The organism is Paenibacillus baekrokdamisoli (genome assembly GCF_003945345.1).
Classification (GTDB): domain Bacteria; phylum Bacillota; class Bacilli; order Paenibacillales; family Paenibacillaceae; genus Paenibacillus_Z; species Paenibacillus_Z baekrokdamisoli.
On the sequence record NZ_AP019308.1, the window covers coordinates 980414 to 1038084 of the forward strand.

At 45.3% G+C, this 57671-nt stretch carries 56 protein-coding genes, 2 tRNA genes and 2 pseudogenes (2 of these 60 running past the window's edge); 45 read left to right on the forward strand and 15 right to left on the reverse strand.

What is annotated here, in order from left to right:
• The 3 genes in view from spoVAD to EKN16_RS04150 are tightly spaced (at most 14 nt apart) and all read right to left on the reverse strand, a layout consistent with a single transcriptional unit that may run on beyond the window.
• Positions 1–924 carry the 5' portion of a stage V sporulation protein AD gene (gene spoVAD, locus EKN16_RS04140; protein ID WP_125653886.1) on the reverse strand. It extends 87 nt beyond the left edge of the window, so only the first 924 of its 1011 coding nucleotides appear in the window; it begins with the start codon at positions 922–924; the stop codon falls past the left edge of the window.
• A 7-nt stretch (positions 925–931) separates the two neighbouring features.
• Entirely contained in the window at positions 932–1414 is a 483-nt protein-coding gene (gene spoVAC, locus EKN16_RS04145; RefSeq protein WP_125653888.1) for a stage V sporulation protein AC, read from the reverse strand.
• Between the two features lie 14 nt (positions 1415–1428).
• Positions 1429–2289: a DUF421 domain-containing protein gene (locus EKN16_RS04150; protein ID WP_125653890.1), complete on the reverse strand. Its 861-nt coding sequence runs from the start codon at positions 2287–2289 to the stop codon at positions 1429–1431.
• A gap of 161 nt (positions 2290–2450) precedes the next feature.
• On the opposite strand from EKN16_RS04150, the gene EKN16_RS04155 reads away from it, so the two are divergent.
• The 8 genes from EKN16_RS04155 (at position 2451) to EKN16_RS04190 (ending at position 9804) form a co-directional block, all read left to right on the forward strand.
• A complete protein-coding gene (locus EKN16_RS04155) occupies positions 2451–2657 on the forward strand; it encodes a DUF1657 domain-containing protein (RefSeq protein ID WP_125653892.1) in 207 nt (68 codons plus the stop codon).
• A 181-nt stretch (positions 2658–2838) separates the two neighbouring features.
• Positions 2839–3693, forward strand: a complete 855-nt coding sequence (locus EKN16_RS04160; RefSeq protein ID WP_164522671.1) for an AraC family transcriptional regulator — start codon at positions 2839–2841, stop codon at positions 3691–3693.
• Between the two features lie 196 nt (positions 3694–3889).
• On the forward strand, positions 3890–5269 hold the full coding sequence (locus EKN16_RS04165; protein ID WP_125653896.1) for an ABC transporter substrate-binding protein: 1380 nt from the start codon (positions 3890–3892) through the stop codon (positions 5267–5269).
• Positions 5270–5404: 135 nt separating this feature from the next.
• Complete coding sequence (locus tag EKN16_RS04170; RefSeq protein ID WP_125653898.1) at positions 5405–6295, forward strand: carbohydrate ABC transporter permease; 891 nt, start codon at positions 5405–5407, stop codon at positions 6293–6295.
• 97 nt (positions 6296–6392) lie between these two features.
• Positions 6393–7211 carry a carbohydrate ABC transporter permease gene (locus EKN16_RS04175; RefSeq protein ID WP_375782026.1) on the forward strand — a complete coding sequence of 273 codons (819 nt, stop codon included), beginning with the start codon at positions 6393–6395 and terminating at the stop codon, positions 7209–7211.
• A 12-nt stretch (positions 7212–7223) separates the two neighbouring features.
• A complete protein-coding gene (locus EKN16_RS04180; RefSeq protein WP_125653900.1) occupies positions 7224–8081 on the forward strand; it encodes a metallophosphoesterase family protein in 858 nt (285 codons plus the stop codon).
• Positions 8078–9280, forward strand: coding sequence for a Gfo/Idh/MocA family protein (locus EKN16_RS04185; RefSeq protein WP_125653902.1), 1203 nt, complete (start codon positions 8078–8080; stop codon positions 9278–9280). Before EKN16_RS04180 ends, EKN16_RS04185 begins: the two co-directional genes overlap by 4 nt.
• 2 nt (positions 9281–9282) lie before the next feature.
• Positions 9283–9804: a GNAT family N-acetyltransferase gene (locus EKN16_RS04190; RefSeq protein WP_125653904.1), complete on the forward strand. Its 522-nt coding sequence runs from the start codon at positions 9283–9285 to the stop codon at positions 9802–9804.
• Between the two features lie 172 nt (positions 9805–9976).
• Here EKN16_RS04190 and EKN16_RS04195 read toward each other — a convergent pair.
• Together EKN16_RS04195 and EKN16_RS04200 are read right to left on the reverse strand one after the other, a co-directional pair.
• Positions 9977–10072: pseudogene (locus tag EKN16_RS04195) on the reverse strand (hypothetical protein); the annotation flags it as partial.
• Positions 10073–10373: 301 nt separating this feature from the next.
• Positions 10374–11225, reverse strand: coding sequence for an aldo/keto reductase (locus tag EKN16_RS04200; protein WP_125653906.1), 852 nt, complete (start codon positions 11223–11225; stop codon positions 10374–10376).
• A 281-nt stretch (positions 11226–11506) separates the two neighbouring features.
• Here EKN16_RS04200 and EKN16_RS04205 point away from each other — a divergent pair, with 281 nt between their 5' ends.
• Together EKN16_RS04205 and EKN16_RS04210 are read left to right on the forward strand one after the other, a co-directional pair.
• Complete coding sequence (locus EKN16_RS04205) at positions 11507–12412, forward strand: AraC family transcriptional regulator (protein ID WP_221226541.1); 906 nt, start codon at positions 11507–11509, stop codon at positions 12410–12412.
• 111 nt (positions 12413–12523) lie between these two features.
• A pseudogene (locus tag EKN16_RS04210) lies at positions 12524–12766 on the forward strand (aldo/keto reductase); the annotation flags it as partial.
• On the opposite strand, the gene EKN16_RS04215 reads toward EKN16_RS04210, so the two are convergent.
• The 3 genes from EKN16_RS04215 to EKN16_RS04220 all read right to left on the reverse strand — a co-directional run bounded on the left by EKN16_RS04215 (position 12759) and on the right by EKN16_RS04220 (position 16542).
• Complete coding sequence (locus EKN16_RS04215; RefSeq protein ID WP_125653910.1) at positions 12759–14777, reverse strand: peptidoglycan D,D-transpeptidase FtsI family protein; 2019 nt, start codon at positions 14775–14777, stop codon at positions 12759–12761. The pseudogene EKN16_RS04210 and the gene EKN16_RS04215 sit on opposite strands and share 8 nt — an antisense overlap.
• A gap of 292 nt (positions 14778–15069) precedes the next feature.
• On the reverse strand, positions 15070–15234 hold the full coding sequence (locus EKN16_RS32075; RefSeq protein WP_164522673.1) for a hypothetical protein: 165 nt from the start codon (positions 15232–15234) through the stop codon (positions 15070–15072).
• Between the two features lie 144 nt (positions 15235–15378).
• Positions 15379–16542, reverse strand: a complete 1164-nt coding sequence (locus EKN16_RS04220; RefSeq protein WP_232016212.1) for an FtsW/RodA/SpoVE family cell cycle protein — start codon at positions 16540–16542, stop codon at positions 15379–15381.
• A gap of 303 nt (positions 16543–16845) precedes the next feature.
• Here EKN16_RS04220 and EKN16_RS04225 point away from each other — a divergent pair, with 303 nt between their 5' ends.
• Positions 16846–17940: a lactonase family protein gene (locus tag EKN16_RS04225; RefSeq protein WP_125653914.1), complete on the forward strand. Its 1095-nt coding sequence runs from the start codon at positions 16846–16848 to the stop codon at positions 17938–17940.
• Positions 17941–18084: 144 nt separating this feature from the next.
• Here EKN16_RS04225 and EKN16_RS04230 read toward each other — a convergent pair whose 3' ends face one another.
• Both EKN16_RS04230 and EKN16_RS04235 read right to left on the reverse strand, forming a co-directional pair.
• A complete protein-coding gene (locus tag EKN16_RS04230) occupies positions 18085–19263 on the reverse strand; it encodes an oxalate decarboxylase family bicupin (RefSeq protein WP_125653916.1) in 1179 nt (392 codons plus the stop codon).
• Between the two features lie 112 nt (positions 19264–19375).
• On the reverse strand, positions 19376–20284 hold the full coding sequence (locus EKN16_RS04235) for an AraC family transcriptional regulator (protein ID WP_125653918.1): 909 nt from the start codon (positions 20282–20284) through the stop codon (positions 19376–19378).
• Between the two features lie 142 nt (positions 20285–20426).
• Between EKN16_RS04235 and EKN16_RS04240 the strand changes: the two genes are divergently transcribed.
• From EKN16_RS04240 to EKN16_RS04260, 5 genes are all read left to right on the forward strand, one after another.
• Positions 20427–21269: a sugar phosphate isomerase/epimerase family protein gene (locus tag EKN16_RS04240; protein WP_125653920.1), complete on the forward strand. Its 843-nt coding sequence runs from the start codon at positions 20427–20429 to the stop codon at positions 21267–21269.
• Between the two features lie 4 nt (positions 21270–21273).
• Positions 21274–22293 (forward strand): Gfo/Idh/MocA family protein, encoded by a 1020-nt coding sequence (locus EKN16_RS04245; protein WP_125653922.1) that lies wholly within the window; start codon positions 21274–21276, stop codon positions 22291–22293.
• Positions 22294–22392: 99 nt separating this feature from the next.
• The gene (locus EKN16_RS04250) at positions 22393–23004 is read left to right on the forward strand and encodes a carbohydrate-binding family 9-like protein (protein WP_125653924.1); all 612 of its coding nucleotides are present in this window, start codon (positions 22393–22395) and stop codon (positions 23002–23004) included.
• 63 nt (positions 23005–23067) lie between these two features.
• Positions 23068–24087, forward strand: coding sequence for an acyltransferase domain-containing protein (locus tag EKN16_RS04255; protein WP_125653926.1), 1020 nt, complete (start codon positions 23068–23070; stop codon positions 24085–24087).
• A 155-nt stretch (positions 24088–24242) separates the two neighbouring features.
• On the forward strand, positions 24243–26000 hold the full coding sequence (locus EKN16_RS04260; protein WP_125653928.1) for a hypothetical protein: 1758 nt from the start codon (positions 24243–24245) through the stop codon (positions 25998–26000).
• A 59-nt stretch (positions 26001–26059) separates the two neighbouring features.
• Here the strand turns inward: EKN16_RS04260 and EKN16_RS04265 are convergent, their stop codons facing one another.
• Positions 26060–26887, reverse strand: coding sequence for an AraC family transcriptional regulator (locus EKN16_RS04265; RefSeq protein ID WP_232016214.1), 828 nt, complete (start codon positions 26885–26887; stop codon positions 26060–26062).
• Between the two features lie 187 nt (positions 26888–27074).
• On the opposite strand from EKN16_RS04265, the gene EKN16_RS04270 reads away from it, so the two are divergent.
• The 5 genes from EKN16_RS04270 to metE all read left to right on the forward strand — a co-directional run bounded on the left by EKN16_RS04270 (position 27075) and on the right by metE (position 33672).
• A complete protein-coding gene (locus tag EKN16_RS04270; protein WP_125653932.1) occupies positions 27075–28481 on the forward strand; it encodes a HEAT repeat domain-containing protein in 1407 nt (468 codons plus the stop codon).
• 60 nt (positions 28482–28541) lie between these two features.
• The gene (locus EKN16_RS04275) at positions 28542–28868 is read left to right on the forward strand and encodes a UxaA family hydrolase (protein ID WP_125653934.1); all 327 of its coding nucleotides are present in this window, start codon (positions 28542–28544) and stop codon (positions 28866–28868) included.
• Entirely contained in the window at positions 28865–30025 is a 1161-nt protein-coding gene (locus tag EKN16_RS04280) for a UxaA family hydrolase (RefSeq protein WP_125653936.1), read from the forward strand. The genes EKN16_RS04275 and EKN16_RS04280 overlap by 4 nt, the downstream gene beginning before the upstream one ends.
• A 343-nt stretch (positions 30026–30368) precedes the next feature.
• Complete coding sequence (locus tag EKN16_RS04285; protein ID WP_125653938.1) at positions 30369–31271, forward strand: LysR family transcriptional regulator; 903 nt, start codon at positions 30369–30371, stop codon at positions 31269–31271.
• 112 nt (positions 31272–31383) lie between these two features.
• Positions 31384–33672 carry a 5-methyltetrahydropteroyltriglutamate--homocysteine S-methyltransferase gene (metE, locus tag EKN16_RS04290; RefSeq protein ID WP_125653940.1) on the forward strand — a complete coding sequence of 763 codons (2289 nt, stop codon included), beginning with the start codon at positions 31384–31386 and terminating at the stop codon, positions 33670–33672.
• Between the two features lie 184 nt (positions 33673–33856).
• Here metE and EKN16_RS04295 read toward each other — a convergent pair.
• A tRNA-Pro gene (locus EKN16_RS04295) sits at positions 33857–33933 on the reverse strand.
• A 7-nt stretch (positions 33934–33940) separates the two neighbouring features.
• Positions 33941–34016: transfer RNA gene (locus EKN16_RS04300), tRNA-Thr, on the reverse strand.
• 222 nt (positions 34017–34238) lie between these two features.
• Between EKN16_RS04300 and EKN16_RS04305 the strand changes: the two genes are divergently transcribed.
• Complete coding sequence (locus EKN16_RS04305; protein WP_125653942.1) at positions 34239–35000, forward strand: SDR family NAD(P)-dependent oxidoreductase; 762 nt, start codon at positions 34239–34241, stop codon at positions 34998–35000.
• 21 nt (positions 35001–35021) lie between these two features.
• On the forward strand, positions 35022–35849 hold the full coding sequence (locus EKN16_RS04310) for a sugar phosphate isomerase/epimerase family protein (protein ID WP_125653944.1): 828 nt from the start codon (positions 35022–35024) through the stop codon (positions 35847–35849).
• A 179-nt stretch (positions 35850–36028) separates the two neighbouring features.
• Here EKN16_RS04310 and EKN16_RS04315 read toward each other — a convergent pair whose 3' ends face one another.
• Positions 36029–37189: an acyltransferase gene (locus EKN16_RS04315; RefSeq protein WP_125653946.1), complete on the reverse strand. Its 1161-nt coding sequence runs from the start codon at positions 37187–37189 to the stop codon at positions 36029–36031.
• A gap of 155 nt (positions 37190–37344) precedes the next feature.
• On the opposite strand from EKN16_RS04315, the gene EKN16_RS04320 reads away from it, so the two are divergent.
• From EKN16_RS04320 to EKN16_RS04380, 13 genes are all read left to right on the forward strand, one after another.
• Positions 37345–38019 (forward strand): PspA/IM30 family protein, encoded by a 675-nt coding sequence (locus EKN16_RS04320; RefSeq protein ID WP_125653949.1) that lies wholly within the window; start codon positions 37345–37347, stop codon positions 38017–38019.
• Between the two features lie 22 nt (positions 38020–38041).
• A complete protein-coding gene (locus tag EKN16_RS04325; protein WP_125653951.1) occupies positions 38042–38446 on the forward strand; it encodes a DUF350 domain-containing protein in 405 nt (134 codons plus the stop codon).
• Between the two features lie 24 nt (positions 38447–38470).
• Complete coding sequence (locus EKN16_RS04330) at positions 38471–38977, forward strand: DUF4178 domain-containing protein (protein WP_125653953.1); 507 nt, start codon at positions 38471–38473, stop codon at positions 38975–38977.
• 28 nt (positions 38978–39005) lie between these two features.
• Positions 39006–39737, forward strand: a complete 732-nt coding sequence (locus tag EKN16_RS04335) for a DUF4247 domain-containing protein (protein ID WP_125653955.1) — start codon at positions 39006–39008, stop codon at positions 39735–39737.
• Positions 39738–39861: 124 nt separating this feature from the next.
• Positions 39862–40437: a glycerol-3-phosphate responsive antiterminator gene (locus EKN16_RS04340; protein WP_221226539.1), complete on the forward strand. Its 576-nt coding sequence runs from the start codon at positions 39862–39864 to the stop codon at positions 40435–40437.
• 428 nt (positions 40438–40865) lie between these two features.
• A complete protein-coding gene (locus EKN16_RS04345; RefSeq protein ID WP_125653959.1) occupies positions 40866–41690 on the forward strand; it encodes an HAD-IIA family hydrolase in 825 nt (274 codons plus the stop codon).
• A 4-nt stretch (positions 41691–41694) separates the two neighbouring features.
• Positions 41695–42585: a metallophosphoesterase family protein gene (locus EKN16_RS04350; RefSeq protein WP_125653961.1), complete on the forward strand. Its 891-nt coding sequence runs from the start codon at positions 41695–41697 to the stop codon at positions 42583–42585.
• 124 nt (positions 42586–42709) lie between these two features.
• Entirely contained in the window at positions 42710–43378 is a 669-nt protein-coding gene (locus EKN16_RS04355) for an HD domain-containing protein (RefSeq protein ID WP_125653963.1), read from the forward strand.
• A 25-nt stretch (positions 43379–43403) separates the two neighbouring features.
• A complete protein-coding gene (locus EKN16_RS04360) occupies positions 43404–43934 on the forward strand; it encodes a GNAT family N-acetyltransferase (protein ID WP_125653965.1) in 531 nt (176 codons plus the stop codon).
• Positions 43935–44019: 85 nt separating this feature from the next.
• Positions 44020–45231: a lysophospholipid transporter LplT gene (gene lplT, locus EKN16_RS04365; RefSeq protein WP_232016218.1), complete on the forward strand. Its 1212-nt coding sequence runs from the start codon at positions 44020–44022 to the stop codon at positions 45229–45231.
• Entirely contained in the window at positions 45231–45797 is a 567-nt protein-coding gene (locus tag EKN16_RS04370; RefSeq protein ID WP_331852368.1) for a GNAT family N-acetyltransferase, read from the forward strand. Before lplT ends, EKN16_RS04370 begins: the two co-directional genes overlap by 1 nt.
• Before the next feature lie 17 nt (positions 45798–45814).
• On the forward strand, positions 45815–46318 hold the full coding sequence (locus EKN16_RS04375) for a DUF2569 family protein (protein WP_125653969.1): 504 nt from the start codon (positions 45815–45817) through the stop codon (positions 46316–46318).
• A 173-nt stretch (positions 46319–46491) separates the two neighbouring features.
• Positions 46492–47433: an ArsR/SmtB family transcription factor gene (locus EKN16_RS04380; protein ID WP_125653971.1), complete on the forward strand. Its 942-nt coding sequence runs from the start codon at positions 46492–46494 to the stop codon at positions 47431–47433.
• Between the two features lie 105 nt (positions 47434–47538).
• On the opposite strand, the gene EKN16_RS04385 is transcribed toward EKN16_RS04380, so the two are convergent.
• Positions 47539–47910 carry a hypothetical protein gene (locus tag EKN16_RS04385; protein ID WP_125653973.1) on the reverse strand — a complete coding sequence of 124 codons (372 nt, stop codon included), beginning with the start codon at positions 47908–47910 and terminating at the stop codon, positions 47539–47541.
• A gap of 782 nt (positions 47911–48692) precedes the next feature.
• Here EKN16_RS04385 and EKN16_RS04390 point away from each other — a divergent pair.
• The 9 genes from EKN16_RS04390 to EKN16_RS04430 all read left to right on the forward strand — a co-directional run.
• Positions 48693–49484: a tyrosine-protein phosphatase gene (locus EKN16_RS04390; RefSeq protein ID WP_125653975.1), complete on the forward strand. Its 792-nt coding sequence runs from the start codon at positions 48693–48695 to the stop codon at positions 49482–49484.
• Positions 49485–49555: 71 nt separating this feature from the next.
• Positions 49556–50308, forward strand: a complete 753-nt coding sequence (locus EKN16_RS04395) for a YveK family protein (protein WP_232016478.1) — start codon at positions 49556–49558, stop codon at positions 50306–50308.
• Positions 50295–50972, forward strand: coding sequence for a CpsD/CapB family tyrosine-protein kinase (locus tag EKN16_RS04400; protein ID WP_311545423.1), 678 nt, complete (start codon positions 50295–50297; stop codon positions 50970–50972). Before EKN16_RS04395 ends, EKN16_RS04400 begins: the two co-directional genes overlap by 14 nt.
• Before the next feature lie 29 nt (positions 50973–51001).
• Positions 51002–52825: a polysaccharide biosynthesis protein gene (locus EKN16_RS04405; RefSeq protein WP_125653979.1), complete on the forward strand. Its 1824-nt coding sequence runs from the start codon at positions 51002–51004 to the stop codon at positions 52823–52825.
• 25 nt (positions 52826–52850) lie between these two features.
• Positions 52851–54254 (forward strand): flippase, encoded by a 1404-nt coding sequence (locus EKN16_RS04410; RefSeq protein ID WP_125653981.1) that lies wholly within the window; start codon positions 52851–52853, stop codon positions 54252–54254.
• A 5-nt stretch (positions 54255–54259) separates the two neighbouring features.
• A complete protein-coding gene (locus tag EKN16_RS04415; protein WP_125653983.1) occupies positions 54260–55390 on the forward strand; it encodes a glycosyltransferase family 1 protein in 1131 nt (376 codons plus the stop codon).
• Entirely contained in the window at positions 55380–56669 is a 1290-nt protein-coding gene (locus EKN16_RS04420; RefSeq protein WP_125653985.1) for a hypothetical protein, read from the forward strand. The genes EKN16_RS04415 and EKN16_RS04420 overlap by 11 nt, the downstream gene beginning before the upstream one ends.
• Entirely contained in the window at positions 56656–57276 is a 621-nt protein-coding gene (locus tag EKN16_RS04425) for an acyltransferase (protein WP_125653987.1), read from the forward strand. The genes EKN16_RS04420 and EKN16_RS04425 overlap by 14 nt, the downstream gene beginning before the upstream one ends.
• A gap of 311 nt (positions 57277–57587) precedes the next feature.
• Positions 57588–57671 carry the beginning of a glycosyltransferase gene (locus EKN16_RS04430; protein WP_125653989.1) on the forward strand. It continues 1236 nt past the right edge of the window, so the window shows 84 of its 1320 coding nt (coding positions 1–84); its start codon is at positions 57588–57590; the stop codon falls past the right edge of the window.

A 57671-nucleotide genomic window follows, 5' to 3' on the forward strand; every position in this document is an offset into this window, starting at 1 on the left:
GGTAGCGACAACCAGTACACGCTTGAGCTCACCTTTGGCAATGCGGTTCAGAATGTGCCCATAAGTGACGACAGCCGAGCAGCCGCAGCCGCTTGCGCCGGACTGAACCATTTGTTCCTGATAATCATAGATCATCATGCCACAATCGGAATAAGTGGTCTGATGCATCGGAATGTTGTGTTTCTCGAACAAATCGCAAGCAATGGAATAGCCAACCTTTGAGAGATCCCCTGTAACAATCAGATCATAGTAACCTGGCTCGATCTCTAAGTCGCGCAAATGGGCTTGAATCGTATCGACTGCCGCTGGTGCCATTGCAGCGCCCATGTTAAAAGGATCTTTAATGCCCATGTCAACAACGCGGCCAATGGTTGCGGATGTGACGACAGGGCCTCTGCCTCTTGTAGACACGACAGCAGCACCAGCTCCGGTAACCGTGAATTGAGCGGTCGGCGGCTTCTGTGAGCCATATTCGGTTGGATAACGGAACTGCTTCTCGGCTGTTGAGTTATGGCTGCAGGTTGCAGCAAGAACATGTCTAGCTCCGCCTGAATCCACGATGTATGAAGCTAGGGCTAGGCTTTCCATGGATGTGGAACAAGCTCCGAATACCCCAAGGTAAGGGATTGATAAAGTTCGTGCAGCGAAGCTATTACTAATGATCTGATTCAGCAGGTCGCCGCCTAGATAGAACTGCACTTGTTCATTGGTTAACTTGGCATGCTGGATAGCAAGCTTGGCTGCTTCTTCAAGAAACGTTTTCTCTGCCTTTTCCCAACTGTCCTGTCCAAGTTTCGTATCCCCGTGAATGATGTCGAAGTCTCTAGCAAGAGGTCCTTGACCTTCAAAGGGACCTACAATAGTCGCTTTACCCGTAATGACTGGTTTATTCTTAAAGACCCAGCTTTGATGTCCTTTCAGCATGTGACACTCAACCTCCAACCGCTCCAGGATTAAATATCCAATGAAGAATACCGATAATAAATGCGGCCGTCGTCCCAAAAACAATAACCGAGCCAGCTAATTTAAACATGTTGCCGCCAACGCCAAGAACAAGACCCTCACTTCGATGCTCGATAGCCGCCGAAGCCATTGAATTCGCAAACCCAGTTACCGGAACGGCTGTACCAGCGCCCGCCCATTGAGCCATTTTGTCATAAACACCGAAGCTTGTTAAGATGACCGAGATTAAGATTAAAACCGCAACTGTCGGGTTGCCGGCCGTCTCCTTGTCAAATCCACCCCAATCGATAAACAGCTGTTGAATGCCTTGTCCGATTAAGCAAATGACGCCTCCCACTAGGAAAGCACGGATACAGTTCGCGAGAATGGGACGCTTGGGCTCTCTCTTATGAGCCAGCTCACCATACTCCTGCTGGACAGGTGTCAGATCCTTCTTCTTTTGATTTGGCAATTCCTGATCACCCTTTACTGAATGAGATATGGTCGGAGAGCTACAATGGTTTCAACAAGCTGCTCAGAGCATTGTGTATACATTTTCTTTACTTTAGGATCTTTAGTAGAGATGGCGAATAGCTCGATATCCGCTTCACATTTCTTCAATTGAGCCAGCAGAGCTGCCAAGGCCTGAGGTGCAGGAACCATGATTTGATCATCGAATAAATCGACATAGAGCTGTCCGTACATATCAACCTGACCGAGAAATACATTCTCAATGGCAACGCCTGTCTTCTCAAGCTCCGTAAGGAGCCAGTCACGACTGTATCCAAGTGTGGCTAACGGTTCATTCATAATCTTCCCGTCCATGATCACAGCTTGAGGCTCTTGCTCGGGTCCGACTTTAATACCCAGATGGGCAGGGGTTATGGGTTGATTGTCCCGCTTAAGTAGGATGTTCACATCGCCGCTTGGTTCCATAATGGCGAACTCAACATCGGCCATCTTGAAGACACTTTTCTTCCTAAGCTGTGCAAGTAAATCATCGGTCGTCATACGCTCTTTTTTCAAATTATCTTCGAGTATTTTCCCGTCCTTAATGAGCACAGTCGATTTGGTATCAAGCCAATCCCGTGCCGTCTTGCTTTTCATTTGAAGGATTTCGATTCCGAGCGAAACAAGAACCCATACGACTAATGAGACCATACCCAGACTCCAATGAGAGTTTAAATCCAGCGATATGTATGCTGCTAAGCTCCCGATTGTAATGCCGGTAATGTACTCGAACATCGAAAGTTGGGTGACTTGGCGCTTCCCCAAAAGTTTCGTCAGCAGGAAAAGAAAGACAACGGAAAAAAAGGTTCGAAGAGCGACTTCAAGCCAGTCTGGCATATTACCTAACCTCCATTCTCACTAAATATCCCCCAAATTCAGCATTCTATGTATTCCTAGTGGCATAAATAAATTAAACAAATAAATGAATGAGATGATGGAAAAAAGGATAAATTACTTGTCGGCAATAGGATTTTCCTTAATACAAGGAGGTGAAACTCATGACAATTGGATCTGACGTCAAAACATGTCTCGCTTCATTGAAAAGTGCACAAGCTAGCTTGGAGTCTTTTGCACTAGGCACTCAAAATCAAGAGGCGAAGACAATGTTCACAAATGCAGCCCAATCAACGGAACAAGTCGTACAACAAGTACAAACTCGCGTTACGCAATTGGAAAATGAAGAGCCGCAATATAAAGGATTTTAACTAGCAAAGAAGTCATAACAATTGGAGAGCCTTAATGAACAGCAATGTTCATTAAGGCTCTTTTATGATTGAAAGCATCTTAACCAACCTACCTTGCCAGAGCATATTAACATACCTTTTACATTTTATTGATCTGGAGCGCATACAAGACTGCTAGATTGGAAAATAAGGGGTGATGGATATGAGAGAAATGGGAGAAACGTCCTCCATGGCTTCAGAGCCAGTTCTTGCAAGCGATACATATGGTTGGGATAAGCTTCAGGTTTCGCAATGGTACAGCCCGCAGCAAGCTTTTGGCTCTTCAGCGGAGCCCAAGTATTTGATAGGGATTCATTGTACAGCCTACTATGAAAATTACTATACGATTCATATTATTCCATGTAACGACAGCATTCTTTGCCCATGGGGGAGAACCTCGCTTTATTTTCTGAAAATTGAAATTACACCTTCCGTCCTCGAGGAGATCGCCCGTGAATCCGGTTTCCTGACAGAAGGTCATATTCAATTGGACCGCAAATTTCATGTTAAGGATTCCAAGCTGCTGCAGCTAGGCCTCTGGATGCTAGAAGAATTACAGAATGGTGGAGCGAAAGGGAAAATATACAGCGATTCATTATCTAACATGTTAATCATTCATTTGCTGCAGCACTATTCATCTGTTATTCCCCAGCAATCGAACAGCAAGACGCTAGCCAACCAAGAAGTTTTTCAAGTTATCCAATACATGCGCGAGAGCTTGGAAGAGGAAATTCAGCTGACGGATTTAGCCTCGATGGCTAATATGAGCCAGTCCCATTTTATTCGCATTTTCAAGCAGCAGACCGGTTTTACGCCGCATCATTATCTAATTCGACTAAGAATTGAACGTTCCAAATTCCTTATTCGCTCGGGCAAAGTAGGACTAAAGGAGATTGCTACGCAGGTTGGCTTTGCCGATCAAGGGCATTTCACGAGATTGTTTAAACGCGAAACAGGTCTTACACCAAAGCTTTACGCCTACCAAATCTCCTCGAAACCCAGCCACGTCATTTATTGATTTCTTTTCATAAATGAGAGTTTTGTTCAAGGAAAGAAGCATTTTGTTCAATAGGAGAGTGAGTGCCAGGGCATAGAATAAGGTTGAAGCAAGGCACAAAGATGCCGGGCTACGACCTTATTAGGAGGAGAGAAATGTGAAAGCAGAGAGAGCTTACAGTCTGGTCCGAAACAAAACTAAAAAAGGGGCTAACAGAATGGTAAAGCAATCAAAGTTGACCTTGTTGCTGCTAGTTAGTTTTATGGCAATCGCAGGCTGCGGCCAATCGAACAACAGTTCATCGGAAACAAAGGATAATGCTGTTAAGCCATCAGAAAGTGGCACAACATCCAATTCACCAACAACTGAAACGGCGGAGACACCGAAGGAACCAGTAGAGATTACGTTCTATTATCCGGTTAACGTTGGCGGTCCACTGACTAAAGTGATCGACGGAATGACAAGTACTTTCATGGAGCAACACCCTGGAATTAAAGTGAATCCCGTGTATACAGGCAATTATGGCGATAATACCGTAAAAATCCAAGCGGGTGTTCAGGCAAAACATCCACCTGATGTGGCTGTCATGATGTCGACCGAACTATACAGCATGCTGGATATGCAAGCGATCACTCCGCTTGATGATTTTATCGCTAAAGACACGGACATCAACATGACTGATTTCTATCCTGCCTTTCTAGAAGATACGCAGACAGAAGGGCATACGTACAGCATTCCGTTCCAACGGAGTACGATTGTTTTGTACTACAACAAAGAAATGTTCAAAGCCGCAGGCTTGGATCCGGAAAAACCGCCTGCAACATGGGACGAGCTTGTGGCGGATGCCCAGAAGCTAAATAAGGATGGTCATAATGGTCTGGAGATCCCAGGAAATGACGATTCCTATTGGATGTTTCAGATGCTTTCACGGCAAAATGCTGCGGATCCCAAGCAAAATATAATGTCTGCTGACGGCAAAAAGGCGATATTCAATACGCCTGAGAACGTCGCAGCACTGCAATTCTGGCTGGATTTGTCCCATAAATATAAGGCCATGCCGGAAGGTGTTATCGACTGGGCGACAGTGCCGACCGACTTCATCCAAGGTAAAACGGCGATGATGATGCATACGAGCGGTAACTTGACGAATGTAAGAAATAACGCCAAATTCGAGTTCGGTGTGGCGTTCTCACCAGCACAGAAGCAATTTGGTTCGCCTACGGGTGGCGGTAATTTGTATATTTTCAAGAATACAACGCCTGAGAAACAAGCGGCAGCTTGGGAATTCGTGAAGTACATGACAGCTCCGGAGCAGGCTGCGCTATTCAGCAGCTCATCAGGTTATGTTGGGGTACGGAAATCCGCGTATGACACGGATGCAATGAAGAAGTACACGACAGATTTCCCACAAGCGCTAGTTGCAAGGGATCAACTGGAGTATGCGTTCAGAGAACTATCGACCCATAACCACGGTAAAGTATCGACGGCGATTACGAACCAGATTCAAGCTGCTCTATCCGGACAAATCGATGCAGCTGGTGCGCTTAAGAAAGCACAGGAAGAAGCGGATCAGGCACTCGCACCATTCAATAAATAACAATGTCTAAGCTAAGGTAATGGTTACAATTGCCCGAATACGTCAAGGCAGCCATATCCGCTTGTCTTGGCGTATTTCTTTGGATTTTAATAATTGGCATAACGCGAGCCTCTTAATAAGGAAGGACGGAAAGGTATGAATGCCAGGTGGAGTGAGAAGCTCAGGCGAAATGGATTCGGATGGGGGCTTGTTCTACCCTCGCTCCTGTTTCTTTGTTTGTTTACCTATTATCCCATGCTGAAATCAGCTTGGCTTAGTCTCTACGAGAAAGATTTAGCGACGCCGGAACCCCTATTCGTGGGGCTCGACAATTATGTGAGTCTGTTGAAAGACCACGTCTTTCTGAAAGTGTTCAGTAACAATATTTGGTTTGCTATTGGAACCGTACCGATCTCGCTTGTGCTAGCTTTCTTGATGGCACTGTTTGCCGACAAGGCAATGAAGGGCCGAGGGCTTGTGCGGATTGCCTTTTTCTACCCGAATATGATACCGATGATCGCCGTGGCGAACATTTGGTTATTTCTGTATACGCCGCATTTTGGTTTGTTTGCAAGGCTTGCTTCCTGGATCGCAGAGCAGCCGGTTAACTTACTTGGAACCCCGGATACGGTAATGAGCGCTTTAATCGTCATGATGATTTGGAAGGAAGCCGGTTACTTCATGATTTTTTATTTAGCAGGCATGCAGCAGATTCCCAAAGATTTATACGAAGCAGCATCGGTGAACGGCGTTGGTGTGCTCGGTTCAATCCGGCGGATTACGATTCCGCTCACGATGCCGACAACGCTGTTCGTGGCGGTTGTGGCGATAACGAATTCCTTTAAGCTTGTTGACCATCTCTGGATTATGACAAAAGGTGGGCCGAACAACGCGAGCAACTTACTGCTTTACTATATCTACGACACCACTTTCAATTTCTACGATCAGGGAATGGCCGCTGCGATGACCGTCGTTATGATCACGCTGCTGCTCGTCATTTCTTCCATTCAGTTTTTTGGCTGGGATCGTAAAATCCATTACGAATAGGACGGAGCCCATGGACAATCCATTAAAGCTGCCCCTGCTGTTGAAAAAGAACGTTGGCAAGCCTCTAGCAGATGATCGTGCTCTGCGCTCGAATCGCATGCGAAACCGAATACTTCAGATGATGTGGCATGGGATCGGATTTGGCTTTGCTGCTCTATGGATCATTCCCCTCGTCTGGGTCATCAGGACAGCCTTTCTTCCCAAGGAATCTGCTATTGATTCTGGGTGGTCATGGGGTTGGACGTTCGATAACATCATCCATGTGTGGAACGGCGCGCGCTTCGGACAATTTTTGATCAATACCATCATTGTTAGCGGTGGCGTTCTTGCTGTTCAACTCATTACATTAACCATGGCTGCCTATGCTTTCGCGCGGGTTCGCTTTGTCGGAAGAGATCTATTGTTCATGTTGTTTCTGGTACAAATTATGGTGCCGCCTGATATTCTGATTTTCTCTAATTATCAAGTATTGAATGAGATGGGATTACTCGATACCAAACTCGGGATCATGCTGCCTTACTTTGCATCCGCATTCGGTGTCTTCCTGCTTCGACAATCCTTCAAGCAATTACCTTATGAGCTGGAGGAAGCAGCACGCATGGAAGGAGCCTCGCGCTTGCATATTCTGTCGCGGATCTATGTTCCGTTGTCCCGTCCGGTTTACATGTCGTTTGCTATCGTGTCCGTCAGTTTTCATTGGAATGATTTCTTATGGCCGCTAATCGTAACCAACTCGGATGATAATCGCTTACTGACCGTAGGTTTGGCGATGTTCGCCAAGTCCACCGAGTCAGGTGCGCAATGGTCTGACGTTAGCGCGGCTACACTGATTGTATCCGCACCTTTAATGATCGGTTTTTTACTGTTTCAGCGGCAGGTTATCGGTAGTTTTATGAGTTCTGGAATTAAAGGATAGGGGACGATAAAGATGAAATTAGCCATTATCGGGGATCTGCATTACCCAGCCATACTGACAAACAACGAATCATCAATCGAGGAAGCTAGAGATGCTTATTTTGAGCACTTCATGGACATGTTTTTGTCCATCGATGCTGATTATCATATCTCAGTGGGAGACTTGACTCATGCAGGAGAATTTAGTGAATTCAATTATGTGCTTCATACAATCGAGAACAGTCATCTTCAACGTCGGTTCCTTCACGTGCTAGGCAATCACGATACGTACACCTACCCGAAAAAAGATATTCTTGCCTTAACTCGGCAGCAGCGATATGGAGTCATCGAGGAGCCGGATGCCATTATACTACTGCTGGATACTGCACGTGAAATCCGTGAGGATTGGAGCGGCATGATCGATGAGGAACAGCTGGCTTGGCTGGAATTGCAAATGAAGCGGGAAACGGATAAGCCGCTTTTCGTATTTGGCCATCACCCGCCGTATGGGACGACACTCCGATCAACCGAACCGATGATGTCGATTGACCCGATCTTGGACATTTGGCCGATACTCGAACAGTGGCGGGGAATCGGATTTTATTTCAACGGTCATAATCATATTCATTCCATCGTCAAGAAAGAGCAGTGGCATTTCATCCAAACAGCAGCAGTGCCGGATGTTCCCGCGGTTCGAATCGTTACCGTTAACGACGACGAAGTCAAGGTGGAAACCGTAAGTATGGGAACTGAAGCATTAACCGAATGGGCTTCAGCGTTTTCCGGCAGCATGTATGACTATGAGATGTACCCCAATGCAGAAGGTGATTCGAATGCAGTCAGACTAACCGTTAGCCGTCATACTGTAGAAAAGCGGGTGGAACAGCAATGAATCGTCAACCTGTGCGTTTAGCTATTGTTGGTGGAAACCGCGGTGCAGGCTTCGTGAATGCGCTATACTCCTTATCGGATCGGATTCAGCTTACCGCTACCTGCGATTTGAACGAGTTGGTGCTCAATCAATGGAAAGAGAGATTTCCAGAAATCCGAACGTACCGGGATTATCATGAAATGCTTAAGGATCCATCCATTGATGCGGTATTCATATTAAGTCCCATGCATCTGCATGCAAGGCAGTCCATCGATGCGTTAAATGCTGGGAAGCATGTACTAAGCGAAGTGATTGCTATCCAGTCACTAGAGGAAGCTTGGGAGCTTATTGAGACGGTAGAGCGAACAGGACTGAAATATATGATGTCCGAGAATTACTGCTTCTCGCGCTCCAATTTGGCTATTAAAAATATGGCTGATCAAGGGATGTTCGGTGAAATCACCTATTTGGAAGGCGGATATATTCACGATCTGCGCCATTTAATTCATCTTCCGGATGGTTCCCTCACTTGGCGGGGAAGATTGCATCAACAGTATAATGGCATGAATTATCCAACCCATTCCATAGGACCGGTTGCGCAATGGATCGATCTGAACAAGCCTAATGGAGACCGTCTGAAGAGCGTAACTGCTTTTGTTTCCAAATCGAGGTCCTTACAGTATTATTTCGGAGAACATTTCGGTAAAGATCATCCAGCAGCGCGAACAGGTTTCTGGAAGCAGGGTGATAGTGCGGTAGCGGTCATCCAAACAGAGAAGGGCGTGCTTATTGAACTACGGGTTGATTGGACTTCTGTAAGACCCCACAATAAAACACATTACTTGCTGCAAGGAACCGAGGGTGCGTATATTACCGGGCGCCACCCGCAAGAAGCCGATTTGATCTGGTTCAACAATCGTTCGCCCAAAAATGAAGAAGATGGATCGGATATGTGGGAACTCTTGGGAGGTTATCTGCCGCTGTTTGATCATCCGAGATGGAAGCAATGGGGGAAATACGCTTCTGGAACGAAGCATGGCGGCGGAGATTTTCTCGTACTGGAGGAATTCATCTCTGCCATTCAGGAAGATCGAACGCCTGCGGTGGATGTTTATGATGCAGTGACTTGGAGCTCCGTCTTTTCCTTGTCGATGGAATCGGTCGAAGCAGGCGGGAAAACGATATTATTCCCTGACTTCAAAGCGAAGGGTAAGGTGTGACGATGACTCAGACGTTATCCAAACTAGTCATGAAGAAAGAAGAGCTGTCTATATTACCTGCGTTTCATTGTCCGACGGGGTATCGGATTCGTCATTTTCAATCAGGAGATGAACGAAACTGGGAGGATCTCATTCGGCTGTCCTACACAAGAGAAGTGAAATTCGCTCAAAAAATAGGCAATCACACTCCATTTTATCCAGATCGAATTTTGTTCATTTGTAGAGGAGAACAGCCTGTTGCGACAGCGACAGCTTGGGATACGGGCAAAGAGGGAAGTATGAGCTGGTACTTGCATATGGTTGGTGTGCTTCCCGAATACTCGGGCAAAGGGTTAGGTTTCGCTGCTAGCCTTGCTGCTCTGCACAAGATGAAGGAAGAAGGCGGGGATGCAGCGTTTCTAGAAACCGATGATTTTCGACTGCCTGCTATCCGGATTTATTTGAAATTAGGATTTCAGCCGGTACACATGGATGAGAGTCATCCTGCAAGGTGGGAACGGATTCTTCAGGTAGTTCGGGGTTAGATAATTAGAATCTTTTCTCCTATAGAGTAAGTATCCCAATAGGATCCTTGTTGATATTGAAATAGAGGATCCTTGACCTCTTATTATGCTCGATAATAATGAAATTCCCTCATTCCTGACCAAGCTGCCGTGGAGGCAGCCTTATAAGGCATGAGGGGATTAGTTGAGCGAGTTAGATGGCGACGCAGGCTGCGAATTGCTCCCGGAACCAGGCTTCATCCAGATTCCGCCGTATGATAACAAATTCACTATGCGACGTTTCAGTGGTCTTCCAGGCACTGCGTTGTTAATGATATATCATCTTGATTTCCCCAATCCCCCGCTCCTTCAGTTGCTTCTGTATATCCTTGTTTGAATCAAGTTTTTCAATGGTTCCTGTTCTTAGAAAGATAAAGTTGTAGACTGAATTAAAATTGTAGTAACGTAAATAGAGGATGGTTAGTTCATTATATGAGCTAGTCTCCTCTATTTTTTGTTTAAAAGAAATATTAACTGGCTTTTAAGTTTTAACGAACTATTTCCCTTTTGCGAAAACAGAACCTGCCGGTGGTCTTTCGAAATAGCGATTGTTAGATATCAAGTTTACGGGTACTGATCCATTTCACCATTTCAGGATCGTTATGTGAAAAGAACAGGCTCTGTTTCGTATCTAACGTAGTAATCGACTCCATATCCTCTTGGCTTAATTCAAAATCAAAGATATTGAAGTTTTCGATAATTCTTTCTTTACGAACAGACTTTGGAATCACAACGACTTCTCTTTGTGTTAACCAACGTAAAACCACCTGAGCAACGGATTTATTATACTTTTCAGATATGGATACCAATACCTCATTCTGGAACAGGTTATTTTTTCCTTCAGCAAAAGGCGCCCAGGATTGGATCTGAACATTGTTCTCTTTCATGAATTTCGCACTATCGATTTGCTGGTTGAAAGGGTGCGTTTCAACCTGGTTTTCGGCAGGAACTACTTCATTATGAATAATCAAATCGATCAGACGATCCGCCTGGAAGTTACTAACGCCAATTGCACGGACCTTTCCTTCACGATACAATTCCTCCATAGCGCGCCAAGAGCCATGCACATCACCAAATGGCTGATGAATTAAATACAAATCCAAATAATCCAATTGCAATCTTTCCAGTGATTTTCCAAATGCTTTTTTAGTGCGCTCATAACCATCATCCTGAACCCAAAGTTTTGTAGTGATAAATAATTCCTCTCTTGCCACGCCACTCCGTTTGATCGCTCTGCCAACTGCTTCTTCATTTAGATAAGAGGCAGCTGTATCAATCAGCCGATAGCCTGCCATAATAGCGTCATAAACGCTTTGTTCACATTCATTTTGATCTGCAATCTGAAAAACACCAAAACCGAGTATAGGCATCTTAACACCATTGTTCAAAATAACTTTTTGCATATGAAATCCTCCTGTCAATTCTTATCGGTTATTTACCTGCTTACAGTACATGACATCTGTTCCAGTTGCATTAGATTTGTGAGGAGTGAGCATTATTGAGCATGACCTTATTATGCAGCAACAAATAAAAAAACGTTATCTCATTTGTCGCAAATGTTTGCCTAATCCTCTCACTCCCATTAACACATAGGAAGTGAATGGGTTATAATTGAACACAATAAAGCAACAAGGAGGGAGTCCATGTGGAGGAATTACTAAAACGGCAGGATGAGCTCATCAATTTGATTGAGCATCATTCTAATCAAGATGGGATTTTCAAGACCACGATCCCTTCTTTGTCCATTATTCGTCGTGCCAATGTGACTGAGCGAGCCTATGGAGTGTACAATCCTTCCTTTTGTTTCATCGCTCAAGGGATGAAACAGGTTTTTCTAGCTGAGGAACGCTTTGAATATGGCCCTTCCAATTACCTAGTTTCATCCATGAACCTGCCAGTGATTGGACAGGTCATAGAAGCTTCATCCGACGCACCATATTTGAGTTTGAAACTAGAATTTACCCAGAATGAAATTTTAGAGGTTTTGCTAGACTCAAAAATTCATATCAATCCGAAGGAAAATGCTTCACGAGCTATGTTTGTCGGCCAGATCGATTTATCGATATTGGATCCAGTACTCCGATTAGCTCAATTGCTTAATCACCCGCAAGATATATCGTTTCTTGCTCCATTTCACAAAAGAGAAATTATTTACAGGCTACTTCAGGGGCATTTTGGTGTTGCCTTAGCGCAAATTGCGATGGAAGGAAGCAGCACCAACCGAATTAGGGATGCAATCGATCACATTACCCTTCACTATGATCAACCTTTTCGGATTGAAGAGCTTGCTGAGATTGCCAGTATGAGTATTTCTTCATTTCATAGGCACTTTAAAGAAATCACCGCTATGAGCCCTCTTCAATTCCAAAAACAGCTTCGTTTACAAGAAGCTCGGCGCTTATTGTTAACGGAGTCTGCGGATGCTTCTGAGGTGGCATTTCGGGTAGGTTATGAAAGTCCATCTCAGTTTAGTCGTGAATATTCCCGTATGTTCGGTTCTCCTCCCAAGGCAGACATAAAGCGTCTGAAGGAAACATATGACCAAACACAGGAAATAACTGAACATATTATTGCTGGATCCAATGTATGAGAGGTATTCTGACAACTACTTTAATCAGCCAAGTAGGTGGAAACCCGTGCTCAGTAACATGGCTGATGCAGCGCGTAACAGGAACGTTATTGGCAAGAAGCGCAGTTCGACGCTGTTGAAAAGTACCAAACCTGGTGCCAAGAACATCACTATGATCCAACAACGACGGCCTTGCGTTGGGTTACACAGCAACCGGGAATCACTTCCGCCATCATTGTTGCGAGTCGTCCGGAGCAATTGGACGCGAATCTGCGTGCTGCTGACATGGATAAATTAACGGAACAGGAGCTAGCTTTCATGGACGGTGCTATGTTAGTGATGATAGTCAAAAACCCCATTAACCCAGCTATTTAACCAATGACAAAGTCAAAGGATGGGGCGTACCATCAAGTCCAACATATTGATCATACGCATCAAAAATCTGGCGGGCGATAGGTGCAGCGCCATAGGCTCCGAACCCACCGTCCGGAACGACGACTGCAACAGCTAGAGTTGGATTCTCAGCAGGCGCAAATGCAATGAAAACGGCATTTTCTACTTTTTTGCGGTCTCCCACATCCTGCTCGGAAGTTCCTGTCTTGCGAAGAAAGTTATATTTGAAGCCTTCAAACCCTTGAACAGAAACTTTAGCCATACCTTGGTAAATTTCATTCCAATAGGAATCGGGGAACGTAACCGTATTCAGGATTTTGGGTGTAAAGGTTTGAACCGTATTCCCATGGGCATCGACGATTTTATTAACAAACTGAGGCTGCAGACGCTTGCCACGATTAGCAAGCATAGCGGCATACTGGGCTAATTGAAGAGGCGTGTACCTGGCCTGCTGTCCGAAAGAGGCACGAACAAGTGCAGATTGCGCACTGCCTGTTTGGGTTTCGTGGTAATAGTCGATGACCCCTTTATTTTCTCCTGGAAGTCCACTTTCGGTTAACACCCCGAGGCCAAACTGTTTCATGTAATTGTCCCAGACGTCGACACCTATATTACCCTTATACTTCTTATAGAGCTTGTTGCCGACTTCTTCAGACATGAAGGTATTCGAAGAATGGGCAATCGCTCCGGATGGATCAATTTTGCCATAGGCATGATTAGATGAATTATGAATAGAGACCTCCGATCCCTTGGCGCCAAAGGAAAACACACCAGTGTCATTATAAATGTATGACGTCGTGAATAAAGCTTCATTCAAACCGATTAATACTGACAGTGGTTTCTGGGTGGAACCAAGCGGGACGAGGGACGATGGATGCCGGTCTCGTTGTTTCTTATCCTTATAGGGCGGATAGACTTGACGTATCGTTCCATTCAGATGGTAATATTGAATATCTTCGAGAGCCTTAGTCGTTATCGTACCACCTGACCAGACATTCGGATCATAATCAGGCATGCTGGCCATCGCTACAACTTTACCTGTTTTCACTTCCATTGCGACCGCATAACCCGTTGTGGCATCGTTCCCGTCATTAAGCGGTTTGGAGGCAGCATGCTTCATGGTTGAGAGATGGTTCATAATGGCTTGCTGTGTCTTCAGCTGAACATTCTTATTCAAGGTGAGAATCAAATCGTTTCCCTTGATGGGCGGGGTTATGGTTGCTGCACCAACTATATTGTTCCGAGCATTGATCGGATAGGATTTGATTCCATTCTCGCCACGCAGAATATCCTGATACATATATTCTAGTCCGTCAAAACCAACATCCTCGTCATCAGAATACTGAAGCTTTGGATTTTGCTCAGTTTGCTTGGTTTGATATTTGTCCAAGCTATCACGAGCGCCCTTGTATTTCTTGAGATAGCCTACGAGCTGCACAGCAACATCGGACTTCTCATAATGCCGTATACTCTCCTCAAAAATATCGAATCCGACTAAAGTTTCGCGCTGCTCTGAGAAGATGGCAATTTCTTGATTGGTCAGTCCTGCTTTGATCCGGCGAGGCACAGAGTAGCTATTTTGCTTATGCTCCAAATCAATCCGTTTCTTGATTTCCTCTATCGTCAATGCTTGCTGGGGATCACCGTATTTTTTGAAAATAAGGTCTAACTGATTGGCCAGCTTATCGGCATCTTCTTCTTTAAAGCCCGATTGAATTGTTAAGTATAAGGACTGTGTTGATGTAGAATAAGCAATTTGGGAGCCTGTTGAGTCAAGAATGTTACCGCGAATAGGGGGGATTTTCACAGGTTTCTGGCTCAACCGATCCGATTCAATCTGCAGCTGTGGGGAGTGAACGAATTGTAATAGAGCGAGACGTACAATAAGAATGCTGAACAGAATAAAGGTGAAGACAAAGAAGATATTTAATCGCAGCAAAAAAGATCGTCTGTAACTCATTTGATTTTTATTCTGTTCATCAACTCCGGCCATCCGTAACGCTCCCTTTTGTATAGAGTTGGGACTGAGAAGCCCTGTAAGATTCATTATATTCTATTCTATTTTTTGTAACAAATATATACTAAAAAGGTAGAAAATCTCTACTGATGGACTCGCCCTAATCGGTCTTGTTAGTAAATAAACAAAGCCTAGTCTCCAGGGGAGCCAGGCTTCGTTTAAAATATAAGAAAGTATAAGTTTCCTCTATACTTTGCTTATATTTCAGAGGGAAGAAACTTGCTTCGCCGCCAAGGATGGCGTAAGCCGTTTCTTCTTGTGGATTGGCTTATTCTTGCTCCTCAGCTATATGGGCTTCGGAATGCTGTTCTTCGAATACTTCAGCTGCTTCTTCAGCAGAAAACTCTGTATCCCCTTCACCTGGGATAGGCATCTTGTTAAACTCACTTGTCTGAACTTCGGCTTTGGAGATTTGATTATTTTGCTTGCTCATGTTGACACCTCCTCCATTAACAATATCAGCTAAGCTCACCTCAATAGGAACTTACACATAGCGATGGAAGCTTTTTCTTCCCGTCCACTATTATTCCATGCGAGTGGACTCATTATGCTTAGTACTTGAAACATAGTCATCAATCTAAGGGAGGTAGCGAAGGGGGTCGTTATTATCAGCTTCCACTTCATCGTAGATCTTGATATTCAGAACAAGGCCAATGGAAACGATATTAATCAACAAAGATGTACCGCCGAAGCTGATAAAGGGAAGGGTTATTCCGGTAATGGGCATGAGGCCGATGAGCATCCCGATATTCTCAAAGATTTGGAATAAGAACATGGCTGTAATGCCAGCGATGATGTAGGTCCCTTTTTTGGATGCCAGATTCAGTGCGATTAGAATCATTCGGTAGATGAGGAAAAAGTAAAGCAGCAGTAAAGCTGCACTGCCAAGGAATCCGAATTCTTCACCAATGACAACAAAAATGGAATCGGAATACGTGTAAGGCACACGTCCATTGTGAATGGAGCTGCCTTTGAGATAACCGTCTCCCGTCAATGATCCTGAACCAATCGCTTCAATTGCCCGCTTCGTATGATAAGTGGCCTTCTCAGAAGCCAGATCTGGCAGTAGGACGGCATCAATACGATCCAGCCAGTAATCTTTATGAATAGACACCATATATTTGGTTACTTCCTCATGGTACTTAATGTAGCTATATAAAGAGGTGCCGCTAAGAACAACAACGATCAATAAGGCAATTAAGGCATGCTTGAAACGAATATGACCGAACCAACAGACCACCACAAAGATAACCAAGTAACCAATTGAATTACCCAAATCCGGCTGCATCAGGACCAACAGGAACGGAACAAAGGTGATGATGCCCATTGGCAGGATTTCTTTGAAGAAGCTCAAGGAATCTACATTTCTCTTGGTGAGGAAATAAGCCAGAAAAAGGATTAACAGAAGCTTGCATAGCTCAGCCGGCTGGAATCTAAGCCCTCCTGGCAAGGTGAGCCAGCCCTGAGCATTATTGATTGTATCTCCTTTGAAGAATAAAATAACTAACAGGCCTATACCGATTAGATAAAAGAAGGGTGATAGCTTCAACAAAATTCTATAGTCAAAAAACATCATGGCGAACAAAACGATGAAGCCTAAACCGTAAAAGTACATCATTTTAATGTGGGAACCAGCAAAACCTGGATTGGGATTATTCAATGTGGCGCTATAGATACAAAATATACTAATCGTCATGAAGACAAGCAGTAGGAGCAGGATCATCCCGTCCAGCTTGTTCATAATCTTCTTGAGAAGGAATCCCATCCTTTACACCATCCGGTCACAGAATGTATCGTCTATATTATAGAATACAATTTCAAATTTAACAAAAGTTACCTCATTTAGACGACGAATGTGAAGGAATAGTTTTGATGAGGAATGTTTTATAATGAGGCAACAAACGAGAAAGCCAATTTGTTAGATGTGATTAAATTATCTCATAACACCTCCATTTGATGACTGGGTTATGGGACTATTACATTAGGATTTGCCAATAGGTAGTTGTTTTGCGATAATGCGCTTATACATAAAGAGGATAAGGATGTGTCTGATTTGAGTAATAAGAAGATTCTAGCTTTCATTGGTTCCTATGCAGATTCCAAAGATCCAGGACTATACGTCTGTCATTATGATGTAAATAACGGAGGCCTCGATAAGCTTGATCAAGCTGCTGGACTGCAAAATCCAACCTTTCTAGCTGTGAATGAAGCCACCTCCAAGCTATATGCAATTACAGAGGGGATGGATTCGAATAACCAACGCTGCGGGGCAGTTGCCGCCTATGATATTGATCGAAATAGCGGCAAGTTAACCTTATTGAATAAAGAGAATACCGTACCTGCACCTACTTGTCATATTACGTTGGATCATTCCGGACAATGCGCAATTGTGTCTAGCTATCATGGCGGTATGATTGGTCTGTCTCCGCTGCTGAATGATGGAACAATTGGCAGAACGTCAGATATTCATTATCACAAGAGCATGATTGCTATAGAAGGTACAGACGCGCAGCGTCAAGCACGTGCACATTCCGTATTCATTGATCGTTTGAATCGCTATGCGGTTGCTTGTGATTTGGGCTTGGACCGCCTCTTTATCTATAAGCTTGAAGCGGAGGAGCATCGCTTAACGCTGCATAAGGAGGTTCCCGTAGCGGCTGGATCAGGTCCTAGGCATTTTGCGTTCCATCCTTCTTTGCCGTATGGTTACGTGATTAGCGAATTGAATGCCACTATCATTGCTTATTCTTATGATGGGGAGCAAGGAGAGCTAGCTGAAATTCAGACAGTATCGACACTTCCTGATGATTATCAAGGTGAGAATGGCTGCGCGGATATCCACATTTCTCCAGACGGGAAATTTCTATATGGATCAAATCGAGGACATGACAGTATTGTGGTCTACGCGATTGATCAGTTAACGGGCAAGCTGACTGTAGTCGAGTATGCTTCAACTCTTGGCGGGCATCCACGTAATTTCGCGATTTCACCGGATGGGCAGTTCTTATTAGTGGCTAATCGAGATTCTAACAACATCGTAACGTTCGCTAGAGATGAGAAGTCGGGTAAGCTGACTCCGACGGGAAGTGTGCTCACCGTATCCAAACCTGTGTGCATTAAGTTCGCTGCAATTGGGTAATTCAATCTAGGATCGACAAATAGAAAAGAGCAGGATGCGCTTCAAGGAAGGCATCTGCTCTTTTTTTGATTTTCAATACTTTACATCATAAAAATGAAAAAGACCGCTGCAAGCACAAAGCGATAAATTGCGAACCACTCCAGTTTAAGCCGTTGGATATTTCACGACTGGCCATTTCTCCTTGCGCAGTGCGTCAAGCAACTCAGGTCCGACATGCAAATTGTCCCGAACTAGATCGCGAGGGGTAAGTGCCATCCATTGATTTAACGATATATCGACGAATCGGTCGCTCTTGAACATCTCCAAAAACCATAACGTTTGGTTCCCAGTATTCTGAATATAATGCCCATTTGCAAAAGGTACATAACCGACATCACCAGCTCTATAATCAAATGTGCGGGCGGTGCCGTTTCCAGCAAATACCGTCATTCGTCCCTGTCCGGTAAGGTAGTACTGCCACTCATCGTTATTCGGATGCCAATGAAGCTCTCTCATTGCGCCGGGTTCGAGCTCAACAAGCGCCGCCGCGATGGTTTTAGAAATAGGGAAGTTGGAAGAATCCACAATTCGCACGCTTCCTCCAGGCGTTTTAATTGGTGTTTGAGCAAACAATTGATGCTTGAAACTTTGCGGAATTGTTCCATAAGGGGACTGGACGGTCTGACTTTCCAGTGAACCGGGAATGTTGTCTTGGAAGATATAGACTTGCTCTGAGGGAATATGACTAAAAGCACTCTCAGGTACGCCGAAATTGGCTGATAGGACATCTTTTGGAGTATGCGCAAACCAATCAGAAATGGATAAAGTATTCAGGTCCGAGAAATTACCGTCATCAAAGACGAGCAGAAATTCGCACCCTTCTTCCAGTCCTTGAATGGAATGCGGCAGTCCTGCGGGAAAGTACCAGAGATCACCCGGGCCGACGTCTGCGATGAAATTTCTTCCTTCCTGGTCAACCGAGGTAATGCGCGCCCGTCCTAGCAGCATATAAGCCCATTCTGCTTGCTGATGCCAGTGGAGTTCACGCACACCACCCGGCGTCAAGCGCATATTAACGCCAGCAAGCGTAGTCGCAATCGGTAGTTCCCTTGCGGTGACCTCCCGTGACCATCCCCCGTGATTTAATTGCATATGTGCATCCGAGAATGAAAATTTTAAGTTAGGGATCAAGCCGGCATCCGTAACCGGTGGAACTAGCATATCGGGGTTCTCAATATCTCGCATGACGTCCCGAGGACCGAAATCCGTCGCTCCGGCGCCATCACTCCTTATGGGCTGGGGTACATTTACGCTCGCAGCTTGAGCCATCGGTCGGTTATCCATGAGACAAACTCCTCTCAATTGGATTGCTTCAAGGAAAATTCTGCATCCTCATTCAAGTAATTTATGACATAAGTCCCGTTCGTATGACCGTGTTTGAATTCAAAGCCTTGCCTCACAATCGGGTAACCGATCGTGCGATAACGGACTTCGCATAATCCGATGGGGACATTCCGGTCGATTTCTTGAAATCTCTAGAGAAATAGTGAATACTTCCGTAGCCCAGAAGGGAAGCGACCTCGGTAAAATTATACTGCTGCTCTCTGATGAGTATCTTGGCTTGCTCGATCTTCAATGTCTTGAAGTGCTCCAGCACGCCGGTCCCCAGCTGTGATTGGAATAAAGCCTTTAAACGCGTCTTACCCAGATGAAAGGCGCTGCATAGATCATCAAGACTTAAGGAACCAGATACATGTGCATTCATATAATCAAGGATTTGTTGAACATTCTTTTGTTCAGCGGCTTCCTTATGTAAGGAGGATAGCTTGCTTGCTTCTTTACTAGTCATAAGCTCTTGGCCGCTTCTAATAAGCGTAATAAACAAGATCTCCAAATAGGATTGGATGAGCTGCTCACTGGCAAAAGGAGCAGCTTGATTCCTCTTCAGTGCGTGAATAGATGGGCTGTCAAAGGGCGGTTGGAACGCCCGAAAGCCCTCTTGTACAATCATCGAGAGGAGGTTTCTCTCCCGATCTCCTAAACGGAATACTTGGTCCTCGAATTTAGCCATCGCACTGGACTGACATTCGAAGGAAATAACGATGAGATTAGGCGGCTTATGCTGCTGCTTGACACAGACCGTGTGAAATTCATCTGGTTTATGAAAGATAATATCGCCCTGCTTCAATGTATGTGTTGTATCGTCAGCTTGAACTTCAACCTCACCTTTATCTACATACAGAAGCTCCCAGAAATCATGCTGCTCCCCTTCGAAAATAAACCCGCGAGCGTATTCGAAATAATGAAAAGAGATCAGCTTCGTAATGGAGAAATACTGCTGAAGGAGTGTTCTCTTAAATTTCATTTCTACTCATCCTTCCATTGAAGCTAGCTGTTATTAGTTTAACATATTATCTTGGCTGTTCCGTGCAAATAATCCGGCTTTTTGGATAAAGGCTAATCGATGAAACCGTTCTATAATTAGCGTAGAACGGAGGATGAGAAGAATGAAAAAAGGAATTAATATTTGGTCGTTTCCAAGTGATAGCACAGTATATGAAAGTATAGGGTTAGCCAAGAAAGCGGGCTTTGAAGGTATTGAGCTCTCGCTCAACGAGACAGGTGAGCTTGGCCTAGAATGCACGGAGAAAGAGCTTTTAACCTATAAAGCACAGGCTGAAGATGCGGGTATCGCACTTACAAGCTTAGCAAGCGGTTTATATTGGAGCTATTCCCTAACTAGCAATCAAGTGAGTACTCGCAACAAAGCGAAGGATATTGTCAAGAAGCAGCTAGAGAGCGCGGCTATTCTAGGTGTAGATACCATACTGGTTGTACCTGGAGCGGTGGGTGTTGATTTCATCCCGGATTGTGAGGTTGTACCCTATGATCAAGCCTATGATTATGCGCTTGAAGCTTTTCGCGAGCTAGCAGAGGTAGCGGAGTCGCTGAAAGTATCGATCGGTCTTGAGAATGTATGGAATAAATTTCTGCTGTCACCGCTGGAAATGCGTGATTTTATCGATAAAGTGAATTCGCCTTACGTCGGTTCTTACTTTGATGTAGGTAATGTGTTGTTCTCCGGTTATCCAGAGCATTGGATTAAGATATTGAACAAACGGATTAAGAAAGTACATTTCAAGGATTACCGCCGAGAAGCGGGAGGCTTGTATGGTTTCGTTGATCTTCTCGCAGGTGATGTGAATTATCCGGAAGTTGTGAAGGCGCTTAACGAAATCGGATACGATGACTATGTCATTGCTGAGATGATTCCTCCGTATACCCATCATACTAAACAAATTATCTACAATACATCTGGATCTATGGATGCTATCCTAGGGAGGAACTAAGACAATGTTGAGAATTGCGCTTATTGGTTTAGGTTTTATGGGGAGAACGCATCTTGAAATCTACACTCGTCTTGAAGCAGAGGGTGTTCCTATCCAGGTTGTCGCGATCTGTGATCTGGATGTCGAAAAGCTTGAAGGACGTTCGATCAGTGGTAATATTGATACGGTTTCGAATGGACTTGATTTCACCCGTTACCATAAGTATACGAGCGTAGCCGAGCTCCTCGAGAAGGAACAGCTGGATGCGGTAGATATCGCACTTCCTACCTTTCTGCATAAGGAGATTTCGATTCAATGTTTGAATCATGGTTTGCATGTCTTGTGTGAGAAGCCGATGGCTATGAATACTGAGGAATGTAAGGAAATGATTCAGGCTGCGGAGGAAAAGGGCAAGCAATTGATGATTGGTCAATGTCTGCGGTTCTGGCCAGCCTACGAGTATCTAAAGGGCTTGGTTGATAATAATACGTATGGTAAAGTAAGTAATGGATATTTCTACCGAGGCAGCAGCACGCCTAACTGGGGAGAGTGGCTTCTGCAGAAAGACAAGAGCGGTGGCGCTCTGCTGGATATGCATGTACATGATATTGATGTGATTAATTGGCTGTTCGGTAAGCCGGAAGCTGTATCCTGCCTTGCGCGTAATGTTATTGCAGGCAGTGGATATGATTTGGTCTCGACTAATTATCGCTATGAAGATGGCAAGGTGCTGAACGCTCAAGTGGATTGGACGCTTCAAGGTGACTATGGCTTTGATATGCAGTATCGTGTGAATTTCGAGCTTGGCAATGCTGTCTTCCAAGGCGGACAGTTAAAGGTGAATCCGAATGAAGGAGCAGGCTTCACACCTGAGCTTTCTGAGGATATGGGTTATTATTTTGAATTGAAGTATTTTGTTGAGGCATTAATTAATGAACAGCCGACAACAAGAGCGCAACCTGCAAGCACGATGGAAAGCATCCAAATCGTTGAAGCAGAGATTGAATCTGCTGATCAACAAGGTGCTTGGGTACAAGTGAAATAACATGACTATCGTAGTCGATTCCTCCCTCGCTAGAGGGGGGATTTCTCATTGTTGAAATAGTCGTACGTTAACAATATTAGCAGCCGGAGGTAAAGAGAGATGAAAGAGATGACTTACATATGTCAATTTATTGACCTCGTTCAACAGGAAATCCCTTGGCATCAGATTCAAGAGGTTACCCTTCGTGATGTCAGTACGGGTTCCATACCAAGACTTTCAACGAAGGCAAAAGTTTGCTGGACTTCCGAAGATTTATATGTCCGATTCGAGTGTGAAGATGATCATGTGGTAGCGACGATGGATCATCATGATGATCCGATCTATTTAGAAGATGTCGTTGAAATATTTGTCGACGTAGTGGGAACAGGCAGAGAGTATTACGAGTTTCAATTGAGTCCGCGCAACGTTGTTTTTGACGCTTATATTCATAATAATCTGGATGGCTTCAAAACCGTTGACACCTCTTGGCATGCGGAAGACATGCAAACTTCAGTTACAGTGGATAATGATGAGACATTACGTATCTACGAATGGCGTATTCCGCTTCATAATTTCAAACAAACACCAGAGGATGGAACAGCTTGGCGCTGCAATTTATACCGAATTGATGATGACAAAGAGGGTATACGTCACTACTCAGCCTGGAGTCCTACGGGAAAAGTCGATTATCATATTCCACAGCGCTTTGGAACCTTCCTATTTAGGAAATAGCAGTGCGTTTGTAGGAAATAACGCGTAAATGGTGGCATGAAGAGGAGTGTGCTTAATCAGTCTATGGAATATCTAGAGGACGCTTATATTCGAAAGATCAATGAGCTGCTGAACTTGCCCATAGCTGCTTTGGAAGCCTATCTGAACACAGCAAAGGCACTCAGAGAAAATGCGGAGCTTCTCGAAGTGACTGTGCATTGCCATGAGAAAATTTTTCATACTAACCAACCTGTCATGCAGGAAGCGATGGCTGTCATTAATTCTGCACAGGAATCTGTTGGAGCTTATTCTGATATGTTGCCTGTCATTATTCTTGGTTCCGGGGTACCACTCATGAGAGAATTCTATGCTGCACATCGTATCCCACAATCCATTCTAGTCGATACGCTTAGTGATATAAGGGTGTGGATGAATGTTCATTATCAGAAGAATGGGGCTTGGGGCTTGAGTGAAACCGCTTGGGTGCTGAACCATTTGTGGTGTGAGCTATTTAAGATCGGACGCCTTCAATATATTCATAAGCAGTGGGATCAGCCCTTTGAAGTGTTTCGTAATCGGAACACGGGGGAGGTAGCAATATATCCGGTTGGCGGATCGGTTACAGTTTCAAATAGTGGAATCCATTCGGATGAGTCCAATGATCAACCAACCGTATCCCTTGGAGATGAATGGGAGCAGGTGCTCCACTCGACTAGCTCTGTATTAGATCTTCATATTCAAGAGGGCGAGAAACTTAGCCCAGAATTATGTCTGCAATCGCTGCGCGCAGCATCGCAATTATTCGAATCTGCTTTTCCAGAGAAGAAGTTCGCGGCCTTTGTATGCAGCTCATGGCTGCTGAGTCCTTCATTTCGTAACTTTTTGCCTCCGACATCTAATATTGTCCAATTCAATCGTTTGTTCCATCTGCTTCCTCTGCAGGGGAGTGACAATCAGCTCTTTGATCGTGTATTTGGAGGGAAACCGATGGACATGGACAAGGCGCCAAGAGCTACCAAACTTCAGGAAGCGATACTCGAACAATGGCAGAATGGTGAGGATTTGGGTGAAGGGACGGGGTTCATTCTTAAGGCGGAAGTGTAATTTACCACGAATAAAGAATAGGGTATCGCTGCTGTCTAACGATGGTGGCGGTACCTTTTTCTCTTTTCATTTCCATTATTTCCTTGACCAGCATAGGAGACGTACCATACAATTTATTGAGGAAAATATAGGAAAATAATAACGAGGAGATTGATATGGATAATCAGCCGCAATCGCAAGAAATTAATTTGAGGAAGGGACCAGGTAGGGTTCAATCTTCCAATCTTCTGGATCGGATATGGAAATATAAGCTGCACTACATTATTGTGCTTCCTGCGATGATCTTCATTCTTATTTTTAAAATCATTCCGTTTATTTCAGCAGGGTATCTCTCCTTTACGGATTATAGTTTTTTTCGAGGTATATTCAATAGTCCTTGGGTAGGAACCGAGAACTTTAGGAATCTTTTTAGTGATCCTGGTTTTATAAGTGCTCTATCGAACACAATGATTATTAAACTTTCCTATATCGCTGCTAGCGGAATCACCGCATTGGTTGTAGCTTTACTTGTAAGCATGATCGCATCCAGAAGGCTGCGGAATCTATTTTCAACCCTATTCCTTGTTCCCTTTTTTATTCCAGCAGCTGTATTTGCCTATCTGGCTCTTCTTATTCTATCGCCAGACCATTCGCCAATCCTTCAGATGGATGCCTTTGTATGGGTGGATCCCGATCATTTCCGTCCCTTATTAGTAGCAACAGAAGTTATAAAATCATGTGGTATCCCGATCATCATTGCTTTGGCCGCAATAAGCGCCAAACGTAATTCATTCCTACGAATCGACATGGAGGAAGGAAAAGGGGGCAAGCGAAGCTTCGTATATTCTCACATCATACCGGCTTTAAAGGCGATAACGGCTTTTATGCTCATTCAATTCTCCACCTTGCTGTCACCGGACTTTGAACTGGTGAGTCAACTAGTTAACCCGTTGGTCCAGAATGTTGGTGATACACTTGATACCTACTATTATAAATCAGTCTTCGTAAATGCACAGTTTGGTCATGCCGGAGTCTTGTGGATAATTCAGTTTGTCGTTCAGCTGTTGTTCACTTTACTAGCATACTTATTGATTAGAGGCCTATTCGTTAAAGATGTATTCTCTCCAGTGGAGGGAGAAGCAAGACAGCAGGTGACGAATAAGGGCCGAAACTTGGCAGGGATCGTAGGTTCACTTGTATGCTCGGTAGTCGTCCTATTGTTCATCTATGTTTTGTTTGTTTACCCATTCACGGGCAAAAGCACGTCTGAGCGCGGACTAGGAGATCTGTTCTCGGCTTATACCTTTTTCATTCACGGTGGCTTTGATTTCGCTGCTGTTATAATCAATTTACTCATTACCTTGACGCTTGCTTACCCGTTAACGGTCAAGGATTTACCTGGTCGCAGCTTCTATAAGGTGTTTCTGTTATTCATCATGACGATGGGATCTTCTATTGCATTGCAAGATTATCTAATGGTCAAAAACCTAGAGATGGTGAATACCATTTTCCCGCTCACCATTAATGGCTTTATCTCTATCCTTAATGTATTTGTTCTTAAGAGTATCTTTAACAGTAAGCATTCTGCTCTCAAAGAGCAGGCTTCCGCTGAAGGGAGGGGGGAGTTTCATGCTTTCTTCACTCTCTTCATTCCAAAAGTGTGGAAGCCGCTTGTCGCAATGGGCGTTCTGCAATTTGTTGCGTTATGGAACTCTTATTACTCTTCACTTCTCTACACATCAGATGTAAATCGTTTCTCACCGATTATGAAATTCGTAGCTCTGGTTACGAGGAACCCGGGTGACACTCGTCCAAGTCTGGCTGTCATTCTGGAGTACGGAGCTATTGTTAGCATTCCATCCATTTTACTGCTGCTCCTATTCCGTAGATGGCTAACCGCCGAAGTATTGATTGGTCAATCCAGAAAACTCTAACCGAAAAAGAGACCCATTCAAGTCGCAGTGAACTGTGACGAGGAATGGGTCTCTTTGCTTTATGAGAAGGTAGAGCGGAACTCTGAGGGACTATGCCCGGTCTCTTTACGAAAAAACTTGGCGAAGTGATTCGTCTCGACGAAGCCGGTCAGATCCGCGATTTCTTTCACGCTCAAGGCAGTCGTTGTAAGCAGAATCTTTGCTTTATCCGCACGCTTTCGGTTTACATATTTTAACGGTGAGACGCCGAAATGCTTCTTAAAATAAGCAATAAAATAATTCGGGTGCAGATGAGAGGCTTTGGCCAGTTCTTCTATTTTGAGACCGGTGTTAAGATGGCTCTCAATATATTCCTGAATGAAGGCAATCCGCTTCATGTCCTCAGAACGGTGCTGCAAAATACGGATGGGAACCTGTTCCAGGTAAAGAGAAATAATTTCAAGCATAATCGCTTTTTCACGAATGCGTGCAATAATGGACTTGTTCTCGTATAAAGCCGCGAGCTGTTGGAATAACCTTGTCATCTCTAAGTTATCTTTGATGTCGATACAAAAAGGAACACCAATCCATTGGAACAAGTCAAAAGGACCGATTGTAGCCGTGAAGTGACACCAATATTTCAGAAATGGCCGATCGCTAATGACGCTATATGATTGCTGGGTGTAGGCTGGTAATAAGCAGAGCTGACCAGGCTTCGGATAAAATTGTTCATCCCCGATCTTTAACCAGCCTTCACCTTCACAAATAAAATAGAGCTTATTATATTCTGGAATATAATCGACATCACGCCACTCAGCAGAAACTTGTGTCAGGTGAGCATACAATATATTAATCTGCAGGGTTTGGAGTAGGTCGGATAAGACTTCATTCTCATGTTTGATTGTCAAACGACTGCACTCCTTTAATAGGGTTTGCTTTAGAATTGAATCACTTTCTTCTATCATAAAGCATTTAGGGGTGACAAGGAATGCTTAACTTTGTACCCTCCTTCCTTAACCTTATCCATAGAATCAGGTGGTCGCTTGGATTTATAATCGAGAGGAATCATTAATCAATGGGAGGCCGATACAAACCATGGCAATTACAAATCCACTATTACTAACAGATCAGCAAATGAAATCTTTTATTACAAATGGTTTTTTAATTTTGAAGACAGATTTCTCCAAAGAATTTCATGCTGGGCTAGTAGAACAGCTTAATGAAATTTATGATAAAGAAGGCAATCCAGGGAATAATCTTCTTCCACGCATCCGCGATGTCCAACGAGTCTTTGAGAATCCAGTCATAGTTGGGGCGTTAACAAGTGTACTTGGACCGGATTACCTGCTCCATACGCATAGACATGGTCATTATAATTTGTCACCTCAGCCTGGCGGCTGGCACAAAGACAGCTACTGGGGCTATGATAGATTGCGCAACCATCATCCGTGGTGGGCAATGATTATGTATTTTCCGCAGGATACACCGCTTGAGCTTGGACCGACTGGTGTAATGCCAGGAACGCAATATAGTGAAAGCCGTACCTTTGCTGCTGATGAAATGGCGGAAGAAGCAACCGCAAGTGGTGAAGCGGGTACATTTGCGCTAATACACTATGATATCTGGCATCGCTCAACAGCTAATGTGCTTGGCAGACCACGCTTCATGCTGAAATTTGAGTTTATGCGGACGGCTGCTCCTGCTGGCCCTACGTGGGACAATAAAGAACAATCTTGGTCTGAAGTGGAATTGGATTCTCCGTCCTCCGTCAAGTCCGGAATTGTGGAAGAAGAAATATGGAACTGGTTATCTGGAAATGTTGGCAGCCTTGCGGGTAGTAAAGCGGAAGATGAAGCCGCTATTTCGAAGCTTGTAACCCAGCTCGAAGGCGATAATGAACCTTCTGCTCTAGCTGCCGCTTATGAGCTTGCAGCTAGAGGAAGCGGAGGCAAGGATGTGCTCCTGAAAGCGCTGCATCACGATAAAGTAAGTGTTTCCCGATTAGCTGCTTATGGTTTATCAGTGGCCGGAGCTTCTGTTATACCAGATTTAATTGCAGCGTTAGACGATTCTCGTGAAGAGACAGTTAACCATGCTGCATTTGCACTTGGCGAGCTTAGAGATTTGGCGCAAGCTGCCGTGCCTAAGCTTAATGCTCTGCTGGATCAGCCTTCAGCTAAGGTGCGCCGCACGGTTATGGATGTACTCGGAATGATCGGAGTTCCTACGGATGCCGTTGTTGCAGGTCTAATAAAAGGCTTACAGGATGAAGATGAGCAGGTGCGTTTCACAGCAGGCCTATCCCTTACACGTATCGGCACAGAGGCAGAAGCCGCAGTTCCTTATCTAGAAGAATCCCTTGCTGACGAGAACCGCTATGTGAGAGGGCATGCTCTGGAGGCACTACGATATATTGGTACGAAGGAAGCAAACGAAGTACTGATGAAAGAGCTGTTTAATACACGTTGGTGTTCGACAACGACTCCTGCGAGCACGTTCTAGCTGAAGACAGAATACATGCTTCTTAACGTAATAGATGAATAATAGGGCGGTGAAATTGTAGTGTCACATGAATTTCAAAGCGGTGCAGATGCTTTAGTAATGGATGAGCGAGATCATGTTGCTACATTGCTCCGCGATATGGAAGCTGGAGAGATCGTTCATTATTACTTTAATAATGAGCTGGCAAGCATCACTTTAGTCGATTCTGTCCCATTCGGGCATAAGTTAGCCATTACAGCAATTGAGGATGGACAGGACGTGCGAAAGTACGGAGAAATCATCGGCAGGGCAAACCAGTCCATTCAAGCTGGTTGCCATGTGCATGTGCATAATATAGAAGGCATTCGCGGACGTGGCGATAACTTCGTCAAGGAGACGATTGCATGAGAACGATTTTGGCTTACGAAAGACCTAACGGAGATATTGGAATACGTAATCATCTACTCATTATTCCAACGGTTATTTGCGCGAATCAAGTATGCAATCGAATGATGCAAATGGTCCCTGATACGATATCCATCCCTCATCAACATGGTTGCAGCCAAATAGGTGCAGACAAAGATCGAACATTTGATGTGCTCGCTGGTACAGGCATGAATCCCAATGTGGGCGGCGTAATCATCGTGAGTCTGGGCTGTGAAGTCGTTGATCCAACCGCACTTGCGGACACTATTCGCCAAACAGGCAAGCTGGTTGAGGTATTCGATATTCAATCCGCCGGTGGATCAGTAAAGGCCATTCAACATGGTGTTGAAGTAGCTAGACGTATGAAAGCCGAGCTTGATCAACAGGTTAAGGTTCCTGTGCCTTTGAGTAAATTGAAGGTCGCTGTTAAATGCGGCGGTTCTGATGCGACCTCGGGTCTTTCCTCGAATCCAGCGCTTGGTCAAGCGGCTGACTCGCTGATTGGTGAGGGCGGTACGATTATTATTGGGGAAACGACCGAGATTATCGGAGCAGAGCATGTATTGGCTGAGCGCTGTGCGGATGAAGCTGTTTCAACGAAGCTGTATGCCATCGTGGATCGCTTCGAGAAGGAAGTCGAGCGAATGGGCGCGGATATGAGAGGCGGTAATCCAAGTCCTGGTAATATTGCAGGAGGACTATCAACGATTGAGGAAAAATCATTGGGCTGTATAAGCAAATGTGGGACGGCTCCTATTGAAGCAATCATCGATTACGCCGAGAAAATTCCGGAGCATGGTCTATATTTCATGGATTCTCCCGGCAATGATATCGAATGCGTATCGGGGATGGCTGCAGGTGGTGCTCACATTGTCTGCTTCACAACAGGACGTGGTACGCCTACAGGAGCTGCGGTCGTTCCCGTCATCAAGATTACGGGAAACAAGCGAACGTTTAAGCTAATGGAAGACAATATGGATGTCGACGTCAGTGATATGCTTACGGGCACACTGAGCTTAAGTCAAGCCGGAGAACGAATCTGGCAGGAGATAACAGAGGTTGCGGAAGGAAAATGGACGAAGGCCGAGCATCTTGGCCATCAGGAATTTAGCATCAATCGTATAGGTCCAAGTTTATAAAATATTGGAAGAACTGAACCCTTCACATTGTATGAAGAGGGGTTCAGTTCTTTTGTTTTAGTGCCCACTATACTTTGGTAATCATTGATAAATACCTATATACTGAAAGCAAGAACGATTCAATACTGCGGTAGAGCGGATGAGAGAGCAGGGAGCTAACAAGAGCATCTATTGGAAACACTTACAATCCTACAGCAACCGATGCTTATTAACTCGCATATGCCCTTCGAGCAGCACACCCTAATCCGCAAGCCGCTTTCACTATAGAGCTTCACTATAGAGCTTCACCTAATAATTTTAACGAACACGAACTATATTGAAGTTATAGAGAGGATTATTTCCATTGACCTTACAACAATTAAAGTACGTCATCGAGGTGGCGAACCGGGGTTCCATCAATGAAGCTGCCAAGCGATTGTTTATTTCTCAACCTAGCCTCTCAAACGCAATCAGGGATCTGGAAGAAGAGATGCAGATTGCGATTTTTGAACGATCCAACAAAGGGATCTCACTTTCGAAGGAAGGTGTTGAATTCTTAAGCTACGCTAGGCAGGTAATCGAGCAGGCGGAATTATTGGAAGGCCGGTATCTCAATGCTAAGCCTTCCCCGCAGCATTTCTCGGTTTCCACCCAGCATTACGCTTTTGCGGTTAATGCCTTCGTGAGTCTGGTTCAGGAGTATGGTCAAGATGAATACGAGTTGGCTTTGCGTGAGACCAAGACTTATGAAATTATTGAGGATGTCAAAGGTTTGCGCAGCGAGATCGGAATCTTATATGTGAATGAATTCAATGGGAAAGTCATAAATAAGCTGCTCAAAGCTGCAAATTTGCAATTCAACAGCTTATTAACAGCTAAACCGCATATTTTCGTCAGCATTAAGAACCCGCTGGCCAAGCAATCCAACGTCACCATTGACCAGCTAGAACATTATCCATATTTGTCATTTGACCAAGGGGAGTATAACTCCTTTCATTTCTCTGAAGAAATTCTCAGCACCATATCACATAAGAAGAGTATTCGTGTTAATGACCGAGCGACGCTTTTCAATTTACTGATCGGATTGAACGGATATACCATATCAACAGGGGTGCTAAGTGCTGATTTGAATGGCAATGAGATTATTCCTGTTCCTTTGGATTGTGAGGAAACGATCAATGTTGGATGGATTTCCCATCGAAATACTTCGCTATCCAAGCTCGGAGTAGCCTATATTGAAGCGCTCAAGCAGGCCTTATCCCAATAAACCTTGCTATAGCTATAGGCTATGACTAGCTATAGTTAATTTCAGTTACACTATATCAATCCATCCATGATATCTTTCTTGTAGAGATTCTACTTGCAGAGGAGTTTTTGAGATGGTGAGAAGCAGTGTGTTGGGATATCCGCGTATTGGTGAGGATCGTGAATGGAAGAAAGCTCTCGAAGGATTCTGGTCAGGCAAGTTCGAAGAAGCGGAATTTCATCGTCAGCTGCAGGAGATCCGTTTGAATCATTTGCGTAAGCAGCAGGAGAAGGGCATCGACCTTATTGCGGTCAATGATTTCAGTTATTACGATCATGTACTTGATACAGCCACCATGTTCGGCATTATTCCGAAACGATTTTCTTATAAGGGCGGTGTCGTTCCATTATCGATTTATTACGGTATTGCTCGCGGGACGAAGGATGCCACGGCAAGCGAAATGACCAAGTGGTTTAACACCAACTATCACTATATTGTACCTGAGCTGAGTGAGGCATCGCCGGTGTTAACAGAGAATAAGCCCCTTTTGGCGTATCGGGAAGCGAAAGAAAAGCTAGGTGTTGAGGGCAAGCCTGTTATCGTCGGACCATTGACATTCTTGAAGCTTTCAAAGGGGTACAGTCTATCGGAGACTGACACTTGGCTGAGCCGGCTGCTTCCTCTCTACGTACAGGTGCTTCAGGAGCTTGCTGCAGAAGGGGTTCAATGGGTGCAGATTGACGAACCGATTCTTGTAACGAAGCTAAGCGCGGCTGACTTGCAGCGCTTGAAGTCAATTTACGAGACGTTTGCTGCGTCGGTGCCTAATCTGAACATCATGCTGCAAACCTACTTTGAATCGATTGAGAACTACAGCGATATTGTGGCGCTGCCCGTCAAAGGAATAGGGCTTGATTTGGTGCAGGGTCTCTCTGGTAATATTTCGTCGCTTAAGACGCTCGGGTTTCCGGAAGACAAGGTATTAGGTGCAGGTGTCATTGACGGCCGTGGCATCTGGAAGGCGGAACTTGGGGAGAAAAGGGTACTATTGGAAGAACTCGCTGAGTTCGTAACGGCGGAGCGAATAATCGTACAGTCATCATGCAGTTTGCTTCATGTTCCGGTAACAACCAAACACGAGACGAAACTTGTAAATGAACTGAAAGATGCTCTCGCATTCGCTGATGAGAAGTTGGATGAACTTGTACTTCTAACGAAAGCAGTCTCTCAGGGAGGGTCCGAAATAACAGCTATTCTGGAAGAAAACGATCATGCAATTGAGCCGCTCAAGCTATCTGGTGAGCGCAATCGCAGCGACATTCAGAATGCCGTATTCGCTATCAGTGCTCAGAATCCTGAGCGCAGTCACCCTTTCTCTGAGCGTCATCTTGCTCAACAGAACAAATGGCAACTGCCGATTTTACCGACGACAACAATCGGAAGCTTTCCACAATCTCCAGAGGTACGTAAGGCCCGTCAGCAGTGGCGCAAGGGTGAATGGAATAGTGAGCAGTATGCTGCTTTCATCCGAGAACAGATCGATATCTGGATCAAGCTGCAGGAGGAAATCGGACTGGATGTACTCGTACACGGCGAATTTGAGCGAACCGATATGGTCGAGTTCTTTGGTGAGAAGCTCGCTGGCTTTGCGTTTACGCAGAATGGATGGGTGCAGTCTTACGGTTCTCGCTGCGTTAAGCCGCCAGTTATTTTCGGGGACGTCGCTTTCAAGGGTGCGATGACCGTCGAAGAAACAAAGTATGCGCAGTCACGCACAGAACGTCCCGTGAAAGGGATGCTGACCGGCCCGATTACGATATTGAACTGGTCTTTCGTCCGCGAGGACATCACGCGCGAACAAATTGCGTACCAACTGGCCTATGCGTTAAGACATGAAGTGGAGGCGCTCGAGCAAGCTGGAATCGGTATGATACAGGTCGACGAGCCTGCGGTTCGGGAAGGTCTGCCGCTTAAAGAGGAAGAGCATGAGAAGTACCTAGCATGGGCGGTTAAAGCATTCCGCATGGCCACCTGTACCGTACAAGAGACGACGCAAATTCACACGCATATGTGTTATTGTGAGTTTCATGACATGATCAACTCTATCGAAGAGATGGATGCGGATGTGATTTCGATAGAGACATCTCGCAGTCATGGTGAATTGATTCATAGCTTTGAGTTGAACACGTACAAGCTGGGTATCGGCCTAGGTGTGTATGATATACACAGTCCTCGTATTCCGTACGTGGAGGAAATGACGAGCATGATCGAACGTGCTTTGCGTGTGCTGGATCCGAAGCTTTTCTGGATCAATCCAGACTGCGGACTGAAAACGCGAGGGTTGAAAGAAACAGTCGATTCCTTACGCAACATGGTTGAAGCGACGCAGATCGCCCGTGCGAAGTATGCTTCATTAGTGTGAGCAACGAATCTTCGGAATGAACCATAAGGCTGCTGGATTATACAGATTTAACCGCCTCATTAAGGGGCGGTTATTCTGTTCGTCTGGAAGCAACATGTTAGAAAAGCCTTACCTAGAAATAAAAAAAGAAGCTTGATTACTCAAGCTTCTTTTCCTGCTATGTAGTTATTCATTAAGTTCTTCTTGGTCGGGACGACACGATTTGAACATGCGACCCCCTGGTCCCAAACCAGGTGCTCTACCAAGCTGAGCTACGTCCCGTAAGAAATGGTGCCGGCGAGAGGAGTCGAACCCCCGACCTACTGATTACAAGTCAGTTGCTCTACCAACTGAGCTACACCGGCATTTGAATTACTCAAGCACAAAAAGTATCTTATCACATACAAATATGTTTTTGCAATAGGTTGTCCGAAATTTTTCTAGATTTTTTTATGGTTTTGAAAAGTGTCGAATTTAGACACCAAGAATGCATATCAAATGGGGTGGATTATGGAATTGTAGTGCTGTTGGCAGCTCTGTTATTCTTATAGTAGATTTGATCGTTACTTATGAAGGGGGATTGGAACTTGAAAATTGATTTGACAGGCAAAATTGCATTAGTCACTGGAGCAACAGGCCAGCTAGGACGAGTTATCGTACGTACTTTGGCTCAATGTGGAGCTGATGTTGTTATACACTATAAAAGTAATGAAGCTAAAGCTATTCAACTGCAGAATGAGATAAAGTCGCTGGGACGCCGTGCAATTATCGTGACGGCTGACATCACATCATTAGATTCAATAATGAGCATGAAAGAGAAGGTCACAGCGCAGCTAGGTCATGTCGATATTGTTGTTGCAAACGCTGTTATTCAATATCAATGGACATCCGTTCTGAATCAAGCGGCTGAGGATTATACAAGTCAATTTGAATCTTGTGTGCTGCAAAGTGTATTTTTGGCAAAAGCATTCGTTCCCTCGATGATCGAAAAACGTGCTGGACGGATGATTGGAATCAATACAGAATGTTCCATGCAGAATTTTGAGACGCAATCTGCTTATGTAGCGGGCAAAAGAGGAATGGATGGTATCTATCGCATTCTTGCCAAGGAGATTGGCGAGCATCAAATTACAGTGAATCAAATTGCACCAGGGTGGACGATTAGCGACAAGGATCGGGAGACGAATTCGGAACGAAATGAAGGCTACGAGAAAAGCGTGGCTCTTAAGCGCCGTGGAACTGATCAAGAAATCGCCAATGCTGTTGTCTTCCTGGCATCAGACTTATCGAGCTTTATAACGGGTGCTTATATCCCGGTGTGCGGCGGCAATGTAATGCCCGCTATTTAAAAACATATAGGAGGTTCGTTCATGTCATATTTGTCTATTAGTACTTGGAGTCTTCATCGATTGCTTGGACCGCTTCGCTTTACAGTTTGGAATGCTGACACAAGCCAGCATGGGATAAACCTTCAGGAACAGCCTGAGGTGCACACGCTGCTTGAGCTGCCTGCGGAAGCTAAGCGAAGAGGTTATCAAGCATTAGAGGTATGCCATTTTCACTTCCCCTCAGTCGAACCTGACTATCTGGAACAGCTCCGCTTAGCTTTCACAGCTGCAGGGCTTTCATTTGATACATTGCTTCTTGATTATGGGGATTTAACGACCAGCGATGAAGCTCGACTGAAGGCGGATAAAGCGTTCTTTAAGCAGTGGATCGACGTTGCAGCCTCTGTGGGTGCTAAGCAGATTCGCATCGTTGCTGGAGAAGCAGCGGCTTCCGATAAAGCCGCAATGCATAGATCGGCAGTCGAGCTTTCGGAGATGGTTAGCTATGCATCAAAGAAAGGCGTTCGTGTCATTACGGAGAACTTCCGACCGCTAACTTCAACGGGGGCGAATTGTGTTGAGCTGCTGAGTGAGGTAGGTAGTGAGTTAGGCTTCATTACAGATTTCGGCAACTTCAAGGCACCGCATAAGTATGATGAATTTGCCCAGACATTACCTTATAGTGTTTCTGTTCATGCGAAGCCGCATTATGATGCGGAAGGCATTCCGGATGCGGAAGAGCTAATTCGCTGCCTGGAAACCGTGAGAGAAGCGGAATTTAACGGGGCAATCGTACTCATATATGATGGACCTGGCGAAATGTGGGCAGGGCTTGAACGAGTAAAATATATCATCGAGCCGTATTTGTAAGAAGCTGTTTTAATCATGACTTGATAATGATGGATAATAGATAGTTTGATATCTCCTCATTTCAGCCGGATCAAAAACAAAAAGCAGGTGTACGCCCGATTGATGGCGTACACCTGCTTTTTAGCGCATATTGAACTCAGATCAAAGATAGAGCGGAGCAGCCGATCAGAAGTGAAGCATTATAATTTGGCTTCGATACCACTTGATACCGATGGAGCTTGGCTTTGATGCGCCTGATCGATGACTAGGTTATCTGTATTGGACTTATTGGCGACAACTTTACCCACAATTAGGAATCCCCATTTTCTTCGCTGTAGGATCAGTGTGAAGACCCAGGAAAGTGCAAGTGCTAGAATTCCACCCAGCCAAGTGAGCGGATGATAGAGAATAGGTTGGGTGGACATGAATTTGGCTCTCCACACGAGAAGTAAAAACGGATGAACATAATAAATGCCAAGTGAAGTTGCGCCTATAGAAAGCAGCAGCTTGGTTACCGAATGCCATCGCCAATTCAATAGATATTGCGACAATTGAAGCAGGAATAAGCAGCTAATAGCAGAGAAGCTATAATCCGTTACGAAATTAATACCCGATAACCAAACTCGTGGTACCCAGTGGGGATTCGCACGGATCATCCACATTTGAGATGCGTACATGACTGCAAACAGCAGCCACGTTGGGTAGATCCATTTGCCTGAATGAAAGGTACCGTTATTCGATTGCATCCGCAGCCCAACAAACGCTCCCAGACAGTAATAGAGCAGATAAGATGCGGCGATGCTGCCGATTTTGCTTAGATGCAAATAATTGTAGTTGGCAAGATAGAATATAGCTTGCGCGGCAATTCCAAACGCAATGATATGAGAACGTAGGGGCTTTGTTAATAAGAGACGGTGAATAAGAGGGAACAAGAGGTAGAACTGGACAATAATAATAATGAAGTACAAATGAGCGTAGTTGCTTCCAATTAACAAACCCTTGAAGTAGGAGAGCGAGCCTTCTGTGAGGGATTTTCTACTGAAATAGAAGACTAATGCATAATAAAAGAAGGACCATAAGACATATGGAATGATAATAACCTTAAAGCGTTTGAAGTAAAAGGAATACCAATTAGGCTTTCGCGTGTCGTCGTATTGATAGAACATTCCCAGTGCGCTTAAGAAAATAAAGGCGGGCACGGCAAAATGGCTAAACGTGTTCACAATGTGGTAAAGCGGGTAGAGCGTTGAGTGCATGGGCAGCAAAATAATTGGGTAAGAAGTAACATGAATCAAAAGTACCGCTAAGATAGCAAGCCCCCGAAACAACTCGATATGATCTATTTTTGGTCGTTTACTCATTAGAGCCCCCCACAATTCTGTAGTGACTTCTTTATCCTGTAATTAAAATTGTATCAATCGTTTATTTTTGCTTTCTTTCCCTCATAGCTTAATTAAAGAGATTGCGACGTTTTGAATCTTAATAATCGCTTATTAGCGGAGGGAGTTTTTTTATAATGTCATTATTCAAACGAATGAGAGATCTTACCCTGTCCAATATGTATGCACTGATTGAGAAAGCAGAAGATCCTATGAAGCTGACCGATCAATATATCCGTGATATGCAGGAGGATCTGGAAGATGCTGAGAAGGCAGTTGCGGCCCAAATTGCGATCGAGAAAAGATTCAAGCAGCTTTATGAGGAGCAGGATGCACTTGTGAGGAAACGTGAAGAGCAGGCGAACACTGCAGTTCAATTGCAGAATATCGAGCTCGCTCGCAGAGCTCTTGAAGAAAAGAACGCTGCTGCACAGAAGGCAGCCGAGTATAAAACAAGCTTCGATCAGAACAAAGCTTCTGCTGATAACCTCCGAGGTAAGCTTAGTGAGATGCGTAAACAGCTAACGGATATGAAGAACAAGCGCGAAACACTCGTTGCTCGTTATCATGCAGCCAAAGCACAGGCGGAAATTAATAAGTCCATGGCTGGCTTTAGCTCCGATACGGCTGCCGCCGGCATGAAGCGAATGGAAGAAAAAATGCTTCAAATGGAAGCTCAAGCTGAAGCTAGCAATGAGTTAAACCAAAAAGGAAAGTCTCTTGATGATGAATTCGAAGCACTTGGGAAGAACAAAGCTGTCGATGATGAGTTAGCGGCATTGTTGAAGAAATACGAGAACAACAAGCAATGACTTTTACAATGGAGGTTGTCTGATGACGATCAATGAAGTGATAGCCATGCTGGTGTGGTCAGGTGCAAGCGCAGTATTGTTGGTCATTATAATGATTGTAGATTCACTATTTACTCGGTATAAAGATCTTGTGGAGATCAAGAAAGGGAATGTGGCAGTTACCACCCGATTCGTTATGAAGCTGCTCGCCCAGGCCTATATTCTGTCCCAATCGATTACTACTTCCAATCATCTAGGTGAAGCACTAGTTGTTTCCATTATATCCTTTCTTATCTTATTATTGCTAGAAGGTATTTTGCGAATTCTACTTCGTCTTACTATAGGGCTTAATCTCGATAAAGGTACACAAGAAGGTCAGATTGCGCATGCGCTATTTGCCGGATCTATCCATGTGGCAGGTGCGCTTGTTATCGGATCATGTTTATAAGTTCAAGGGTTAGGGGCGAGGACAATGAGCCTTTTTTCAAGACTCAAAAATTTAGTATCGAAGTCTGAACCGCCAAGTGTAGAGAAAAGCATACTTACCATAGGACCAGGTGATGTGTGCGAGGTATCACTTGTCACTTACCAAGTCGTAGGCAGAGCCCAGAATCATAATCGACAATCCATTGTACTAACTTTGCAGGATGGCTCGTCTACCCGATATTTGACGATTGAAGCAAGAGAATATGCTGCATACGCGCTCTATTCCTCCATTGACGGTAGGTTGGATTCGGTAGAGGAAGTGCCAACAGAACTCGAGTTGGATGGACGAATCTATCATCTTGAGGAGCAATATTCCGGGTTCATGGCTGTAGTTGGTCGAACACCATTCGTCCAAGGCGGAGAGCAGTATGTCTGGCAGTATCAATCCGATGATAAGAAGCTGCTCCGTATTGAGTGGCAGGATGGCAGATTCATGTTATATGAAGGGGAAGATCTGCTTCCGGCAGACGTTCTCGTTCTCCGCGGAAGCTAAGGGGGATAGTCATTTGCGGCGATCACTGATGAATGGGATCAAAAGTTTGCTTGTGTTTAGTTTAATTTTCCCTTTGCTGGCGGCATGCAGTCTAACAAGTACCATTGAAGATCAATATCCACTTGAGTCCGTTAATGGGAGCGGTGCTCAGACTTCATATATCTACCGAGCAGCAGGATTGACGGTTCCTGAGGTGGCTAAAGCACTCGTTGATAAGTCGAAGCCTCAGCAGGAATCGGTTGAGAAGAAGGACCATATGTTCCTCGTTTATTCAGACAAAATCATTCATCTGCAGCAGGATGAGAAAAAGCTTGAGGATACATTAATTGAAGTCGATTCAAAGGAATATGTTCGTAACAATTACAGCTCTAGCTTCCTGCAAGGCTATTTGGTAGCGAGCCTGCTCGGTGATTTGTTCGGTAATGGCCGTTATGGTGGCGGCACATATCGCGGTTATTCCGATAGAGATACATACAAGCCTCAAGGCGGAACGTACCACAAGCCAACTGTGCAGGAGAAAAAAATTGCTCCACCAATGACGGTAGATCGAACGGGATCTATATTTAAACGATCCAAAACAGCTGATTCGAGCAAAGCTGGTGAACGCGGCGGAATTCTCAATAAATCACCGCCCAAATCATCAGGAACGATTACACGGGATAATGGAAGCGATAAGAACGCTGGAAGCTGGCTGACACCGAGAAAAGCAACGAAGCCGAAGACACGTGGCGGGTTCGGAAGGATTACTAGGCGCCGATGAATCGTTAAAGGAATCATGCAAAGGCTGAGTGATAATGGAGCATAATTTCGTGACTTGTGAAGGGCATCCAAGTACAATAACGAGAGGTAATCGCATCATTTAGGAGGGAACTCTCATTAGTCTTTTGTATCGTTTAGCGGAAAAGCCGATCATTGCGGCATTGCGGGAATTAAGCCAATTGGAGGCCGCCCTGCACAGCGGTGTCGATATCTGCTTTTTTATGGGCGGATCAATTAATGAAATCAAGGAAGCTGTGACGCGGGCTAAAGCAGAGAATGTTGGAGCATTTATTCATATTGATCTTGTAAAGGGTTTATCCCGAAGCGACAAGGAAGCCGTTGATTTTGCTGCTAATTATATTGGTGCGGACGGCATTATTACGCCCAAAGCCCATCTCATTCAGGAAGCAAAGCGGAATGGGCTGGTTGCTATCCAGCATTTGTTCATTATTGATTCTCTTGCCATGGGTAACGCGATGAGAATGGTGGAATCGGTCAAGCCTGATGCAATTGAAATCATGCCAGGGGTGATCACCAAAACGATAGCCCGATTTGCGGAGGCCTTCGAGCATATCCCCCTGATCGCGAGCGGCTTAATCGAGACGGAGTCAGAGGTGAACCAATGTTTGGATGCCGGTGCCACTGGAATATCGACTAGTCAAAGCAAGCTCTGGGGATTAACTTATGGACAATTACGATGAAGTCCGCTGCGCGGACGGATCGTTCTTACGATCGCTGTTGTCTCCCTATTTCTTGATTCTATCCCTTAGGGGTAGAAATACGGAGACAAAGGCGAACGCTAGCGCTTCTTCAGAACGATTCCGTCCGCTTCGCTAGGTACTTCGTGATGGCAAGCACTGATTATGATTTGTGTCTGAAAATTGTTCAAAAAGTCCAATTTTGTTCACTCATAATAATGATCAAGCACACTATGCCCAAGCATACTAAGTCCTATTGAAAATTATCTTCCGCTGGCATATATTTATAATAATTGTTTTGTTTGGAGCCCGCGTACAAGAGTGAAAGCTCTAAATAACGAACAGAAGCTTATTTCTGTTTGTTGTTTAGAGCTTTTTTTGCTTTCAACCGCTCCATTAGTAGTGGAATATGAAGGGGGAATGGTAGGTAAATGGTTTCATGGCAGGAGAAAAGCACGTATTTGTTTGATTTGGATGGCTGCATTTATTTGGGATCAACGCTTGCTCCAGGGGCGAAGCTGCTGTTGGACACGCTTTGGGCTGCAGGGAAAAATGTTGGTTTTGTCTCCAATAATTCCTGTGACACAGCAGAACAGGTGGAAGAGCGTCTGCGGGTAATGGGGTTGTCGGTACAGCCAGAACATATTGTTACCGCAACAGGATATATGGGAACATTTATTAGCGAGCGGTTCGGACCAAGTAAAGTGAAGGCGGCCGGCAGCAGCAGTCTGGTAAGCGCTTTGCAAGCTGCGGGGCATGAGGTTATCCCTTTCCATCATAAGTCAGTACCTGACCTCATCGTGATTGCTCGGGATACGGAATTTAACTATGAGAAGCTTCAGATTACAGCAGCTGATTGGGGGCGAGGGGCGAAGATCGTGGCCACTAATCCTGACCACTTCCATCCGGGAGAGAACGGAATGAAGGTGCCCGAGACGGGGGCACTTCTCGCGGCTATTCAGTCACTGCTGGATGACAAGATACTTATTCTTGGCAAACCAGAACCTTATCTGTTCCAGTATGGCATGGACATGTTCGGTGCTGTCAGCTCGGAAACGGTATTCGTCGGTGATAACTTGCAGACGGATATACGGGGAGGATCTGGACTCGGACTGACGACTGTATGGATCAGCGGGAACGTGGATCAACTGGGAAAAAATGCAATTACTGACGTAAAACCCGACTATCATTGCACGAACATGCAGGACTTTCTTAAATCGATAGAAGCTGAGATAATTCCAGGGAGAGGGAGATAACAGAATGAAGAATTATGTGAAGAGTTCTCAAGAGGAAACAACGATTATTATTCCCGGCTTGGCGAAGGATCTTCGTATCATGCAGATTACGGATACCCACTTATGCGAAGTATACCAGCAGGAGGGCGAGGAGCTGCGCCGAATTGCAGGTGAGCGGCATAGCGGTTTTCGAGGGCAAGGACAGCCGGGCGATTTTACACTTACCGATCTGCTGCATGAGCATATTAGGTTGAGCAATGAGAATAAAGTGGATGGCGTTGTCTTTACCGGTGATATCATCGATTTTCCTTCTGTCAAAAATCTGGATGTGATGCGCAGCGCATTCGGTGATATCCAGATGCCTTACCTTTATATGCTCGGCAATCATGACTGGAGCTTTCCGCATTTGCCGATTAATGATAAGGTACGGACGGACAGTTATCGGTTATTCCATGAATGGTTCTCTAATATTTACGGGTGCAATGCCCTTCAAGTGGGCGGTGTAATTCTTATAGCTATCGACAACAGCAATTATCAATTGTCAGAAGAACAGTTTGCTTTTATTCGGAAGCAGTGCGGGCTTGGCTTGCCATGTCTGCTATTTATGCATATTCCGCTGTATCTACCTTCATTGGAGCCTCAAGTGAGGGCTAATTGGGGAAGCGCGATTATGATGGGAGCAAAGGATTGGACGGAGCAGGAGCTCGCCAATTGGCAGGTGAGGCATCCAGATGAGAGTACCTTACAATTTACAGAGTGGATTCGTTCCGGGAAAGACAGCGAGCAGATTAAGGGTGTTTTTTGCGGACATATTCATTTCAATCATGTGGATCCCATTACGCCAGGGAGGATGCAACACACAACCTTGGCGGGTTATTTGGGAGGATCAAGAATCATCCATTTGAAAAAAACATAATTTTGAACATAGTAGGGCTCTGGTTCTGCTTGTCTATGGTAACCCGAACCAGAGCCCTAATTATGCCACCATGAGTGGTGGAACGCTAAAAAAGGATAAACAATGGAAAGGATGACATCTTCCTGTGGAACATCGACCAAATGAATATGAACAGCAGCTAATCTTAGATGCAGCTGAAGCTTTTGTCAAAGAGGAGCTTGGAAATGACCCTAGTGGTCACGATTGGTGGCATATTCATCGGGTCGTTCAGATGACTAAGCGACTTGCACAAGAGGAAGGCGCAGATCCATTCGTAAGCATCCTTGCGGCATTGCTCCATGATGTGGCGGATGAGAAGCTGAATGAGTCGAAGGAGACAGGACTTCTCAAAGTAAGTAGCTGGCTGGAGACACATCCACTTGGTGAGAATGACCGTCTGCACATTATGGAGATTATTAGTACGATGTCTTACAACGCTGGTACTAATCCGGCTATGCGCACTTTGGAAGGGAAAGTCGTCCAAGATGCTGATCGTCTCGATGCGATTGGGGCTATCGCTATTGCCAGAACCTTTCTGTATGCAGGGTGGAAGGGTGATCCCATTCATGATCCTCAGCTGCAGCCGCGAGATTCGATGACCAACAAGGAATATCGCAATGGAAAGAGCACGGCAATCAATCATTTTTATGAAAAGCTATTCAAGCTTAAGAGTCTCATGAATACGACTTCTGCCAAGCGAATTGCCGAAGAACGGCATGTTTATATGGTGCAGTATATGGAGCAATTTCTCCAAGAATGGGATGGCCAGCTATGAAAGCATCAAGATGGAGGGAACTAGAATGTTGAATCAGATCCATATTGAAGAAATAACAAGCCTAGATGCGAATACGCTTCATTCTTTGTCGGAACTGCTATGCCGAGTAGTCAATGAAGGAGCGTCGATTGGCTTTTTGCCTCCGCTTGAGGAAGAAGAAGCCCTTGGCTATTGGCGTGAGATATTACAGGCTGGAATTGTTTTGTGGGTAGCGATAGAGGATGGTCGCATAATCGGGACCGTTCAGCTGCATTTGGCACAAAAGGCGAATGCGACGCATCGGGCGGAAATCGCGAAGTTGATGGTTGATCCGGACTATCGGAGAAAAGGCATTTCACGTTTACTGATGCAGGCAGCGGAGCGGCGAGCGGCTGCAGAAGAGCGCAGCCTTCTTGTATTAGACACCCGCTCTGGCGACCCGTCCAACCACTTGTATCTTTCACTAGGTTTCGTGGAAGCTGGACGAATTCCTGGTTATGCTAGATCGGCGGATGGCGAGCTGCACGAGACTGTGTATTATTATAAGCGGTTGACGTATGCAGGGGATCTTCTATAAACGGTAACAAAATGCTTCCAGCTTACTCCTTCTTTGGTATATGATTAAGAGATGATTGATCTCATAGGCAGAGGAGATGGAGGGTTTGGTTTCGTTTAGAAAGATGCTGTCACCGCTTAATGCGGTTGTATTCACGCAGTTTTTGAGTGCGTTTGCGGATAACTTGAACTTTTTCTTAATCGTTGGTCTGGTAAAAAGGCAAGGCGTAGCGAATCCTGATATTACAGTTGATTACATCCAGATCGGATTTCTATGTGCCTACATTATTTTAGGACCCGTTGTTGGTGCATTTGCAGATAAAAATTCAAAGTCTAATGTATTGCTTCTAGGCAATTTGCTCAAAGCGATTGGTATCTCGCTTCTATTATTCGGCTTGCCGCCTGCACTTTGCTATTTGTTTGTTGGAATTGGTGCGGTTGTTTACTCACCGGGGAAGTACGGGATCTTATCTGAACTTACATCGAATGAGGATCAACTGCTGCGAGCGAATGCGAAGGTGGAAGGCTCGACTATACTGGCGATTTTATTGGGTACGGTAGCTGGTGGATTTCTCGCTCAGAACTCGGATCTCCCAGCTGTGTTGACCTGTCTCGGTGTTTATTTGCTATCCTTGGTAATGACCTTTATAATACCAGCAAGAAAAGGAAATGCTTCGATTCGTTATGGAAGAGAATCGAAGCAATTTCTAAGAGATTGTGCCATGCTTTTTCGTAATCCTCGGTCTAGATTCTCTCTTATTGGGACGGGCTCATTCTGGCTAACAGCATCGGTGCTTCGTATTGCACTTCTTGCATGGCTGCCGCTTAATCTAGGCATAAACGATACGGATCAGCAGTCAATGATTATTGGCGTTACCGCTATCGGTGTTGTAGCGAGTGCCTTTGTTACACCTAAATGGGTGCCTGCGGGCAAGCTGTACCGTGCCTTTTATTTTGGACTATTGATGGTAGCGACCGTGTTAGCTGCTTCCGTAACTCCTATACTCTGGGCAACATTGTTGTTATTATTTTTCATTGGATTCTTCGGAGGCATCTTCGTTATTCCGCTTAATACGATGCTCCAGGAGGAAGGCAAGAATACGATTGGCTCTGGGAAGACGATCGCTGTTCAGAATTTCGTAGAGAATACGTTGACGGTTACAGGCCTGTTCATTTATCTAACGTTAAGCCAGATGAAAATCTCAGTAAATGGATCGGTTGTTGGAATGGGCCTCATATTACTGCTATTCATGCTGTTCCTCGCAACACAGCTGATTAGAGTGAAAGCTCGTCCTGATAAGCTTGAAGAAAGGGCTTGATGCGAATGCCAAAGCTGTATGGGGATCGTATTGTTCTTCGTGAGTACCGAGTGGAGGACATTGTTTACATGCGCGGGTGGGTAACGGATCCAGAGATCGTTGATAATCTGTCAGATATCTTTCTTTACCCGCAGACGATGAATGAGACGGAATCTTATTTGAATTCGGTGCTGGAGAAGGAAGGCGATCACCGCGGCTTCGTGATTGCACACAGAGAGACGGATATCTACATCGGTCAGATTGATCTCTTCCGGATCGATTGGAAGAACAGAACGACAGAGATGGGTATCGTCATCGGTGACAAAGAACAGCATGGAAAGGGCTATGGGACGGAAGCAATCGGTGTTTTGCAGCAGTTTGTATTTGACAGATTGGGGCTCAATCGGCTTCAGCTGGAGGTTTACGAATATAATCAGGCTGCGATTCAGTGCTATTTGAAGTGTGGATTTCAGGAGGAAGGACGTTTAAGAGAGCGTCATTTTATCCAAGGCAGGTATTACGATGTGCTGTGTATGGGGTTTTTGCGCAGTGACTACGAGCGTTTGAAGACAATCAGAATGAGTTAGGGAGCTGCTGGACAACCATGCAAACGTTAAAGGAAAATCATCAAAGCGATTCACCACTGCTGCTTTCAGGCTTGGGTGGATGGCTGATTCTAGCTCAAATTGGACTATGGGGTACGGCATGTAGTGCAATTATTAATATTGTTTTTAATATTCTACCTATCTTTAATAATGGACAATGGGAAGAGCTAACGGACCCAGGCTCTAACTCATATAATAGCATGTGGTCGATTGCAATACCTTATGAGATGATCGGGAGTTTGGTACTTCTAGTTGCGCTCGCCGTTGCTTTTACTTTATTTTATAGGAAGAAGCGTTTGCTGCGGTCTTTTCTTATTTACTTCTATATCGCATATGCGGTTTATAGTCTCGGCGATTATTTCATGATTCAATCGATACCGGAGATTCAGGACTTAGGCGTTAGCGATTCCCTCACAGCCTTAATAAGAACGCTTATTACTTGTGTGATATGGGCTTCCTATTATGGTAAATCGATTCGCGTACGCAATACTTTTGTGAGGTAACGGTTCTATTCATAGAACGCGCAAATGGAAGGGAACATGAGATTAAGGGAAGAGTACCTTGGGGTGCTCTTTTTGTATTTGTGAAGGATAGATGTCCAAGGAGGGGACCGTTTTTACAATTTTGAATTTGCAAGGTAAACTAGACGTAATCACGTTAGGAGAGGAACAAGCTCATGAGTGAAATAAAAGAGTTAATGCAGCGTTACCCCGCTTCACGCATTATTGATGTGGCCAAGGCGCTTTCGGGTGATCTTCGTCTCCGTATTCTGGAGGTGCTTGGTGAGCAGTCAATGAGTATCTCGCAGCTTGCTGTAAAGCTTGGTGTTGCTCAGCCTACTATTTCGATTAATATCCAACTGCTGGAACAGGCAGAGCTTGTCTCATCTACGCTAGGTGTGAATAGGGAGAAAATCTGCTCAGTAACCTGTCGGACCATTTTATTAGAGCTGCCCACAAAGTTAGGTGAAGGTTTACATAAGCTGGAAGAGATCCATATGCCTATCGGGATGTATTCATCTAGTTCTGTAGGGCCGCCCTGCGGAATGGTGAACCGGGAAGGGCTCGCAATCGGATGTGTGGATGATCCAAGGGTCTTTTATATGCCTGAACGAACGGAAGCGTCTCTATTGTGGTTTGGTGGATCTGGCTACGTAGAGTACTATTTTGCTAATCCAGTCCCGCCAGGTGTCTTGTTCGATGAGCTTCGTTTCTGTGCAGAGCTCTGCTCGGAGGCGCCAGGCTTTCATCAAGAATGGCCGTCGGATATTGTGTTATTCATTAACGATTGCCGGGTTGGTCAGCTCTCATGTCCTTCTGATTTTGGAGATCGGAAGGGGAAGCTGACTTCCTCCAAATGGACTGGCGGGACCGAATATGGACTGCAAACGACCTGGCGAGTGACGTCAAATGGCAGTTATGTCAATGAGGAGAGACAGTCGGATCTCTCTCTAGCTGATTTGAATTTACAGTACAATAAACCGATCCGCATTCGTATTGAAGTTCCAGTCGATGCCGTTCATTGTAATGGTATGAATCTGTTTGGCTCCTCATTCGGCGATTATCCGCATGATCTAATTCTATCCTTCTTTCAAATTCATGACGCTCACGATAACTAATTGAAGGAGTAGGCACTTCTGCAGAATAAGCTGCGGAGGTGCCTTTTTTTGGTTTATCGTGACCTCCACAAAGTAATAGCATTACTCTATGGATTCGGTACAAGTCTACTCGTTTGAAGGGGTGATGACTTTTATATATTCGTCTTCACTGATTTTTACAGCTATAGCTTCTTTGGTATCCATGCCAATTATGGAATAGAGTTTGGAACCCTTTGCGAATGTGGTTGAAAAATTATTCGGGGTTTCTGCAATTTCATTCATTGACTGGGTAGTGATCTCTCCAATTTCCTTGTCAACGTTCGTAATTTTTGTTTGTGTGATCCTGTAAATTCGGTCATTCCATTTCACTAAAGGATAAGGAATGGATGCTTCAAAAACGGTTTCTTCTTTCCCACTAGGCTGAATATCTCGTTCCACTACATGATGTGAACAGCCACATATCAAAATTGCCATGCCGAGGATAATTAACTTTTTCACAGAACATCGCCTCCATACTCTATACGTTAGTAAGGATTGAAATGTTTTCCTTTACTATAGGTACAGGATTGCTGTCTTCCTAGAATGTCTGTACAGGACTTTCATGACAGAGCGAGGATAATCTACTATAAAATGCTTCTTGAAATGAAACGAAATGCTGCAAAACGGGTGTATTCACGGTCATAAGGCCATGAATATGCCCGTTTTGTTTAGAAGGAGGTGGGTGTATGTGCGCATAGATGTAGGTCAGTAGTAACGAATCGTATTTTAGAGGGTCATGTCTGCAAAGCAGTCGATTGAAGTTTCCTATATATGCCATGCGGCCCAGATGAGAAACTTGTCCGTCTTAAGACCCTTAAAATCTATTAAGACAAGAAAGGTGATCGGCTTAATTAGTATCCATATTGAACGGTATTAACATGCATAAATGCTAGCAGTAAGTAGGCGGGACAATGATTATTAATTGTAAGTAAAGTGTAAGACTTTTGATAGAACAAAACCCGGGTGAAAGTTTAGAATAGCAGCTCTATTTATCGCATTATTTATGCCAAAACCTATTATTAAATGTTATAAAATGGATGCATTTATTAAGAATTATTTATTTTTCATAGGGAATATAGCATATTAGCTGTTTTGGAAAATAAACACAGACACCTACTTGAAAATATTACCTTCTTCCCTCATAACCCACCCATCAGGTGTGACATAATCTAATCGAGCTTAAAGTGAGGCTGCTTTACTGGGACTTTCTCACAGACCCAGGATAGGAGGAGGTCAAACAAGTGATCGACATTCATTGTCATCTGCTGCCTGGTTTGGATGATGGGCCAGTTGATATGCAGCATGCTATCCTGCTGGCGCGGAGCGCTGTTCGCGATGGTGTAACGACAGTCATAGCTACGCCGCACTATCGAAGAGGGGTGTTTGATACGAATGCACGGCTCATCAGACAATCTGCTGCCCAATTAAATGCAGAATTAAAAATTCGTCATATTCCGCTACGTGTCATGACAGGCCAAGAAATTCGGGTACATGATCAATTGCTCGAGGAGCTTGAAGCAGGTAGGCTATTGCCGCTTGGGCAGTCTTCTAATGTCCTGCTCGAGCTGCCGTCTTCACGCATACCGGAGCGATTCGAGGATCTGCTGCATGAGCTGCGAATCGCAGGATGGACACCCGTCATTGCACATCCGGAGCGTAATACGGTGATAGCAAGCGATCCAGACAAACTTGCGATATGGGTAAATGAAGGGGCGTTGTGCCAGTTGACTTCACATTCCTTGACTGGCCGTTTCGGCAACAAGGTGAAAGCTGCTGCTTGGGAGCTGTGCAGACGGAATCTGATCCACTTCATCGCATCCGATGCCCATAATGAAACCAGTCGTCCGTGTGAATTGAAAATGGCTTATGAGCTGGTTTCCTGCAAGCTCGGCTCGACACAAGCTGACTATTATATGCGTAATGCACGTTCGATTTCTCACAATATGCCCATTGTTCGGAAGCCGACCCAGCCGCGCAGAAGGGCACTTCGGTTTTTTGCAGGATGGTCATTGTTCAAAGGTAACAACGTATGAGGTACACCGTTACAGAAGGTATCAGCCGTTTCTATTGAAACCTAAATGTGGAGGAGATGATCGAATTGAGTATGGAACTGGATTTGAAACACTACCTGGCAATTATACGCAAGAGAATCTGGATCGTCATCGCCGTCATTGTTTTAGGTACGTCCGCAGCTGGAGTCATTAGTTATATGTATTTACAGCCTATCTATCAGGCCTATACGAAGCTCATTGTTAACTCCGCCAATGACAAGCCTGGCATGCTTCAGCTGGATTTGAATTCAATTAACACCAATATCAGCCTGATCAATACCTATAAGGAGATCATTCGTACACCAGCTATTATGGATCAGGTTGTTCAACAGCATCCGGAATACGATGTTACGACTGATGAGCTGATGCGTAACATCAGCTTCAGCTCCGTAAACGGAACCCAGGTTGTTACGCTAGCTTACCCAAGCACCAATTATAAGGCTGCTGCCAAGATCGTGAACTCGATCTCAGAGGTTTTTCAAGCACAAATTCCTAAAATCATGAAGGTTGATAACGTATATCTGCTTCATATGGCCAATGAGAACAAAATTCCAGCACCGATCAAACCGAACAAGAAGCTGAATATCACGCTTAGCTTTATGATCTCCATGCTGCTTGGTATCGGACTCGTGCTGCTGCTCGATTATTTTGATGACACGATCAAGTCAGAGGTAGATGTAGAGAGATATCTTGGCCTGCCAACGCTGGTCCAAGTTCCTTCTATCAGGCAAGGTGATCTGCTAAACAATCGCAAACCAGCACCCATTCCTAAGAAAGCAGGTGAAGCCTCGCGTGCAGCAAACTAAACCGCGTTCTATTATTACGGATCTCAATCCCATGTCGCCCATATCAGAATCGTATCGAACACTGAGAACCAATTTGCAATACGCCGAAGTAGACCGTACCTTGCAGCTGCTCATGGTGACCTCGGCCAATCCGCGAGAAGGGAAGACGACGACGATCAATAATCTGGCTGTTGCTTATGCACAAGCCGAGAAGTCGGTGCTCCTGATGGATGCGGATCTTCGCAAGCCAACGGCTCATCAAACCTTCCAACTGTCGAATCGCTGCGGCTTGACTCATGTCCTGACGGGACAAGCTGCGACAAGTGAGGCGATCAAAGATACCTCAATCAAGCATTTACGAGTTATGCCATCCGGGTCTGTACCACCGAATCCATCGGAGCTGCTTGGTTCACGCAAAATGGATATGCTGCTTGATGAGCTTCGCGGCAAGTTTGATCTTATTCTCATTGACACGCCGCCTGTACTTGCTGTGAGTGATGCCCAAATCATGGCCTCTCGCTGTGATGGCGTTCTCTTAGTTGTTAATGCACGAAGTGTGAAAAGACAGCAAGCGGTGAAGGCTCGGGATGCGCTGCAATTCGTACATGCCCGTATCGTCGGTGTTGCGCTGAATCAGACGTCAACGAAAGAAATGAGCTCTTATTACACCTATATTCAAGCTTAATCAATTATTTCATGGAGGTTGGTACCATCATGTTCGCAGCTTATCGAACGCATTTATTAATTGTGCTTGATCTATCCGCCGTCGTGCTCAGCTTGGCCGTATCCTTCTGGATGCAGACGAGTAATCCATGGGTAGAGCCTCAAACCGGGGTATGGCTGCTGTATACGTTCATTGCTGGCGCAGTCGGTATAGCATGCATCATACGGATGAAGCTTCACCGCCGCATTTGGCAGTATGCCGGTGTTAGTGAAATGCTCGCTATCCTAATTGCCGCATTCTGGACGGGTCTTATTCCATTCCTTGCAGTGAACCTCATTTTTGGCTGGGATGTACCGAAGCTGATCCTGCTGCATCATTGGACAGGCATGGTGTTCATGATGGCGGGTCCAAGGCTGCTATGGCGGGCATTCTGTGATTACTTTGGAACAAATCGGCGCAAAGGCGGCCATCGAGCATTGATCATCGGTGCTGGCAGCTGCGGAACGCTCATTGTTAAAGAGCTGCTGCAGAATAACATTGTGAAGACGGCACCAGTCGGTTTCATTGATGATGACCCTTACAAACAGCGATTGTCCATCTATGGTATTCCGGTCTTTGGCGGGCGAAGTGAGATCGCAAGGATTACAGCTGCGGAGAGAATTGATGAGATTATCATCGCAATGCCATCGGTATCCAAGTCCCAAATATCGGCGATCATCAATATTTGCAAATCAACAAAGGCGCGCTTGAAGATTGTTCCTGATCTGCATGGCATGATTCAAGGGCATGGAGCAGTCGGCCGCGTTAGAGATGTATCCGTGGAGGATCTGCTCGGTCGTGATCCGATTCGGACTGATCTCGATCATATTGCGAATTACGTTGAAGGAAAAACGGTGCTTGTAACAGGTGCGGGCGGCTCCATTGGATCTGAGCTTTGTCGTCAAATCGCGCCCTTTCGTCCAGCGAAGCTGCTGCTGCTCGGTCATGGTGAGAACAGCATCTATTCGATCGAGATGGAGCTGCTGGGTACTTTTCCAGAGCTCAAGATTGAGACCGTTATGGCAGATGTTCAGGATCGAAGGCGGATCGAAGAGGTATTTACTGCATTCCGTCCGCAGGTTGTATTCCACGCCGCAGCCCATAAGCATGTTCCTCTTATGGAGCGGAACCCGTCGGAAGCGATCAAGAACAACGTATTTGGAACGAAGAACGTAGCCGAATGTGCGGATCAGTTCGGAGCCGAGCGGTTTGTCTTCATCTCCACCGATAAGGCAGTTAATCCCACCAGCATTATGGGAACAACGAAGCGGATCGCAGAGATGTTCATTCAGAGCTTGGATAAACATAGTGCAACCAAATACGTAGCCGTGAGATTCGGAAATGTACTAGGGAGCCGTGGGAGTGTCATACCGCGGTTCAAGGATCAGATCTCAAAGGGAGGGCCCGTTACGGTTACCCATCCCGAGATGGTTCGTTACTTTATGACTATTCCTGAGGCGGTACAGCTCGTCATTCAGGCTGGAGCCTTCGCCAAGGGCGGCGAAATCTTCATTCTGGATATGGGCAAGCCAGTGAAAATCTATGATCTTGCTGTTGACTTGATCCGGTTGTCTGGCTACGAGCCGCATATCGATATGGATATCAAATTCAGTGGTATTCGTGAAGGGGAGAAGCTCTATGAGGAGCTGCTAACGAACGAGGAAGGATTGTCGTCGACGATGCATGATCGGATTTTCATTGGCAAGCCGATGCAAATTAACCGTACAGAGCTTGAATTTGAAATCCGTAAGCTGGAACAGGTGCTTGGACAGTGTCCATCCGAGATTCGTGCGGTGCTGAAGCATCTTGTACCTAGCTACAGCAATGTTTCCTAGATGATGGTTATGAGGTGCGTTAGTAATGGCAAAGGTTGAAACGACTCCGGTCGTGGAGAGAGGCTCCTCCATAACAAAACGGCTTGCCAGAGGAGGCAGCATCAGCTTTCTTATTAATTCAACGGGCATGGGCTTGGCGCTTGTCATGCAGGTGATGCTTGCCCGAATGCTCGGCGCAGCAGCTTATGGTACCTATGCATTCGTCTCGACAATAGTCACCTTTCTCGTATTCCCGACAAAGCTAGGCTATGACATTTCGATCGTTCGTCTCGTTGCATCATTCAAAGCTAAGGACGATTGGTCATCAATCAAAGGACTGCTTCATCGGGCTAATCAATTCGCACTTATCTTATCGTCAGTCGTAACGCTTGGAGGACTTGCCGTTATCTTGTTCAAAGCGGATAGCCTCTCGAATGAGCAGCTTGTTACATACATTGCAGGGCTGGTAACCATTCCCTTGCTGACACTTGCAACGCTTAGACAAAGTGCACTCCAAGCATTGAAGGATGTCTTATATGCGCAGATGCCGGAGAAGATTGGTCGTCCTATTATAACGATGGGCTTGCTGCTTCTCTGCAGCACCGCGATTGGTAAACCTGCTGGAGCGGGTCTTGCTATGATCTGCTTCGCAGCTGCAATTGGAGTGAGCTGGATCATCGGAGCAGTTGTACTTCGCAAGCGCACGGGTCCACAGCTGCTGGCGGTTCAGCCTAAGTATGAGACCAAATCATGGACGTCACTTTCGATCTCGCTCATGGTCAACGCGGGCATGTATCTGATTCTAGGTCAGCTTGGCGTTCTGATGATGGGGCTGATGCACTCCGAGACGGATTCAGGTTTATTCTCCGCAGCGATAAGACTTGCGACGCTTGTGTCCTTCGGCGTGACGGCGGTTAATATGACAGCTGCGCCGATGCTATCAGAGCTGTATGCGACGAATAATCGGAAGCAGCTGCAGCATGTCTGCACCACTTCAGGCAGAGCCGGCTTTGCCTTTGCTGCCGTTTCGTTCGCAGTCTTCGCAATAGGCGGCAAGCCATTGCTTGGCTTGTTTGGTCCCGAGTTCGTCGCTTCCCATAAGCCGATGCTGTTGATGGCAGCTGGTCAGCTTTTCAATGCCTATTGCGGACAGAACGGGATGATGACAACGATGACTGGCCATCAGAATGCGTTAACCAAGGCGCTTTCGGTGGCAACGGTTCTGAATGTTGGATTGAATTTTGCGCTGATCCCTGGCTTAGGCTCAATGGGAGCAGCGATTGCAGCAACAACAGCAGCCTTTTGCTGGAATGCAGCAATGGTGATATTCGTTTATCGCAAAATGGGGATTTTGACAGCAGCTTGGCTGCCTTCATTCATTTGGAATAAATTACTTAATGCTCAGCATGCGAAACACGGCGACCTGCCGCAAATGGAAAGGAGGGGCTAACGAATATGTCGCCTCACAAAATCAAAGTGCTTCATGTAGTCGGTAAAATGCATCCAGGCGGCATTGAAACCCTGCTTATGAATGTGTACCGACAAACGGATCGCGAGAAATTCGAATTCCATTTTGCTGTGCAGACAGAAGAAAAAGCATTTTACGATGATGAGATTGAAGCGCTGGGTGGGACCATCATAAGGCAGCCTCATCCACAGCGTGGAATGCGCAAATTCAAGAAGGCATTGGAAGCAAATATGCGTAAGAACGGCCCTTATGCAGCGGTGCATAGTCATATCTTTGGTTTTAGCGGCTATGTGCTCAAGATTGCCGATGGACTTGGCGTTCCTGTACGAATAAGTCACAGCCATACCGTGCATAGCCACCGGAACAAGTCTCTCGTTCGCCGTATTTATACGCTCTACATGCAGCAGTTAATCCGTAACCACGCTACAAAAATGCTCGGCTGCTCGCGTGATGCCTGTGAATCGCTTTACGGCAAGAAATGCTGGGGGGATGATCGTGTACATGTCTTTCCAAATGCGATCTCGCTTGAACCTTACGAGTCATTACCAGCAGATCGCGGCATGCTGCGTGTGAAGCTTGGACTTGGTGGAGGGAACGACCCGCTTTTTGTTCATATTGGGCGGTTTGTACAGCAGAAGAATCATTCTTTTCTCATTGATCGGTTCGCAGAATATGTCGAGGCCAATCCACGAGCGAAGCTGCTGCTTGTGGGTGATGGACCGCAGCGGCCTGAGATAGAAGCGAAGGTACAGCGCTTAGGGCTATCGCAGCGGATCGAATTTCTTGGTCTGCGCAAGGATATCCCGGAGCTGCTCGGAGCCGCGGATGGGTTCATTCTTCCGTCATTATTCGAAGGACTTGGGATCGTATTAATTGAAGCTCAAGCGGCAGGCATTCCCTGCCTAGTGTCAGAAGGAGTGCCGGAGGAAGCAGACATGCAGCTCGGATTATTCCATAAGCTGCAGCTCTCGGATGACCCTAATCTCTGGTTGAAAGGTCTGCAGCAGCTGCTTGGGACATCACCACCTGATTGGTCATCCCGGCGTGAGGCTTTGGAACAATTCGGATTCAATATGGCGAGCAGTGTTCGAAGGTTGGAGCATCTTTATGGGGGCTAAATTTAAGACAGCCGTTACAACAGCTGGAACTATAAACCTGAGCCGCTCTCCACTTCAACATCCGCTCGCTGCGGCCTTGTATCTCGTCATGCTGCTGATGCTTGGGAAGCTCTTATTTCCGCTCGATGAACAGCTTGGCATGGTTGCTTTCTTTGCCTTGATGATTCCATTCTTCTTCTTCCTGCTTCGTTGGCCGAATACGCCGGGAGCGCTCTATGGTGGAATATGTATCATGCTGCTGGGAAAGCTCGTGTATGCCATCACAACGAATCCAGTCACTGGCCCGGATGAAATTCATTATTACGAGCAAGTGAGCACCTTTGATCAACTGTCGGATTTCATGCCTTACGCCTGGAATCATATCATGACCCAATGGGCTAATGTATCTGCTTATCCAATGTTTGGTCTGCTCTATATGCCATTCTTCAAATGGCTGGCGTTTCAAGATCCGCTGCCGATCATCATGTTGAATTCTGTGCTGCTGATCTTAATCGTGAATCAAACCTATCGGCTCAATGAATCTCGGTTTAACTATCAAATGGAGAGAGAGCAGGTAACGAGATTCCACAGCATCGTCATTCTTGGGCTGCTTGTAAGTCCTTCATTCATGCTGATGTCTTCGGTCTTTGCAAAAGATGTCACATGCGCGCTGCTAGGTATCTATTGTGCAGGCTTACTGCTCAGACGCAAATATCTATTGTTTATTCTGCTGCTGCTGTATTCAACAGGACTGCGTGATTACTCACTCGTGTATACGTTCGGTTACTTCTTCCTATATGCGAATAAAATTCGTACGGCTGTCGTTGTTATGTGCCTTGCGATGGGTATTCTCGTCATGCAGATCGGCCCGCTTGGCTTAATAAATTCGTCCCTTTTGACCTTCTATCTATTTATTAGTCCGAATCCAATCAAGTTCAGCAATTGGGACATCACTTATTTATTCCGAACATTAGAAGCGCTATTTATGTCAATCGGATTGATAATCTCGATTCTGAATTTTATCAGATTTAAGGAAACGAGACCTTTTTACGCCATGGTGTTCACGTTATTGTTCACCTACGCTTGTACGCTCGTCCTTGTTGGTTATGTGACGGTAACCGGTCGTGATCTCGATTACGGCGTTGGTACGATTGGCGACAATATGGTGCGTAAGAAGCTGCCCGTGCTGCCGCTGCTCTATATCGTCCAAGCCTATACCTTCGTTTGGGCGCGAAAATGGTTTCAGTTCAGCGGAAAAACATCATTGAAGAGGAAGGGAGCTCCCTATGCGAGGCCGTGATTTGTATGGATCCGCCAAACCCGTGCTGCGGCTGGTAACCGCCATGCTGAGGATTGTTCCGAAACTGCTGTTGATCTGGCTATGGACGCTAAGTGATTGGCTGCCGCATTTACCTGGGGTTGCATTCCGTTATTGCATCTTGAAAAGACTGGCACGCAGGTGCGGTGATAACGTGCTAGTCGGACGCGGCGTTGAGATTCGATATTGGGAGCGATTATCCATTGGTTCGAATGTCAGCATCCACAAGCATTGTTATTTGGACGCCTATGGGGAGCTGGATATCGAGGATGAGGTATCGATCGCCCATCAATCGTCGCTTGTATCGTTCCAGCATACCTGGAGCGATGAATCTCTTCCCATTCGAGACAATGCGATTGTCTCCGGCAAAATTCGCATCTGCCGCGATGTTTGGATCGGCTGCGGTGTAAGGGTTCTGTCTGGGGTAGAGATTGGCAGCCGATCTGTTATCGCTGCGGGCGCTGTCGTTACGAAGAACGTATCAAGCGGCGTCGTTGCCGCTGGCGTGCCAGCCAAAACCGTAAAAGCGATTCTGTCGGAGGGTAAGAACGGCCGTTCATCGGCCGCCGCTTGGATGGGGAATCAATAAAGTATTCATGTTAGTTTCGCTAAAACTTTATGATTTTGCTTCCGATGTGAGTTATTGCTCTAGTTTTTGCTCGCAGGAAGTAGTCGTGAAAGTGGTTCTAAATCATTATCCGTTCATGACATCACGACTAACAAAGCGGAGCGGACGGAATCGTTCTGAAGAAGCGGTAGCGTTCGCCTTTGTCTCCTGATTTCTACCCCTAAGGGATAGAATCAAGAAATAGGGAGACAACAGCGATCGTAAGAATGATCCGTCCGCGCAGCGGGCTTTACGCTCGATTAGTTATACAAAATCTTTTAGGAGGTCACATTATGCACGTTGTATGGGCTCATGATCATACGTTTTATTTCAACGAAACCGGAAAATTTTATTCGGGCGGGAAGCTGCCTTATGCG

What these genes read in the sequence shown, in the direction of transcription:
- EKN16_RS04370 (WP_331852368.1), top strand. Translation starts at nt 45,231, where the DNA reads ATGCGAATGCCAAAGCTGTATGGGGATCGTATTGTTCTTCGTGAGTAC.
- EKN16_RS04240 (WP_125653920.1), top strand. Translation starts at nt 20,427, where the DNA reads ATGAAAAAAGGAATTAATATTTGGTCGTTTCCAAGTGATAGCACAGTA.
- EKN16_RS04255 (WP_125653926.1), top strand. Translation starts at nt 23,068, where the DNA reads ATGGAATATCTAGAGGACGCTTATATTCGAAAGATCAATGAGCTGCTG.
- EKN16_RS04330 (WP_125653953.1), top strand. Translation starts at nt 38,471, where the DNA reads ATGAGCCTTTTTTCAAGACTCAAAAATTTAGTATCGAAGTCTGAACCG.
- EKN16_RS04315 (WP_125653946.1), bottom strand. Translation starts at nt 37,189, where the DNA reads ATGAGTAAACGACCAAAAATAGATCATATCGAGTTGTTTCGGGGGCTT.
- EKN16_RS04420 (WP_125653985.1), top strand. Translation starts at nt 55,380, where the DNA reads ATGGGGGCTAAATTTAAGACAGCCGTTACAACAGCTGGAACTATAAAC.
- EKN16_RS04260 (WP_125653928.1), top strand. Translation starts at nt 24,243, where the DNA reads ATGGATAATCAGCCGCAATCGCAAGAAATTAATTTGAGGAAGGGACCA.
- EKN16_RS04190 (WP_125653904.1), top strand. Translation starts at nt 9,283, where the DNA reads ATGACTCAGACGTTATCCAAACTAGTCATGAAGAAAGAAGAGCTGTCT.
- EKN16_RS04425 (WP_125653987.1), top strand. Translation starts at nt 56,656, where the DNA reads ATGCGAGGCCGTGATTTGTATGGATCCGCCAAACCCGTGCTGCGGCTG.
- metE (WP_125653940.1), top strand. Translation starts at nt 31,384, where the DNA reads ATGGTGAGAAGCAGTGTGTTGGGATATCCGCGTATTGGTGAGGATCGT.
- EKN16_RS04165 (WP_125653896.1), top strand. Translation starts at nt 3,890, where the DNA reads ATGGTAAAGCAATCAAAGTTGACCTTGTTGCTGCTAGTTAGTTTTATG.
- EKN16_RS04335 (WP_125653955.1), top strand. Translation starts at nt 39,006, where the DNA reads ATGAATGGGATCAAAAGTTTGCTTGTGTTTAGTTTAATTTTCCCTTTG.
- EKN16_RS04350 (WP_125653961.1), top strand. Translation starts at nt 41,695, where the DNA reads ATGAAGAATTATGTGAAGAGTTCTCAAGAGGAAACAACGATTATTATT.
- EKN16_RS04405 (WP_125653979.1), top strand. Translation starts at nt 51,002, where the DNA reads ATGTTCGCAGCTTATCGAACGCATTTATTAATTGTGCTTGATCTATCC.
- EKN16_RS04375 (WP_125653969.1), top strand. Translation starts at nt 45,815, where the DNA reads ATGCAAACGTTAAAGGAAAATCATCAAAGCGATTCACCACTGCTGCTT.
- EKN16_RS04380 (WP_125653971.1), top strand. Translation starts at nt 46,492, where the DNA reads ATGAGTGAAATAAAAGAGTTAATGCAGCGTTACCCCGCTTCACGCATT.
- EKN16_RS04280 (WP_125653936.1), top strand. Translation starts at nt 28,865, where the DNA reads ATGAGAACGATTTTGGCTTACGAAAGACCTAACGGAGATATTGGAATA.
- EKN16_RS04215 (WP_125653910.1), bottom strand. Translation starts at nt 14,777, where the DNA reads ATGGCCGGAGTTGATGAACAGAATAAAAATCAAATGAGTTACAGACGA.
- EKN16_RS04245 (WP_125653922.1), top strand. Translation starts at nt 21,274, where the DNA reads ATGTTGAGAATTGCGCTTATTGGTTTAGGTTTTATGGGGAGAACGCAT.
- EKN16_RS04325 (WP_125653951.1), top strand. Translation starts at nt 38,042, where the DNA reads ATGACGATCAATGAAGTGATAGCCATGCTGGTGTGGTCAGGTGCAAGC.
- EKN16_RS04200 (WP_125653906.1), bottom strand. Translation starts at nt 11,225, where the DNA reads ATGCAAAAAGTTATTTTGAACAATGGTGTTAAGATGCCTATACTCGGT.
- EKN16_RS04160 (WP_164522671.1), top strand. Translation starts at nt 2,839, where the DNA reads ATGAGAGAAATGGGAGAAACGTCCTCCATGGCTTCAGAGCCAGTTCTT.
- EKN16_RS04180 (WP_125653900.1), top strand. Translation starts at nt 7,224, where the DNA reads ATGAAATTAGCCATTATCGGGGATCTGCATTACCCAGCCATACTGACA.
- EKN16_RS04410 (WP_125653981.1), top strand. Translation starts at nt 52,851, where the DNA reads ATGGCAAAGGTTGAAACGACTCCGGTCGTGGAGAGAGGCTCCTCCATA.
- EKN16_RS04230 (WP_125653916.1), bottom strand. Translation starts at nt 19,263, where the DNA reads ATGGATAACCGACCGATGGCTCAAGCTGCGAGCGTAAATGTACCCCAG.
- EKN16_RS04220 (WP_232016212.1), bottom strand. Translation starts at nt 16,542, where the DNA reads ATGAACAAGCTGGACGGGATGATCCTGCTCCTACTGCTTGTCTTCATG.
- EKN16_RS04185 (WP_125653902.1), top strand. Translation starts at nt 8,078, where the DNA reads ATGAATCGTCAACCTGTGCGTTTAGCTATTGTTGGTGGAAACCGCGGT.
- EKN16_RS04155 (WP_125653892.1), top strand. Translation starts at nt 2,451, where the DNA reads ATGACAATTGGATCTGACGTCAAAACATGTCTCGCTTCATTGAAAAGT.
- EKN16_RS04270 (WP_125653932.1), top strand. Translation starts at nt 27,075, where the DNA reads ATGGCAATTACAAATCCACTATTACTAACAGATCAGCAAATGAAATCT.
- EKN16_RS04310 (WP_125653944.1), top strand. Translation starts at nt 35,022, where the DNA reads ATGTCATATTTGTCTATTAGTACTTGGAGTCTTCATCGATTGCTTGGA.
- EKN16_RS04235 (WP_125653918.1), bottom strand. Translation starts at nt 20,284, where the DNA reads ATGAAATTTAAGAGAACACTCCTTCAGCAGTATTTCTCCATTACGAAG.
- EKN16_RS04170 (WP_125653898.1), top strand. Translation starts at nt 5,405, where the DNA reads ATGAATGCCAGGTGGAGTGAGAAGCTCAGGCGAAATGGATTCGGATGG.
- EKN16_RS04150 (WP_125653890.1), bottom strand. Translation starts at nt 2,289, where the DNA reads ATGCCAGACTGGCTTGAAGTCGCTCTTCGAACCTTTTTTTCCGTTGTC.
- EKN16_RS04175 (WP_375782026.1), top strand. Translation starts at nt 6,393, where the DNA reads ATGCGAAACCGAATACTTCAGATGATGTGGCATGGGATCGGATTTGGC.
- EKN16_RS04395 (WP_232016478.1), top strand. Translation starts at nt 49,556, where the DNA reads ATGGAACTGGATTTGAAACACTACCTGGCAATTATACGCAAGAGAATC.
- EKN16_RS04250 (WP_125653924.1), top strand. Translation starts at nt 22,393, where the DNA reads ATGAAAGAGATGACTTACATATGTCAATTTATTGACCTCGTTCAACAG.
- EKN16_RS04320 (WP_125653949.1), top strand. Translation starts at nt 37,345, where the DNA reads ATGTCATTATTCAAACGAATGAGAGATCTTACCCTGTCCAATATGTAT.
- EKN16_RS04415 (WP_125653983.1), top strand. Translation starts at nt 54,260, where the DNA reads ATGTCGCCTCACAAAATCAAAGTGCTTCATGTAGTCGGTAAAATGCAT.
- EKN16_RS04345 (WP_125653959.1), top strand. Translation starts at nt 40,866, where the DNA reads ATGGTTTCATGGCAGGAGAAAAGCACGTATTTGTTTGATTTGGATGGC.
- EKN16_RS32075 (WP_164522673.1), bottom strand. Translation starts at nt 15,234, where the DNA reads ATGAGCAAGCAAAATAATCAAATCTCCAAAGCCGAAGTTCAGACAAGT.
- EKN16_RS04360 (WP_125653965.1), top strand. Translation starts at nt 43,404, where the DNA reads ATGTTGAATCAGATCCATATTGAAGAAATAACAAGCCTAGATGCGAAT.